Here is a 56,627-nt window from a genome sequence, read left to right as displayed (position 1 = left end):
GATCGAGGGGGTCGGCACCGCCGTCGCCGCGTTCGTCGGGTTCGCCGGGACCGGGCCGTTCCACGAACCGACCCTGGTCACCACCTGGGACCAGTACGTCCAGCTGTTCGGCGGCTTCGTCGAGGGCGCCTACCTCGCGCACGCCGTGTACGGCTACTTCGCCAACGGCGGCGGCGCGGCCTACGTGGTGCGGATCGGCGGACCCGGGGCCGGCTCCGAGGCCGCGGGAGACGGCGGCCGGCGGCCCCGGGAGATCCGCGCGGCGGAGCCCGTCGCGCTCGGCGGCTTCCTGGTGACGGCGCGGCCCGGCGCGACCGGGGTGTCGGTGGAGGTCGCCGACGCGGACGGCGAGAACCCGCCCGAGGACCGGTTCAAGCTGCTGGTCCGTCAGGGCGACCAGGTGGTGGAGTCGTACGACGTCTCCACCCGCAAGAACGTCAAGGGGTACGTGGTCACCCAGCTGCGCGCCTCCCGGCTGGTCGAGGTGACCGAGCAGCAGGACGCCGCCCCGGCCCGGCCCGCGAGCCAGACGGTGGCGGTGCCCGACGCGCCGGCCGCTCCCGCGGGTCCCGCCGCCGGCGAGGTCTCCCGGACCGACCCCGCCGAGTACGTCGGCGACGCCGCCGCCCGCACCGGTTTCGCCGGGCTGGAGGCCATCGACGAGATCACCATGGTCGCGGTCCCGGACCTGATGGGCGCCTACCAGCGCGGTGACATCGACGCCGAGGGCGTGCGCACCGTCCAGCTCGCGGTCATCTCGCACTGCGAGCAGATGGGCGACCGGGTCGCGGTCCTCGACACCCCGCCCGGGCTCACCGCCCAGCAGGTGCGGACCTGGCGCAACGACGAGGCCGGCTACGACTCCCGGTACGCCACCCTCTACTACCCGTGGGTGAAGGTCTTCGACCCGGCGGCCGGCCGCACCGCGACGGTTCCGCCGAGCGGACACATCGCCGGTGTGTGGGCGCGCAGCGACGCCGAGCGCGGGGTGCACAAGGCGCCCGCCAACGAGGTGATCCGGGGCGCGGTGGACCTGGAGATCCGGCTCAGCAAGGGCGAGCAGGACCTGCTCAACCCGATCGGGGTGAACTGCGTGCGCGCCTTCCCCGGCCGCGGCATCCGGATCTGGGGCGCCCGCACCCTGTCCTCCGACCCGGCCTGGCGCTATCTGAACGTACGGCGTCTCTTCAACTACCTCGAGGAATCCATCCTGTTGGGCACCCAGTGGGTGGTCTTCGAGCCGAACGACGACCGGCTGTGGTCGAGCATCCGCCGCAACGTCACCGCGTTCCTCACCGAGGAATGGCGCCGGGGCGCGCTCTTCGGCCGCACCGCCGAGGAGGCGTTCTATGTGAAGTGCGACCGCGACAACAACCCGCAGACCTCCATCGACCAGGGCCGGGTCGTCTGCGAGATCGGCGTCTCCCCCGTCAAGCCCGCCGAGTTCGTGGTGTTCCGGCTGGCCCAGTTCTCCGACAGCACCAGCCTCATCGACGAGTGACCCGCGGGTCGGCCAAGGAAAGGTGACAGACAGTCATGGCAGAGGGCGATGCTCTTTCCACCCACGTCTTCGGCGTGCAGCTCGGCGGATACCTGGTGGAGTCCATCCAGGAGATCAGCGGGCTGACCGTCGAGGAGGAGGTCGTCGAGGTACGGCAGGTCAGCTCGGAGGGCAAGCAGATCATCCGCAAGCAGCCCGGCGCCCGCCAGGCCGGCGAGATCACGATCACCCGGGGACTCGACAAGAGCAGCGAGTTCACCAAGTGGATCAAGGAAACGCTCAACAACGGTGCCGTCGACACCGCCCGGCAGAACCTGACCATCGAGATCAAGGACAGCAAGGGCGAGACGGTCCGCCGTATCCAGCTGATGAACGGCTGGGCCTCCCGCTGGGAGGGGCCGTCCCTCAAGGCCGGTGAGTCGGCCGCGGCCACCGAGTCCGTCACGATCGTGTTCGAGGAGATCGTCGTCGAATGAGGCGCCGTACCGTCACGGCGGGCAGCCTGGAGGAGATCCTGGAGGCGACGGCGCCCGCCCCGGCCGCCGAGCAGCCGCCCACCCCGCCCGCCGCCACCCCCTCCCCGACACCACGGGAGCACGGCCTGCGCACGGAGTTCGAGTTCGAGCTGCCGCGCGGGTACGTGGACGAGGCGGGCACCCTGCACCGGCACGGCGCGATGCGGCTGGCGACCGCCCGCGACGAGCTGCGGCCGCAGATCGATCTGCGGGTCAAGGAGAACCCGGCGTATCTGAGCGTGGTGCTGCTGAGCCAGGTGATCACCCGGCTCGGCGCCATCACCGATGTGCACGCGGGGATCGTGGAACGGATGTACGCCACCGATGTGGCGTTCCTCCAGGACTTCTACCGCCGGGTCAACAGTGAGGGGCACACCCGTGCCGCGGTGACCTGTCCGCACTGCGAGGGCGCCTTCGAGGTGGACCTCTCGGGTGGGCGCCTGGGGGAATCGTGACGTACGCGCTCCCCCGGCTCCGGGAGGAGATCGCGTACGTCGCCTATCACTTCCACTGGCAGCGCGAGGAGATCCTCGACCTCACCCACGCCGAGCGGCAGACCTGGGTGGCCGAGATCGCCCGTATCAACACCCGGATGAACGAGGGCGGTTGAGTTCATGGCATGGTGGCACGCCCTGCGCCGCCGGGCCGCGGCGGCGACCGGCACGGCGGAGCGCACCGTCCCCGCCCCCGAGTCCGATGCGGGTTCCGGTTCCGTCGTCGCGCCCGCGTCCGCGTCCGTGCCGGGGGACTGGGACGGCGGGTGGCGCAGCGCCCCGCCGCCGACGCTGACCGTCGCCCGCGCCCCGATCGGCGTCAGCGACGGCCTCGCCTTCCGCGCGGGCCTCGCCTCCTGGCAGAACCCGGCCTTCGACGCGGGCCTCGGCCACGCGCTGCTGCCCTCCGCCCCGGCGGGGTTGCTGCACGGCGTCACCCAGCGGGCCACCGCCCCCGCCACCCGCCACCACGCCGACGGCGGTCCACTGCTGCTGCGGGCCGCCGTCCGCCCGGACACCGAGGAACCGGCCGAATCCGCCGGCCGACCGGGCGACTCCTCTCGTACGACGGCCCCCGCGCGTCGCCGTACGGCGCCTGCTGCACCGCAGCGCTCGGCCCCGACCGCGAACCGTCACGCGCCCGGCGCGGCGGCCGTCCAGCGGGCCGCAGCGGGGCCCGCCGATCAGGTGGTCCGCCCCGCCGATCCGGGCCGCCCGGCGGCGGGGCCGGAACTTCCACCGGTCCGTCGGATCGCCGTGGTACGGGTCGCCCCGCGCGGCGGAACGGCGGGCCCGGCTCCGGCGGGCGGCCCGGACAGGGCCACGATCACCGCCCAACGCGCCGATGCCGTACGGCCCCGGCCGCTGGGTCCCTCACTCACGGTTGCCCGGCGGTCGGCGGAACCCGTACGCCGGATCCCGGCCCTGAAGCCCGAGGTCCGGCGTGGCGCAGCCCCTGGCAGGGGCACGGACAGCACCACGGACACGGACGCGACGCCCTCGATCACCACCGAGCCGGCCCCCAAGGACACCTCTCGCCCCGACTCCCCGGAGCGACGGATCGACCGAGCCCCGTTGGGCACGCCCCTGCCCGAACTGCCGCCCACCGCACACCCCTCGGCCACCGGCGGACCAACAGACCCGCCCCAGCCCACGGCACCACCCGCGCTCCCCCTCGGACCTGGCCCCGCGCCGGCCGACGCCGGGCACCCGAGCGGACTGCGGGCGCCGCTGCCGGCGATGCCACCGACCGCACGCCCCTCGGCCACGGGCCGACCGGCAGACCCCTCCCACCCCACGGCATCACCCGCGCTCCACCTCACCGGTCAGCAGGCGCACACCCCCGGCCCGGCCTCCGCGCCAGCCGACACCCGACACCGGGCCGGACTGGGCGCGCCCCTGCCCGAACTGCCGCCCACCGCGCGCCCCTCGGCCACCGGCCGACCCACAGACCCGCACCACCCCACGACACCACCCGCACTCCCCCTCACCGGGCGACAGCCGGAGACCCCTGCCCCCGCACCAGCCGGTCCCGCGCTGTCCGACACCCGACACCCGAGCGCACTGGGCGCACCCCTGACCGAGGTGCCGCCCACCGCACACCCCTCGGCCACCGGCCGACCCACAGACCCGCACCACCCCACGGCACCAGCCGCACTCCCGCTCACCGGGCGACAGCCGGAGACCCCTGCCCCCGCGCCGGCCGATGCCCGGCACCGGGGCGGACTGGGGGCGCCGCTGCCCGCGATGCCCCCCACTGCCGCTCCACCCCACTCCCCCAGCTCCAACGGGCGGCCGGTCACCGTGCGCTCCGGCAGCGCGCCCCTGCTGGGCGCGGCGGACACCGGACGCCCCGGCCTGTCCGGCAACTCCGCGGAGAAGAGCGGGATTTCACCCGCGTCCAGCAACCCCTCGGCCGTGCTGCCGGGTCCCTCGACGGCTGACGGCACTCCGCCGGTCGTCACAGCAGGGCCCGGACCGGCGCAGTCCCTGTCCGTCCCGGAGCCCTCGCCGGCCGACCGGGCTGCCCCTGGTGCGCGCGGTGCGTCACCGGCGGACCGTCCGCGCTCCGGTGGTCACGGCGCGCCGGGCCCGGTCGTCGTCGCCCGTGCGGTCTCGGGACCGGCGCGGCCGGCGGGTCCGGGCACCGCGGGAACGCCCGGTGTCATCGGCCGGCCGCCGTACACCGTGCAGCGGCGCAGCTCGGGCGTCGCGCCGGGCGCGCCCCGTGCCCTGGCCCTGCTCGCCGCGCGTCCGCTGACGCTCAACACCCGTGCGCCGCACGGCTTCGCGCCGCCTGCCACGCCCCGCGCCCCCGTGCACCCGGTCGTGGCCGCGTCCTGGCGCCGCGAACCGACCGCGGCACCGGCTCCCCCACCCGCCGTACCGAGCAACGCGGGATCGGGCCCATCCGCGCGACCGGCCCGGAGTGTCCCCGCGCATGCCGCCGCACCGCCGGTACAGCGGGCCGCCCCCGGCCCCGGCCCCGCGCCGGCGCTCCCGCACCGGACGTCATCAGACGGCCCGGCACCGATGCCAGCGGCCTCCTCCGCCTCCCCGCCGAGCCATCCCGCCCCGGTCGCCGATGCCGGGCCGGTGACAGCGCTCCCGCCGTCGGGCAGCCGCACGCCCCCGGCAGCGCTGCCGTATCCCTCCCCGTCGGCGACCCCGGCTACCGACCCCCCGTCACCCGGCGGCCCCAGCCGCCCCGCGGCTCGGCGGGCCCTTCCCGTCGTACGGCCTGAGCCTCCCGTTCAGCGGGCGGTGGGCGGGGCGGATGCGGTGTCGCGGCCGCCGGTGCTGCCCTTGGCCGAGTCGTCGGCCGGGCCGCTGCACCTGCCGGACCGCCCGGTGCCGGTGGCCTCGCCCGGACCGCCCGTGCCCGTGGTACGCGCCGGCCGCGCGGCGACGGCGCCGGTCGTCCAGCGGGACGGGGCCGGCAAGGCGGGTGGGGTTCCGGGGGCGGCGGTGCCCGCGCGCGGGAGACAGCGGTCGGCCTCCGCACCGCCCGCGCCCGGCAGGGCCCCGGCGTCGGCACCGGCACCGGCACCGGCACCGCAGGACGCCGGTATCGACCTGGACGACCTGGCGCGGCGGCTTCTGGAGCCGATGTCCCGGCTGCTCCGCGCCGACCTGCGGCGCGGCCGGGAACGCGCGGGCCGCCCCTACGACGGCCGTCGTTGAAGACACGTTGAAGACACGTTGAGGCAGCAGGACGCTCAGGACGCCAAGGACAGGGAACGGATGAACCACGGATGACGGACAACATCTTCGCGACGAGCGTGTTCTTCCGGCTCGCGATCGGCGGCAACGACCTGGGGGCCTTCCACACCTGCTCCGGCATGGGGGCGGAGGTGGAGATGGAGACGTACGCCGAGGGCGGCAACAACGGCTTCACCTGGCAGTTGCCCGGCCGCGTCAGCTGGTCGAACATCACGCTGACCCGGCCGGTCACCGCCGACACGGCGAAGATCGGCCGCTGGCTCGACGAGACGCTGCGACGCGTGGAGCCGAAGGACGGGGAGATCGTGGCGCTCAGGCCGGATCTGACCCGGATCATCAGCTGGCAGGTGCTCGGCATCGTGCCGGTGCGCTGGCAGGGGCCGTCCTTCGACCCGTCGTCCTCGGAGCCGGCGGTGGAGACGCTGGAGATCGCCCACGAGGGACTGAGGCCTTCCTGATGCCGTCCCTGCGCACCAGCCGGGCCAGGGCCCAGCTGACACTGAAGGAGCCGCCGACCGCGGTCGGTGCCAAGCCCGGCGGGACGATCGCGCGGCTGAACCTCCAGTTCAACCCGACCACGCTGCAACTGCGCAAGACCACCGAGTGGCGGCGTACTCCGTCCCGGATGGCCGGGCAGTCGGCGCTGCCCGAGTTCGTGGGCAGCGGCCCGCGGGAGTTGAGCCTGGAGGTCTTCCTCGACGCGACCTCGACGCACGACAACTCGGTCGAGCAGGCGGTGGAGAAGCTGATGAAGGCGTGTGTGCCGACGCCGGCGAGTCTCGCCCGCAAGAAGCCGGCCAGCCCCTGGGTGCGGTTCGAGTGGGGCACCGCGCGGACGACGTCGTTCGACGGGGTGCTGTCGAGCCTGTCGGTGACGTACACGCTGTTCGACGTGGACGGCAGGCCGCTGCGGGCGACCTGTGCGCTGTCGGTCGAGGAGGCGAGCGTCGACCCGCCGGGGCAGAACCCGACCTCGGGGGCGCGCACGGCCCGCAGTACGCACACGGTGGTGGCCGGGGACAGCCTGGCGCTGCTGGCGTGGCGGGAGTACGGCGACGCGACGGCCTGGCGGGTCATCGCCGAGGCGAACGGGATCGACGACCCGATGGCCCTGGTGCCCGGCACCGAACTGGTGGTGCCGGCGCTGGGGGACGCGGGCGCGGAGGAGGAGCGGTGACCACACCGGAGGCGCGGGGCGGCCGGTCGTTCGCGGCGGACCCCGTCGTGGAGGCGCCCGGCGAGCTGCCGCAGGTCTGGGCGGCGCAGTTGGTGAGCTGTGTGGTGGACGAGAACGTGGGTCTGCCGGACACCGCGGTGCTCACCTACCGCGACCCCGACCACGAGTTCCTGAAGTCGACCGGCATCACGCTCGGTACACCGCTTCGGGTGTCCGTGGTGACGGTCGCCGGGCAGGCGCGCGAGCGGCTGTTCAACGGCGAGGTCACGGCGGTGGAGATCGACCGGGACGGCACCGGGTCGTTCACGGTGGTGCGGGCCTACTCGGCCGCGCACCGGCTCCAGCGGGGCCGGAAGGTGGTGGCGTACCGGAACATGACGGCCGCCGCCATCGTCCGCAAGGTGGCCGCCGGGGCGGGCCTGCCCTGCGGGAAGGTGGAGGCCGCGCCGGTCACCTACCGCCAGCTGTCGCAGGCCAACGTCTCCGACTGGGACTTCTTGCAGTACCTGGCCGGGGAGAGCGGGGCGCTGGTGCGGGTCGACGACAAGGGGGTGCTCCAGTTCACCCGGCCCGAGAAGGCGTCCGGCGCGCCGGCGCCGTCGACGCCCGCCACCCAGAACCCGATGGTGCTGGAGTACGGGCGGAACCTGCTCGCGCTGCGGGCCGCCCTGTCGGGTGCGGACGGCGCGGGCTCGGTCGAGGTGCGGGGCTGGGACGCGACCACCAAGACCCCGCTGGTGGCGCGGCAGCCCGCCGTGCACAGCGAGACCGTGCTGCCGGGGCTGAGCCCGGCGCTGGCCGCCCGGTTCGGTGCGACGGCGAAGCTGACGGTGACGGACACCCCGTACCGCAGCCAGGCCGAGACGACCGCGGCGGCGGACGCGATCGCCGCGCAGGTCAGTTCGGGGTTCGGCGAGCTGGAGGCGGTGGCCGAGGGAAATCCGCGGCTGCGTGCGGGCCGGCCGGTCGCGCTCGGCAACGTGGGGCCGGCGTTCTCCGGGCGGTACACGGCGACGGCGGTGCGGCACAGTCTGGAGCCGCACGGCGGCTACCGGACGACGGTGTGGGTCAGCGCCAGCCCGGACCGGTCCCTCGCGGGCCTGGTGACCGGCGCGAACGCGCCCGGCCGCGGCCCGCGCATGCCGGGTCTGGCGATCGGTGTGGTGACGGACGTACGGGAGCCGGGGGGCGCGCAGAGCGGCGGGGTCCGGCTCCGGTTCCCCTGGCTGGACGACACCTATGTGACCGACTGGGTGCGCACGGTGCAGTGGGGCGGCAAGGGCGGCGGGGGCGTGGTGAGCCCCGAGGTCAACGACGAGGTGCTGGTGGGCTTCGAGCAGGGGCTGCTGGACAGCCCGTATGTCATCGGCGGTCTGTACAACGGCGTGGACCGGCCCTCGCCGCACGACGTGCCGCTGGTGGACGCGACCAGCGGCAGGGTCAACCGCCGTTCGGTGGTGTCGCGTTCGGGTCATCGGGTGGAGCTGCTCGACGCCAGGGCGCCGGGGCCGTCCGGGGTGCGGCTGCGCACCGGGGACGGGCGGCTGGAGGTGCTGCTGCACGACCGGGAGAACACCATCGAGCTGACGGTGTTCGCGCCCGGCGGCCGGCGGCCGCTGTCCTGCGTACGGCTGGACGAGCGGGGCATCGCACTCGACGCGGGAACCGGAAAGGTCAGCGTCAAGGGCGGCACCGTGGAGATCGACGCCACCACGGCGGTCCGTGTCGGCGCTCCGTCCGTGCACATCACCGGCCGGACGGACGTCACGGTCGACGGCGGCCTGCTGGGGGTGCTGAAGGCGGATCTCGTCCGCATCAACTGACGTCAACTCACTTGTCCGACACGCCCGTTGAGGGCCGTACCGTACCGTTCTCGCGAGGAGCCCGGATATGCCCGCCGCAGCCCGTACCGGCGATCCCACCAGCCACGGCGGTGTGATCGCCACCCCGCCGCCCGGCGCCGCCGCGACGGTGGCGCGCGTGCTGATCGGCGGCCGGCCCGCCGCCGTCGTGGGCAGCCTGCACACCTGTGTCATGCCCCCGCACGCGGCCCTCGGACCGGCCAATGTGATCCTGCCCTCCCCGGCCGCGCTGCTGTCGGGCCAGGTCCTCATCGGCGGGCTGCCGGCCGCGCGGGCGGGCGACTCCACCGCGTGCGGTGCGACGGTGCAGATCGGTGCGCTCACCGTGCAGATCGGGGGCCTGTGATGAGTGAACGGTTCATCGGACGCGGCTGGGCGTTCCCGCTGCGGGTCGGGCCGACCGGCGGCATCGCCATGGTGGAACGGGAACGGGAGATCGAGGAGGCGATCCGGCTGGTGCTGGGCACCGCACCCGGTGAGCGCCCGATGCGGCCCGAGTTCGGCTGTGGCATCCACGACTTCGTCTTCGCGCCCGGCGACGGCGCCACCGCGGGGCGGATCGCGCAGGCGGTGCGCGAGGCGCTGGAGCGCTGGGAGCCGCGGATCGCGGTGGACGACGTGGTGGTGGCCTTCGACGAGGTGGACGCCGGGACCCTCTACATCGATGTGCACTACACGGTGCGCTCCACCAACGACCGGCGCAACCTGGTCTTCCCCTTCTACACGATCCCCTCCGAGGAGGGGGCCGAGGAAACGGTCGCGAACTGATGGCCCTGCCCTCCCCCAACCTGGACGACCGGCGGTTCCAGCAACTCGTCGACGAGGCGAAGCGGTACGTGCAGCAGCGCGCCCCGGAGTGGACCGACCACAACGTCTCCGACCCGGGCGTCACCCTGATCGAGACGTTCGCCTACCTGGTGGACCAGTTGCTGTACCGGCTGAACCGGGTGCCGGACAAGAACTACACCGCGTTCCTGGACCTGTTGGGCATCCGGCTGTTCCCGCCGGCTGCGGCCTCGGCCGAGGTCGACTTCTGGCTGTCGGCACCGCAGCCGGACACGGTGACGCTGCCCGCCGGCACCGAGGTGACCACGGCGGACGGCGAGTCGGAGGAGCCCGTGGTGTTCGCCACCACGGAGGAACTGCGCATCGTGCCCAGCGAGTTGGTCCGGCTGGTGACGGCGCCCCGCTCCGGTGAGCAGACCGACCGGACCGGCCGGCTCGCCGAGGGCCTCGATGTGCCCTGCTTCCAGGCGGCGCCCGAGCCGGGGGACGCCCTGCTGTTCGGGCTGCCCTCGGCGGTGCCGCGCTGTGTGCTCGCGGTGCGGCTGGACAGCCGGGTGGAGGGCGTCGGCGTGGACCCGCGTCAGCCGCCGCTGGTCTGGGAAGCGTGGGACGGCGGCCGCTGGCAGCGGTGCGAGACCGGTGCGGACACCACCGGCGGGCTGAACCGGCCCGGCGAGGTGACCGTGTTCGTGCCGGCCGGGCACACGGCGTCGGTGATCGGTGGGCACCGGGCGGGCTGGCTGCGCTGCCGGGTCACCGAGCCGGAGCCGGGCCAGCCGTTCTACTCGGAGTCCCCGACGGTGCGGGAGGCGTCGGTGTTCACGGTGGGCGGCACCACCTCGGTCGAGCACGCCGAGACCGTCACCGATGTCCCGCTCGGCATCTCGGAGGGGGTCCCGGGCCAGACGTTCCGGCTCGGCCGCCCGCCGGTGCTGCTGGACGGCGAGCCGCCGGTGGTGGAGGTCTCCTCCGCGGACGGCTGGCTCCCGTGGCAGGTCGTGGAGCACTTCGGCCGCTCGGAGCCCACCGACCGGCATGTCCAAGTGGACGCCACCACCGGGGAGTTCATCTTCCCGCCGGCGCTGCGCGAACCCGACGGCACGCTGCGCCCGTGCGGCGCGGTGCCGGAGAAGGGCGCGCACATCCGGGTGGCCCGCTACCGCACCGGCGGCGGCCCGGCGGGCAACGTGGCCCGCGGCGCGATCTCGGTGCTGCGCAGCTCCGTGCCGTACATCGCGCGGGTCGGCAACCGGGAGGCGGCCCGCGGCGGGGTGGACGGGGAGACCGTCGCCAACGCCAAGCTGCGGGCTCCGGACGCGCTGCGGATGCAGGAGCGCGCGGTCACGGCCGAGGACTACGAGACCATCAGCCGGCAGGCGGCGCCCTCGGTGCGCCGGGTGCGCTGTCTGCCCGCCGCGGACGCGGCCGGCGCGGTGCGGGTGCTCGTCGTGCCGGACGCCGTGGCCGACGACGGCGACCGGCTCCGCTTCGAGCAGCTGATCCCCTCCGACCAGGTACTCCAGACGATCACCGCGAGCCTGGACGAGCGGCGGCTGATCGGCACCCGGCTGGTGGTGGAACCGCCCGCCTACCAGGGCGTCACCGTGGTCGCCCGGCTCGCGGCGGCGCCCGGCGACACCGACCGGGTGCGCGAAGCCGCCCTTGCCGCGCTGTTCCGGCACCTCAACCCGCTGCGCGGCGGGCCGGACGGCACCGGGTGGCCGTTCGGGCGGCCGGTGCAGTACGGGGAGGTCTTCGGCGTGCTCCAACAGGCCACCGGCAACGCGCTGGTGGAGGAGATCCGGCTGTTCCCCGCCGACCCGATCACCGGGCGGCGGGGCGCGCCGGTGGACCGCATCGACGTGGGGCCCGGCACGCTGGTGTTCTCGTACCAGCACCAGGTCGTCGTACAGCCGGTCGAGCCGGAGGCCGGGGCATGAGCCGCGCCGGAGTTCCGGGCCTGCCGAGCCGGCACCCGATCGGAGCGCTGCTGCCCGCGCTCTACGCCGAGGACGACTTCGCACAGCGGTTCACCGCGGGCCTGGACACCGTCCTCGCCCCGGTGTTCGCGACCCTCGACAACCTGCCCGCCTACCTGGACCCGCGGGTGGCGCCGCTCGACTTCGTGGCCTGGCTGGCGTCATGGGTGGGCGCCGAGGACGACCCGCACCGGCCGGCCGCGCTGCGCCGGGAGGCCGTACTCCGGGCGGTGGAGCTGCACCGCCGGCGCGGCACCCGGCGCGGTCTGGTCGACCGGCTGTGGCTCACCCTCGGCGTGCACGCCGAGGTCACCGGTGACGGCGGGGCGGCCTGGTCCCGTACCGCGGGCGCCGAGCTGCCACCGGAGCCGTCCGGTGAGGTGGTGGTCCGGGTCTGGCCGGGCCGGGACCCCGAGGTGGACGAGGCCCGGGTCCGCGAGGTGGTCCGGGCCCTGTGCCCGGTGCATGTCTCGTGCCGGGTGGAGGTCCTGCCCGGCCCGCCCGTCGACGACGGAGGGAGGTGACGTCGTGCGCAGCTGTCCCTCGTGCGGGGCGTCCAACGATCCCGGGGACGACTTCTGCCGCAACTGCGGCTCCTACCTGGGCTGGTCCGAAGGGCGTACCCCGCCGGCGCAGTCCCCGGCCGCGGATTCCCCGGCTCCGCGGCCGGATCCCCCGGCCCCGCAGCCGGACCGGCCGACGGGCAGCCGATCGGCCGACGCGCGGCCGGCCGACCTGCCGTCGGACGACGTGGCGTCGGATGACGCCTCATCGACAGGTGCGCCCTCGGCTGACGCCCCGTCGCCGGACCGCCGGCCGCCGGACGGCCCGTCGGCCGATGCCCCCTCGTCGGCGTCCGCGGCGGACGGCGGGTCCGCCGTGTCCCCGACCGCCCCCGACCATTCCCCGTCCCTGCGGGACCGGCTGACGAACCGTGCCCGGCGGGAGCCACAGAACGCGCGCCGCACGAGCCCGGAGCGGAACCCCGGGCCTCCGGCGGCGGGGGCAGCCCGGGATTCCGGATCCCCCACGGCTCCTGACACTGCTTCGGCGTCGAGCCCGGCCGTCCCGGCGGGCGGCAGCGCCGGTGACCGCAACCGCCCCGATACGACCCGAACGGACCGCCCGGCCGCATCCGGACCGGCATCTCCGTCGACCCGTGCCCCGGCGACCGGCGCCCCGACCTCCGAACCCCCGGCCCCCGAACCCCCACCCACCGACAACCCGGCACCGAGCCGCTCCACACCCGGCCCCTCACCCACCCGCCCCTCCACCCCCACACCCCCCGCACGCGCCTTCCCCGGCCCCCGGGCTCCCGCGTCCATCGAGCAGAGCGGGCCGCACGACGGGCCGGTGTTGCCCGTGCAGCCCGCGAAGCCGGTCGCGCCGCGTCCTGTCGTACGTCCCGCCGCACCCGCACCCGAGGAGGCCACCGGGCCGCCCTGCCGGGTGTGCGGCACGCCGAACCCGCCCGACCGCCGGTTCTGCCGCCGCTGCGCCGCCCCCCTGCGCCCGACGGAAGCCGCCGCCCCGCTGCCCTGGTGGCGCACCATCTGGCCGTTGCGCCGCCGGGTGCGGGCCGGCTCCGGCCGGGCGGTACGACTGCTGGTGATCCTCGCCGTGGTGGTGGGCCTGTGCGTGGCCGGTTTCCTGCTGCTGCCCGCCGGGCGCGCCCTGGTCGAGGACACCCGCGACAAACTCGGCAACGCCAAGGCCGTCACCCCGGCGCATGTCACGGCGAGCGCCCAGGTGCCCGGGCATCCGGCGGCGGACACGACGGACGGTCTCAACAACCGCTACTGGGGGGCGCCGGGAGCGGGCGCCTCGGTGACGTACACCTTCGACAAACCGTTCCGGCTGGTCGACCTCATCATCACGAACGGCGCGGCCACGGCACCGGAGCAGTACGCCCGCGAGGCCCGGGCGCTCCGGATGGATGCGGAGGTCACCTCGGCGGACGGCACGGTGCACCGCAGCACGCTCTCGCTCAGCGACACACCGGGGCCCCAGACCTTCCCCACCGGGGTGAGCGACGTCGTCAGGGTGCGGCTGGTGCTGCGGTCGGTCACGGGGCTGACGTCCGGCCGTCATGTCGCGGTCGCGGAGGTGGAGTTCCGTCAGCGCAGCTGAAACCCGGAGCCCCGAGATCGCAACTCTGTGCAATTGATCGGTTACTCTAGGCGGCCATGAGGAACGGCCCCGCCTCGCGCACCCGCCGCGCCGTGCTGCGTGCCGGCGCGGCGGTCGTGCTGCTCCTGGCCGTCCTCACGCATCTCGCGGTGTGCGGACACGACCCCGTGTCACTGCCCCGGGCCGGCGGGCCCGTCGCGGCCGCGGCCACTTCCGGCGCGCCCGGTTCGGTCCCCGACCCGCACTGCTGCGGCGGCGACGAGCCGACGCTCCAGGCGCCCCGCGGCACCGCCGGGCCGGTGCCGGCCGGGCACGAGGCGACCACCCTGGCCGGACCGGCGCACGTCCCCGCGGGGACGTCGTCCGGGCCCGGCAGGGCATCGGACAGGAGGGCGGAGGTCCGGTCGACCGGGCCGTCACCGGCCCGGCTCGGGGTGTGGCGGACCTGAGCGGCCCCCGGCCGTGACCCCGGCCGTCCCTCGGGACCCGCCGGGGCGCGGCCGCCGTCTCCGTTCATCTCGCCCCCCACCTCACGGCCCTCAGCCGTCCGCCGAGCGGCCGCAGGAGCAGCACGCCATGAACCACACACCCCTGCCCACCCCCGCCAGGCACCCCCTGCGCACGCCGGCCGGGCTCGTCGGCGACACCCCGGTCCTGTGGATCGGAGAGCCCTTCACCGCCGCCGGCCGCGGCTTCTGGGCCAAGCTGGAGGGACACAATCCCGGCGGTATCAAGGACCGCGCCGCCCTGCACATGGTGCGCGCGGCCCGGGAGCGCGGGCAGTTGCGGCCCGGCGCCCGGATCGTGGAGTCCAGCTCGGGCACGCTCGGCCTCGGTCTGGCGCTGGCCGGAGCCACGTTCGGCCACCCGGTGACCGTGGTCACCGACCCCGGTATGGAGCCCCTGCTGACCGGGCTGCTCACGGCGTACGGCGCGGAGGTCGACGTGGTCACCGAGGCGCACCCGGTCGGCGGCTGGCAGCAGGCCCGGCGCCGGCGCGTCGGGCAGCTCCTGGCCCGGCACCCCGGCGCCTGGCACCCGGACCAGTACGACAACCCCGACAACGTCGCCGCGTACGCCCCGCTCGCCCGTGAACTGGCCGCCCAGCTCGACCGTGTCGACACCCTCGTCGTCTCCGTCGGCACCGGCGGCCACTCCGCCGGCGTCGCCTCGGTGCTGCGCGGCTCCTTCCCGGGGCTGCGCGTGGTCGGCGTCGACGCGACCGGCTCGACGATCTTCGGCCAGCCCGCCGCGCCCCGGCTGATGCGCGGCCTGGGCAGCAGCATCCACCCGCGCAACGTCGCCCACCGGCTCTTCGACGAGGTGCACTGGGTCGCCGCCGCCGACGCGGTCTGGGCCGCCCGGCGGCTGGCCCGCGACCACTACGCCACCGGCGGCTGGAGCGTCGGCGCCGTCGCCCTGGTCGCGCGCTGGCTGGCCCGCACCCTGCCCGCCGGGAACCGTATCGTCGCCGTCTTCCCCGACGGGCCGCAGCGGTATGTGGGCACCGTCTACGACGACGCCTACTGCCGGGTCCACCAGCTGCTGGACCGGCCGCCCGCCGACGACCCGGACGAGATCGCGCACCCCGGCGAGCGCACCGTCACCCGCTGGACCCGCTGCACCCGGGTCACCGACCCGACGCTGCCGCAGGGGGCCGCCCGATGAGGAGCCTGTGGCGGCAGACCCGTTCCTTCCCGGCGCCGGCCCGGCTGTTGATGGTGAACCAGTTCGCCATCAACCTCGCCTTCTACATGCTGATGCCCTACCTGGCCGGGCATCTCTCGCACGGGCTGGGGCTCGCCGCCTGGGCCGTGGGGCTCGTGCTGGGGGTGCGGAACTTCTCCCAGCAGGGGATGTTCCTGATCGGCGGGACCCTCGCCGACCGCTTCGGCTACAAGGCGCCGATCATGGCCGGGTGCCTGCTGCGCACCGTCGGTTTCGGCCTGCTCGGCTGGGTGGACGACCTGCCCGCGCTGCTCGCCGTCTCCGCCGCGACCGGTTTCGCGGGCGCGTTGTTCAACCCGGCCGTCCGCGCGTATCTGGCCGGGGAGGCGGGCGAGCGGCGCGTCGACGCGTTCGCCGTGTTCAACGTGTACTACCAGGCCGGCATGCTGCTCGGGCCGCTGGTCGGACTCGCCCTGCTGGCGGCCGACTTCCGGCTGGTGTGCACGACGGCCGCGGCCGTGTTCGCCGGGCTGACCCTGCTCCAGTGGCGCGCCCTGCCCGCCCGGCACGGCCGCCCGGCCGGTTCCGGGGCGGGCGGGGTGGCCGCGCAGTGGCGCGGTGTCGTCACGAACCGGCCGTTCCTGCTCTTCGCCACCGCGATGACCGGTTCCTATGTGCTGACGTTCCAGGTGTACCTGGCGCTGCCGCTCGCCGCGGCGGTCGCCCTGGGTTCCGACGGTACGACGGTCACCAGCGGGCTCTTCGTGGTCTCGGCCGGTGTGGCGGTGGCCGGTCAACTGCGGCTGACGGTCTGGGCGAAGCGACGGTGGCGGCCCGAGCAGGCGCTGGTGTACGGGCTGGCGGCGCTGGGGCTCGCGTTCCTGCCGCTCGTCGCCGCCCCGCCCGGTTCGTCGCTCGCGGTGCTCGTCGCCCTGGTGGCGGCGGTGGTGCTCCTCGCGGCGGGTTCCGCGGTGGTCTACCCGTTCGAGATGGAGACCGTGGTCGCGTTGTCCGGCGGCCGTCTCGTCGCCACGCACTACGGCCTGTACAACACGGTCTCCGGCCTGGGCATCACGGTGGGCAACCTGGGCGTCGGCGCCCTGTGGGACTTCGCCGTACGGCACGACGCGCTCCGGCTGACCTGGACGGCGCTGACGGCCACCGGACTGGTGTGCGCCGCCTTCGTGGCCGTACTCGAACGGCGGGGACGGCTGACGGCGCGGCACCCGGAGCCGGCCACCCTCTGAGACTCCGCACGGCCGGCCGCGCAGGACGCGGCCGGCCACCCCTGCTGAGCCGCGGAGCGGCCCGGGGTCAGGCGCTCAACCAGCCCTTGCCGCGGGCCAGTTCGAGGACGCAGCCGCGGATCTGCCGGATCTGCGCGGCGGTCAGCGAGTCGACCGACTCGACCAGCGCCTCGGTCAGTTCGGTACGGAACAGGGCGGCGCTCGTGGCCTCCCCGGGCGCCTGGAAACGGGCGGCGACCGGCTCCTCCGCCAGGACGGGACGGCTGGGCAGCCGGTTCGGGGACGGCTGGTAGACCAACCGGATCTGCGAGGCCTTCGGGCCCTTGTCCCCCATCTCCAGATGGAACTCGACCTCGCTGCCCTCACGGTAGAGGTACTTCTCGTCCAGCAGGTCGTTCGCGTGCATGAACACGTCCTCGCCCGGCTCCGACGGGGCGATGAACCCATACCCCCGGACCTCGTCGAAACGCAGCACCTTGCCGGTCATCAGCACAGCCCACACACCTCCAGCAACAACACCAGTACAGCCGAGACGGCCCGCGCGCGGACGTCTCGCGAGCGAACCTACACACCTTCGGCCGCGGATACGAGCCCGGACCTGTGCGGCCCCGGGCCGGTCAGGGCGGCGGTGCCTGGATCCCGGGGCGGAACTTCGGGACCCGGACCGTGATCTTGGTGCCGGCGCCGACGCCGGTCTCGATGACCAGGCCGTGGTCGTCGCCGTACACCTGGCGCAGCCTGCGGTCCACGTTCCGCAGGCCGATGCCGGTCGCCGGACCGGCGGTGCCCGCCAGGACGGCGCGCAGGTGTTCCGGTTCCATGCCGACGCCGTTGTCCTCGATGACGACGCGGGCCTCGGTGCCCTCGTCCTCGGCGGCGATCGTGATGCTGCTGCGCTCGACGGACTCCTCCAGACCGTGTTTGAGGGCGTTCTCCACCAGGGGCTGGAGACACAGGAAGGGCAGGGTCACGGGCAGCACCTCGGGCGCGATGCGCAGGGTGACCCGCAGGCGGCGGCCGAAGCGGGCGCGGGCGAGTTCCAGGTACTGCTCGATGGAGCGCAACTCCTCGGCGAGGGTGGTGAAGTCGCCGTTGCGGCGGAAGGAGTAGCGGGTGAAGTCGGCGAACTCCTGGAGGAGTTCACGGGCGCGCTCGGGGTCGGTGCGGACGAAGGAGGCGATGCTCGCGAGGGAGTTGTAGATGAAGTGCGGGGAGATCTGCGCGCGCAGGGCCCGTACCTCCGCCTCGTGGGCGCTGGACCGGGCCCGGTCCAGACCGGCGAGGTCCAGCTCCACGGCGAGCCTTCGGGCGACCTCCTCGGCGGCCCTAAGGGCGGCGGCGGACTCGGTGCCGGTGAACACGGCGAGCGCGCCCGCGGTTTCGCCGTCGGCCGTGAGCGGCACCAGGGCGCCCCAGCGGACGGCGCACTCCTCGGTGGCGCAGGACAGCGTGAAGCCCCGGGGGCGGAGGCCGTGGGCGAGCTGCGCCGTGAGCTGATCGCGGTGGTGTTCGGCGGCGCCGTCCCAGGCGAGCACCGCCGATCCGTCGGTCAGTGCGAGGGCGGGCACCCCCAGCAGCGGGCGGAGCCGGCGGGCCGCTCTGCGCGCGGTCTCCTCGGTCAGACCGGCCCGCAGCGGAGCGGCGGCGAGCGCGGCGCCGTGCAGGGCGTGCGCGACGGCACGCAGCCCGTCGGCACCGGCCGTGTGCTCCGACTGCCGCCGGGCGGCGGCGTGCCCGAGCCCGGCCCCCAGCACGAACAGGGCCAGCCCCGTCAGCACCAGCCCCGCGGTGACGAGCACGGTCATGGGCGACACGCTCACCCGGACCCCCCGCGCCCGCGCCGTGGGGCCGGCACGGGTGTGCCCCGCTGCGCTGCGTCGGCCGGCACCGGCGGATGCCGTGGCGGAGGGGCGGCGGTGGGCATGCGGGCACTCCTTCTCAGGGGAGGGGCTCGGGCTGGTGCAGGCGGGTCATGGTGGCGGCGGTGCCGGGCGGAACGCGGTGCCGGGTGGCCAGGGACGTCACGATCATGGCCGTGAAGCCGACCGGGACCGACCACACCGCGGGCCAGGCCAGCAGCGTGTGCAGCCAGCCCGAACGGGCGATACCGGCGATGGTGGCCGTCACCGCGGTGAGCGCCGAGCCGCCGCCCAGCAGGAGCCCGGCGATGGCGCCCGCCGGAGTGAGGCCGCGCCACCAGATGCCGAGGACGAGCAACGGACAGAACGAGGACGCCGAGACGGCGAAGGCCAGCCCGACCGCGTCGGCCACGGGCAGATCGCCGACCAGCGCGCCCGCGACGGTGGGCACCGCGATCGCGGGCACGGTGGCGAGCCGGAAGTGCCGCACGTGCCGGATGCCCAGGCTGGGCAGCACGTCCTGGGCGAGCACCCCGGCCACGGACATGGTGAGCCCGGCGGCGGTGGACAGGAACGCCGCGCACGCCCCGCCGGCCACCAACGCGCCCAGCAGATCGCCCGCGGCCCCGCCCACCAGACGCCCGGGCAGGACCAGGACGGCCGCGTCGGTGTCGCCCGTGAGGAGCAGGTCGGGGGCGTACAGGCGGCCCAGCAGGCCGTACAACGGGACCAGCACATAGAACGCGCCCAGCAGGGCCAGCACGATCACGGTGGTGCGGCGGGCGGCGCGGCCGTCGGGGTTGGTGTAGAAGCGGACGACGACATGCGGCAGGCCCATGGTGCCGAGGAAGGTGGCGAGAATCAGCCCGTAGGTGGCGTAGAGGCTGTGCTGCGCGCGGTCCGCCGAAAGCGGGTTGCCCCAGCTGGTGGGCGCGGTGTCGTGGGGCGGGCGGTCCGGCAGGGGGACCTCGGCTCCGGCCGGGAAGCGCAGGGCCGTGCCGGTGCCGATGCGGTGGCGGCCCGCGGGCAGGGTGAGGGAACTGCCGTGCAGGGCCCGGCCGTCGACGGTTCCGGAGGCGGTCACCCGGACCGGCCGGCGCACGGTCAGGGTGAGCGGCCGGTCGACGCGCACCTCGGTGGAACGGTGGAACAGGGGCCGCTCGTCCCAGGAGGGGGCCGGGGTCCGGTCGGCGCGCCAGGCGAGCAGCAGGAACGCTATGGGCACCAGCAGGGCGGTGAGTTTCAGCCAGTACTGGAAGGCCTGGACGAAGGTGATGCTGCGCATGCCTCCGGCGGCCACGGCCACGGTGACCACGCCCGCGACGACCAGCCCGCCGAGCCAGCCGGGCAGACCGGTGAGCAGCCGCAGGGTCAGTCCGGCGCCGCTCAGCTGGGGCAGCAGATAGAGCCAGCCGACGCCGACGACGAGCACACCGGCGACCCGGCGGACGGCCCGGGACTCCAGCCGGGCCTCGGCGAAGTCGGGCAGGGTGTAGGCGCCGGAGCGGCGCAGCGGGGCGGCGACGAAGGCGAGCAGGACCAGGAATCCGGCCGTGTAGCCGATGGGGAACCACAGCATGTCGACGCCCTGTGCGAGGACGAGCCCGGCGACGCCGAGGAAGGAGGCGGCGGACAGGTACTCGCCGCTGACGGCACAGGCGTTGAGCCGGGGCGCGACGGTGCGCGAGGCGACGTAGAAGTCGGAGGTGGTGCGGGAGATCCGCAGGCCGAGCGCGCCGACGAGGACCGTGGCGAGGACCACGGCCGTGACGCCCGCGATGCCGTACGTCTGGTTCAAGGGCGGGTCCCGGCGGGTGCGCGGCGCATGGTCAGGGGCGCTCCGCCGGGGCGGCGGAACGGGTCTCGTTGCGTTCGGCCCGGCGCACGTACCAGGCGCCGATGGCCAGCAGGGCCGGGTACGGCGCGACGCCCAGCAGCAGCCAGACGGCGAGCGGGACCCGGGGGGAGGCGTCGGCGGCGGCCGGCAGCAGCCGCAGCAGAACCGGGAGCAGGCCGAGCAGGACGGCCAGTGCGGCCGACACGGCGATCGCCGCCCGCAGTTGACGTCTCATCAGGTCGTCCACGCCGGGCCGGGACGCGGGGGCCGTGGGGTGCGGCGCGCCGGGCACACCGTCCGGTGTGTGCAGTGTGTGCGGCCGTCCGGTGACCACCTCTCTGCGAGGGACGGACTCCGCACCCATCACGCTCTCCCCGACGCCGCGGTGATCACCTTGTGTGCGGCGAGTGTACGCAGAGCGCCACCGCCGGCACAGCCGCCGTACGAGAATCGCTACACGTCCGTCACCTCGACGCGGTGCCGTCCGCGCGGCGGGCCCGGCCCGCCGCGTGGCTGGCCAGCAGATCCCGCAGTTCGCGGGCGTTGCGGCGGCTGACGGCGAGCACCCGGTCGCCGATCCGGACGGTCACGTTGCCGCCGTCCAGGCGGAGTTCCTCGATCCGGCCGAGGGCGACGAGGCGGCTGCGGTGGATCCGTACGAACCCGTGCGGGCGCCACTGCTCCTCCAGCGCGGTCAGCGGGACGCGCACCAGATGGCTGCCGTCGCCGGTGTGCAGCCGCGCGTAGTCGCCCTGCGCCTCGACGTAGGTGATGTCCGCGATGGGCACGAACCGGGTGACGCCGCCGAGTTCGACGGGGACGTGGTCGCCGCGGCCGGGTCCGGGCGCGGGAGCGGGGCCGGTCCGGGTCAGCTCGGCGACCCGCCGTACGGCCTCGGCGAAGCGCTCCTTGCGCAGGGGCTTGAGCAGGTAGTCGACGGCCTTGAGGTCGAAGGCGCGGACGGCGAAGTCCTCGTGGGCGGTGACGAAGACGATCAGCGGCGGGTCCGCGAACCCGCCGAGCAGCGCGGCCAGTTCGAGTCCGTTGAGGCCGGGCATGTCGATGTCGAGGAAGACGACGTCCACGCGTTCGGCGCCGTCCGGGCCCGCCGCCACGGCCCGGCTCAGCCGGCGCAGCGCCTCAGTCGCCGAGGAGGCGGGCACGACACCGCCGACCCGGGGGTCCTCGCCCAGCAGGTACAGCAGTTCCTCGAGCGCGGGTTCCTCGTCGTCCACCGCGAGCACCCGCAGCCGGTCGCCCTGCGGCTGCGCCTGCCCCCACCGGCCGGTCGCGCTCATACCGGCAACTCCCTTCCCCGTCGACCGTGTGCATGGTGCCGCCCCCGGCCGCCGCCGTCGAGGCCACCTGCGCGGTCCGCGTGCGGGCGCGTGACCGGGGCCGCCGTGACGCGGGGTCAGACGGTGGCGGCGGGCTGTGCCGGGCCGAGGTAGTGCACGGTACTCGTCTCGCAGTGCGGCTGGAGCAGGGTCAGCAGGTCGTCGGCCGCGGTCTTGAGCAGGTGCCCGTCGCGGGCGGCGGCGACGGTCTCCAGGACGAAGGCGACCCGGGTGGAGTCTTCGGTGACGCGGGTGCGGTGCGCGTCGCGGTGGTTCCAGTGCCGGGTGAGCACGTCGGTGGTGTCGGTGTAGATGATCTCGCCCGGCCTGGGGTTCTCGACCGTGTCGGGTTCGCCGAGCGGGGTGAAGGTCTCGGTGCCGTCGGCAGGGCGGATCTCTACGGCACCGGTGACCTGGTCCAGGTCGAAGGCGCCGGCGGGCAGACCGTGGCGGACGGAGACGGCATTGTAGGAGTCGACGGCCGGGTTGATGCGGGGCAGGGTGCCCCTCTTGGCGAGGCGGCGGCCGAGGGCGTCGACGCTGGGGCGGATGCGGCGGGGGTTGGTGCCGAAGGAGCGGTAGGCGGTGTGCCAGGCCTCGATGCGCGGGTCGCTCTCGTCGGCGGGCTGCCAGGCGCCGGCGGCGAGCTGCTCTTCCAGCTCCTGGAGGGCGGCGGTGGTGGCGGGCCAGGGTTCGTGGCCGCGCAGTCCGACGGCGGTGACGACGGCGATCAGGGTGTCGGGGAAGGCGTCCACGACGGCGGGGCTGATGCGGAAGGTGGTCACAGGGGGTCCGTTCCGGGAAGGGGCGGGCGGGGAAGGGAGGGCGCGTCAGGGCTTCCAGGTCTCTATACGGTCGAGACGGCGTCGTTGCCGCGCAGCAGCTCGGCCTCGGCCTCGCGCTCGGGATCGTCGCCGATCGTGGCCTGGCAGGTGAACGTAGGAGCCGGGCGGGACGTCGGCGCCCGGCCGGGCAGGCCGTTGACGCTGAGGATGAACATGCGCGGGTTCCTCCGGGCGGGGGCGGGGGCGGGGTCAGGCGAGGGCGAGCAGGCTGACGGCGACGGCGGCCGCGCCCAGGCCGATCAGCTGTCCGCGGTGGATGCGCTCGGCGAGCACGCTGCGGGCGAGCAGGACGGTGCCGGCCGGGTACAGGGCGGTGATCACGGCGACGACGGCCAGGTCGCCGCCGCGGGCGGCGAGCAGGAACAGCAGGTTGGCCACCGAGTCCAGCACGCCGGCCGTCGCCGAGATGGCGTACGCCGGCTTCTCCGGGCCCAGCCGCCGGTACAGCAGCCCGGCCGCGGCCAGGGTGACAGCCGAGGACACGGCGCGGCCGACGATGAGCGGGCCGACGCCGCTGTCGGAGGGAGCCTGGTGCAGGAAGACGAGCTGAAGGGCGATGGCGGCGCCGGCGCCGAGGGCGAGCAGCAGCGCGGTGCGCGACGGGCGGCCCGACTTCGCCCCGTGTCCGGCGCTGACCAGCACCACCGCCGCCAGCGCCAGCGGCAGGCCGGTCAGGCCGGCCGGCCCCAGCTGCTCGCCCTGCACCAGCCCGACCGCGACCGGCAGCGTCGCCGAGACCAGCGCGGTGACCGGGGACAGCACGTTCATCGGGCCGATCGCGAGCGTGCGGTACAGCAGGGCGAACGCGGCCGCCGACGCCACCCCGGACGCGGCGCCCCACGCGAGGGTGGCGGGGGCGAAGGAGGCGCCGAGGAAGGGCCACAGCAGCAGTTCGACGGTGAGCGAGGCCGGGGCGGCGATCAGCACGGTGCGCAGCACGTGGGCCTTGCGGGCGCCGAGACCGCCCAGGAAGTCGGCGCATCCGTAGGCCAGCGAGCTGCCCAGGGCCAGCAGCAGAGCGATCACGGCACATCCCTTACCATCAATGGAACGACCACACCGTACAACGCACCGACCGCCATTCGTCAACTGAACGACCGCTTGGTGCATTCCACTGAACCGCCCTGGAGGGGTGAGAGCGATGACCGGGACCGAGGCGGCCCTGCGGACGCTGGCGCACAACGTTCGCGCGGCCCGCACCCGCGCCGGGCTGTCCCTGGACGAACTCGGCCGCCGCGCCAAGGTGAGCAAGGGTGCCCTGGTCGCCCTCGAGAAGGCCCAGGGCAACCCGAACTTCGCCACCCTGGTCCGCCTCGCCGACACCCTCGGCGTCTCCGTCTCGGCCCTGATGGAGGGCCGGGCCGAGGAACGGGTCCGGGTGGTGAGCGCCGACGCCGTCCCGCCCCTGTGGAAGGGGGAGCACGGCAGCGAGGCCCGGCTCATGCTGACCACCGGCGGCCCGGCGGCCACCGAGGTCTGGCGCTGGACCCTGGAGCCCGGCGAGGAGTACCCCAGCCACCCCCACCAGGCGGGCGTGACCGAAACGGTCAGCGTCACCGCCGGGCGGATGGCGCTCGTGGTCGACGGCGCCGAGTACCCGGTCACGGCGGGACAGACGGCGACGTTCGACGGCGACACCGCCCACACCTACCGTGGCGCGGGCACCGGGACCTGCCATCTGATCATGACGGTGCACCTGCCGCCCGGCCCGGCGTGACGCCCCAACAGATCGAAGGCGGGTTAGCCCCCCGACACCCAGGCCCGCCCTCCCGTACCACGCTCCTCCGGCCGGCCCTCACCCCTCGGACAGCAGCGCCGTGAGGATCCGGTCCGGGGTCAGGGGCAGGTCGCGGAACCGGATGCCGGTGGCGTGGTGCACGGCGTTGCCGAGGGCGGCGGCCGTGCCGACGATGCCGATCTCGCCGATGCCCTTGCTGCCCATGGGGTTGAGATGGGGGTCGTCCTCGTCCACCCAGTAGGCCTCGACGTCGGGCACGTCCGCGTGGGCGGGCACATGGTAGGAGGCGAGGTCGGCCTCCGGGAAGTCGCCGAACGCCCGGTCCAGGGTGCTGTGTTCGGTGAGGGCCATGCCCAGACCCATGATCATGCCGCCGACGAACTGGGAGCGGCCGGTACGGGCGTTGAGGATCCGCCCGGCGGCGAAGACGCCGAGCAGCCGCCGCACCCGGATCTCGCCGGTCACCGTGTCGACGGCGACCTCGGCGAAGTGCGCGCCGAAGGCGTGCCGGGCATAGGGGCTGTCCGCGTCGGCGATGCCGTTGGTGTCGGCGCGCGCGGTGACTCCCTCGGGCGGTGGCGGGCCGGTGAGCCGGGCCGCGAGGTCGGTGCACGCCTGGTGCACCGCCCAGCCCCAGGACGCGGTGCCCATGGAGCCGCCGGCCAGCCATGCCGAGGGCAGGTCGCTGTTCCCGATCTCGATGCTCACCCGGCCGAGGGGCACGCCGAGGGCGTCGGCGGCGATCTGCGCGAGCACGGTCCGGGCGCCGGTTCCGATGTCGGTGGCGTTGGTCCGTACGACGAAGCTGCCGTCGGCGCGGGCCTCGGCCGTGGCGGTGGCCGGGACGGCCGAGGCCGGGTAGGTGGCCGCGGCCACCCCGGTGCCGATCAGCAGCGGGCCCTCGCGGCGGGTGCCGGGGTGCGGGTCGCGGTCGGCCCAGCCGAAGCGGCGGGCTCCCTCGCGCAGGCACTCCACCAGGTGCCGGCTGCTGAACGGCCTGTCGCTGCCGGGCTCCCGGTCCGGTTCGTTGGCGACCCGCAGCTCCACCGGGTCCATGCCGAGCGCGTCGGCGAGTTCGTCCATCGCCGACTCCAGGGCGTACATGCCGGGAGCCTCGCCGGGGGCGCGCATCCAGGACGGGGTGGGCACGTCCAGGGGGACGACCCGGTGGGCGCTGAGCAGGTTCTCGGTGGCGTACATGACGCGGGCCGGCACCGCGGCCTGCTCCACGAACTCCTTGACCCGGGAGGTGTAAGTGGTCGCCTCGTGCAACAGGGCGGTGAGCCGGCCGGTGCGGTCCGCGCCGAGCCGCAGCCGCTGGAGGGTGGGCGCGCGGTGGCCGACGGTGACGGGCAGATACCGGCGGGGCCAGGCGACGGTGACCGGGCGGCCGGTGCGGCGCGCCGCCAGCACGGCGAGCACGACGTCGGGGCGGGGCGTGCCCTTGGAGCCGAAGCCGCCGCCGACGTGCTCGGTGACGACGGTGATCCGCTCTTCGGGCAGCTCGAACATCTCGGCGAGCACGGAGCGTACGGTCGTACCGCCCTGGCTGGAGGTGTGGACGGTGAGCCGGTCCCCGTCCCAGTGGGCGGTGCTGGTGTGCGGCTCCATGGGGTGGTTGTGCAGCGGGGGCACCCGGTAGACGGCGTCGACCCGGACCTCGGCGGCGGCGAAGGCGGCCTCCGGGTCGCCCTGCTCCACCCGGCCGGGATAGCCGGCGTTGGCCTCCTCCGGCTCGAAGGCGTCCGGGTGATCGGGGTCCAGGACGGCGTCGTGGGGTTCGGTGGCGTAGGTGACGCGGACCGCCCGGGCCGCGGCGCGGGCCGTCTCCAGGGTGTCGGCGACGGCCAGCGCCACGCACCAGCCCCGGTGCGGCACGTCCGGCCCCCGCAGTACGGCGAGGGTGGCGTCCTCCGGCTCGGCGAGGCGCGCCGCGTCGCCGGGGGTGAGGACGGCGAGGACGCCGGGCAGCGCGAGGGCGGCGGAGGTGTCCACGGCCGCGACCCGGCCACGGGCGACCGCGGCGGGCACCGGCCAGCCATAGGCGCGGCCGGGCTGCGGGTACTCGGCGGCGTAGCGGGCGGCGCCGGTGACCTTCTGCCGTCCTTCCCGCCGCTCGGCGGGGGCGCCCAGGGCAGTTCCGGTCATGGGTTCCTCCCGGGGTGGGCCGGCCGGCTCAGACGCCGGCGGGCGTGGGGGCGAGGCGGTTGAGGACGTCCAGGGCGAGGTTGTGGGCCAGGGGCACCTTGTAGGCGTTGTCGCGCAGGGGCTCGGCGTGGTCGAGTTCCAGGTCGACGGCTCCCTCGAAGGCGGCCGGCGTGGCGGGAGCGCCGTGCAGGGCCCGTTCGGCGTGGCGCGCCTTCCAGGGCCGGTGGGCGAGGCCGCCGAAGGCGAGTCCGACGTGCTCGACGGTCCCGTCCGTCACCCGCAGCACGACGGCGACGGAGGCGAGCGCGAAGGCGTACGACGCCCGGTCCCGGGCCTTGCGGTAGGCGGAGGGGGCACCGGCGGGGGCGGCCGGGAGCAGCACGCCGGTGATCAGCTCGCCGGGGCGGATCTCGGTGTCCCGCTCCGGGTGGTCGCCGGGCAGCCGGTGGAAGTCGGCCACCGGGACGGTGCGGGGGCCCTCGGTGCCGTACAGCTCGACCTGGGCGTCCAGGGCGGCGAGGGCGACAGCCAGGTCGGAGGGGTGGGTGGCGATGCAGTGCGCGGAGTGGCCGAGGACGGCGTGGTCGCGGTGGACGCCGTCCCGGGCGCCGCAGCCGCTGCCCGGCTCGCGCTTGTTGCAGGGCTTGTCCAGGTCCTGGAAGTAGGGGCAGCGGGTGCGCTGGAGCAGGTTGCCGCCGGTGGTGGCGGCGTTGCGCAGCTGACCGGAGGCGCCGGCCAGGAGGGCCTGGGACAGCACCGGGTAGCGGTCGCGGACCCGGGGGTCGGCGGCGAGGTCGCTGTTGCGGACGGTGGCGCCGACCCGCAGCGCCCCGTCGGGCAGTTCCTCGACGGTGTCCAGCGGCAGCCGGTTCACGTCGATGAGGACGGCGGGGCGTTCCACGCCGAGTTTCATCAGGTCGACCAGGTTGGTGCCGCCGGCCAGGAAGCGGGCGCCGGGGTGGGCGGCGCAGGCCTCGACGGCCTCCTGGACGGTGGCGGGCCTGAGGTATCCGAAGCCGTTCACGGGATCACGTCCTCCACCGCCTCCACGATGCGCGGATAGGCGCCGCAGCGGCACAGGTTGCCGCTCATGCGCTCCCGGATCTCGGACCGGTCCAGCGGGACGGGCCGGCCGGAGGGGGCCGTGGGGTCGGTGACCTGGGAGGGGTGGCCGGCCCGGGCCTCGGCGATCATGCCCACGGCGGAGCAGAGCTGTCCCGGGGTGCAGTAGCCGCACTGGAAGGCGTCGCGGTCCAGGAAGGCCCGTTGCAGCGGGTGCGGCCCCTCGCCGTCGCCGCCGAGGCCCTCGACGGTGGTGATCTCGCTGCCGTCGAGGGCGACGGCGAGCAGCAGACAGCTGTTGAGCCGGCGGCCGTCGACCAGCACGGTGCAGGCGCCGCACTGGCCGTGGTCGCAGCCCTTCTTGGACCCGGTGAGACCGAGGTCCTCGCGCAGCAGGTCCAGCAGGACGCGCCGGTGGTCGACGAGCAGTGTGTGCGGTTTCCCGTTCACCCTGAGGGTGACCTCGGAGTGGTGGGAGCGGTGGCCGGACTGGTGTTCGCTGGTCATGGCATGGATTCCCCGTCCCGTCAGGCGTGCTGCCGTACGACCGCGTATCCAGACCCGCGGTGCTCACACGTCGGGAGGGGTGATCCGGACGTCCGGGGCTCAGATCGCCGCCGCCTCCCCCGCCGGCTCGGCCGGCTCGCGCTGGGCGAACTGCGTCCGGTACAGCTCGGCGTAGCGTCCGTCCGCCGCCAGCAGCTCCTCGTGCGTGCCGCGTTCCGCGATCCGGCCCGCCTCCACCACCAGGATCTGGTCGGCGGCCCGCACGGTGGACAGGCGGTGGGCGATCACCACGGCGGTGCGCCCCTCCAGGGCCTCGGTGAGGGCCTCCTGCACGGCCGCCTCGGAGGTGTTGTCCAGGTGTGCGGTGGCCTCGTCCAGGATGACCACGCGCTGCCGGGCCAGCAGCAGCCGGGCGATGGTCATGCGCTGGCGCTCCCCGCCGGAGAGCCGGTAGCCGCGCTCGCCGACGACCGTGTCCAGGCCGTCGGGCAGGGACCGTACGACCTCGGCGAGGCGGGCGCGTTCCAGGGCGTCCCACAGCTCGGCGTCCGACGCGTCGGGCCGGGCCAGCAGCAGGTTGGCGCGGACGCTGTCGTGGAACAGGTGACCGTCCTGGGTCACCATGCCGAGGGTGCCGCGCAGCGAGGCGGCGGTCAGGTCCCGGACGTCGACGCCGCCGATCCGGACGGCGCCGGAATCGACGTCGTACAGACGCGGCAGCAGCTGGGCGATGGTGGACTTGCCGGCGCCGGAGGAGCCCACGAGGGCGACGGTCTGGCCGGGTCCGGCGCGGAAGGAGATGCCGTGCAGGACCTCGGTGCCGCCCCGGGTGTCGAGCGCGGCGACCTCCTCCAGGGAGGCCAGCGAGACCTGGTCGGCCGCGGGGTAGCCGAAGCGGACGTCGTCGAACTCGACGGCGACCGGGCCCTCGGGCGCCGGGACCGCGTCCGGCTTCTCCTCGATCAGCGGCTTCAGGTCCAGCACCTCGAAGACCCGCTCGAAGCTGACCAGGGCGCTCATCACCTCGACCCGGGCCCCGGCGAGCGCGGTCAGCGGGGCGTACAGGCGGGTCAGCAGCAGGGCGAGGGAGACGACGGCGCCCGGCTGGAGGGTGCCGTGCAGCGCGAACCAGCCGCCGAGGCCGTAGACGAGGGCCAGGGCGAGGGCGGAGACGAGGGTGAGGGAGGTGATGAAGACGGACTGGGCGGTGGCCGTGCGGACGCCGATGTCCCGGACCCGGGCGGCGCGGGCCGCGAACTCGTCCGACTCCTCCTCGGGGCGGCCGAACAGCTTGACCAGGGTGGCGCCGGGGGCCGAGAAGCGCTCGGTCATCCGGGTGCCCATGGCCGCGTTCAGCGCCGCCGCCTCCCGCTGCATCCGGGCCATCCTGCTGCCCATGCGGCGCGCGGGCAGCACGAACACCGGCAGCAGGACGAGCGCGAGCAGGGTGATCTGCCAGGAGAGGGTGAGCATCACGGCGAGCGTGAGCAGCAGCGTGACCAGGTTGCTCACCACGCCGGACAGGGTGTTGGCGAAGGCGCGCTGGGCGCCGATCACGTCGTTGTTGAGACGGCTGACCAGCGCTCCCGTACGAGTCCGTGTGAAGAACGCGACGGGCATGCGCTGCACATGATCGAACACAGCCGTTCTGAGATCGAGGATGAGTCCCTCCCCGAGCGTCGCCGACAGCCGCCGGCCGAGGATGCCGAGCCCTGCCTCGGCGAACGCGACGAGGGCGATGAGCAGGGAGAGCCGGATCACCCTGCCGGAGTCGTGCCCCGCCACGATCGCGTCGACGACGCGGCCGGCGAGCACGGGGGTGGCCACGGCGAGGAGTGCCGTCACCACCCCGAGCAGGACGAACCGGACGATGCCCGCGCGGTGCGGGCGGGCGAAGGCGGCGATGCGGCGCAGTGTGGCGCGGGCGAGGGGACGGCGGTCTGCCTGCGCGTTCATCACGCTGTGCAGCTGCGTCCAGGCGGTGGTCTCCATGCTCATGGGAGAGAACGTAGAACCTCAAGCTTCGTTGAGGTCAATGTTCCTGCCTTTTCACCCCGCCCGGCGACCGCGCCCGTGCAGGCCCCGACTCTCGCGAAGGCCCCGATGACCCCCGTCTGTAAGCCGCCGTCCCCGCTGCTGCCACCCGCCGTTGGCGCGGCCGGGAGAACCTCTGCGGATATGACCGCCGTCCCGCTCCCTCCGCTGCCGCCGCTGTCCCGGGGACGACTCCCCCGTCGCGTCCCGCTGCGCCAGGTGCTGTGCCTGCTGCCGGTCCTGCTGGTCGCCGTGGCCGCCGTACGGAACCGCTCGGTGCTCGCCGAGGGCTTCGGCCAGCTGCGTACCGCGTCCTGGCCGTGGTTGCTGGCCGCGGCCGGCGCGACCTGTCTGACCTGGGTGGCGGCCGCGTGCACCCGGCAGGGCGCGGTGGTGCAGCCGCTGCCGAAGGGGCGGCTGCTGGCCACCCAGTTCGCGGCGGCCGCCGCCAACCATCTGCTGCCGACCGGGCTCGGCGCGAGCGCGGTGAACCTGCGGTTCATGACCGTGTGCGGGGTGCCGCTCGCCCGTTCCTCGGCCGCGCTCGCCCTGTATCTGCTCGCCGAGTGCGTGGGCCGGCTGGGTCTGCTGGCCACGCTGCTGATCGCCTTCCCGGACGCGCTGCGGCTCGGCCCGCTGCTCCCGGGCGGGTCGGCGCTCCCGCTGCTGCTCGGCGCGGCCGGTCTGCTGGCGGGCGGGGCGGCCGCCCTGGCCTGGGTACGACCGCTGCGCCGGCGCGTCTCGGGGTTCGTGCGGGACGCCCTCGGCGAGGCGCGCTCGGTGCACACCCGGCCGGTCCGGGCGCTGGCCCTGTGGGGCGGCTCGCTGGCCTTCCCGGCGCTCCAGGCGGCCGGTCTGGCGGCGGTCGGCCAGGCGCTGCGGCTGCCGGTGCCGCCCGCGCACATGGTGCTCGCCTATCTCGCCGCCACGGCCGCGGTGGCGCTGGTACCCACGCCGGGCGGCCTGGGCTCGGTCGAGGCGTCACTGATCGTGGCGCTGGTCGCGGTGGGCGGTCCGGTGGCGGTGGCCACGGCGGTGGTCCTGGCCTACCGGATCATCACGGTGTGGCTCCCCCTGGTGCCGGGCGCGCTGACGCTGGGGGCACTGGTCCGGCTGAAGGTGATCTGAGGCGCAGCACGGCTCCGCCGGGCGGACGCGACCAGCCCCGCCGGCCGGCATTCCGGACGCCTCCGTCGCTCCCCTGTTCCCCGCCCAGCAGGTGAGAGACCGCCGCCGAGACCCCGACCGGCCGCCGGAGCAGATCCGCCTGCGCCTGCATGAGCAGCGCGGAACGGGTCAGCCCGCCGTCCACACGGAGCACCCCCAGCAGGCCGCCCAGGTCGGCATACGGCTCCGCCGGATGGACGCGACCAGCCCCGCCGGACCGGCGATCCGGACACCGGCCGTCCCCCTCCCCCCGGCTCAGCATCGTCCGCGCGAAGCTCCTCCGGCGGGCCGCCCAGGTCGGCATGCGGCTCCCACGGACCGGCGCTCCGGTCCGCGACCGTGTCCCTCTCCCCCGCTCCGGACACCGGCCGTTGCCCCGGCCCCCGCTCCGGACACCAGCCGTCGCCCCCGGCCCCCGCTCCCCACGCCGCCGTCGCCCCCTATCCCCCGCTCAGCCCCCGCCCAGCATGGAAGCGACCGCCGCCCGGAAAGCCGCCCGGCGTTCCTCCGCCGTCTCCGGCGGGATGCGCGGCTCGTACACCGCGGCCGGCTTCCACTCGGGCAGCGCCTCCTCGATGCTCAGCCCGTCGGCGGCCCCCACCCGGGCCAGGGCCGCCGCGCCCAGGGCCGTGGCGTCGGCGAGTGCCGAGACCTCCACCGGGCGCTGGAGCAGATCCGCCTGCGCCTGCATGAGCAGCGCGGAACGGGTCAGCCCGCCGTCCACGCGGAGCACCTCCAGCGGGCCGCCCAGGTCGGCTGCGGCGGCGTCCGCGAGTTCGGCGACCTGGGCGGCGAGCCCCTCGCACAGGGCGCGCACCAGGTGCCCGGCAGTGGTGTCGAGGCCGAGGCCGGTGAGCGAGCCGCGCAGGTCGCCGCGCCACCAGGGGGCGGCGAGCCCGGCGAGGGCGGGGACGAAGGTGACGCCGCCGCTGTCGGCGACCGAGCCGCCGACCCGGTCGAGGTCGGCCGCGGAGGCGAGGACACCGAGGTCGGTGAGCCAGCGGACGGCGGACGCGGCCGTGTACACCTGGCCGTCCAGGCAGTAGCCGGTGGCTCCGGCCAGCCGCCAGGCCACGCAGCCGACCAGGCCGGAGGCGCTGCGCAGCGGGCGCTCGCCGGTGTGGGCGAGCAGGAACGCCCCGGTGCCGTAGGTGCACTTGGCCGCCCCCGGCGCGGTGACGCGCTGGGCGAGCAGGGCGGCCTGCTGGTCGACGATCAGTCCGGTGAGCGGGATCTCCCGGCCGAACGCCGTGGTCGTACCGACCGGCTGGGCGACGTCGGTCACCTCGGGGAGGCGTTCACCGGTCAGGCCGTACAGGTCGAGGGCGCGCGGGGACCACTCGGTGTCGTCGAGGCCGAGCAGCTGGGTGCGGCCGGCGGTGGCGGCGTCGGTGGCGAAGGCGCCGGTGAGGCGGTGGACCAGCCAGGCGTCGGAGGTGGTGACGACGCCGTCGCGGGTGAGGTGACGGCGAATCCAGGCCATCTTGGGCGCGGCGAAGTACGGGTCCAGCGGGAGCCCGGTGAGGTGGTGCAACTCCTCGGCGTGCTCGGCGAGTTCCTCGCACACGGTGGCGGCGCGCCGGTCCTGCCACACCAGAGCGTCGGCGAGCGGGCGGCCGGTGCCGGGGTCCCAGGCGAGGACGGTCTCGCCCTGGTTGGCCAGGCCCAGCGCGACGACGTCCTCCCCCGCCGCGGCGAGCGCCTGCCGGCCGGCGTCGAGGACCGAGGCGTACAGCTCGGCCGGGTCCACCTCGACCAGGCCGCCGGGCAGGTGGCGCGGCCGTACCTCGGCGAAGCCGGTGCCGAGCACACCGCGGTCCGGGCAGACGACGAGCGCCTTGGTGCCGGACGTGCCCTGGTCGACGGCGAGCACCGGCCCGGTCATCGCGTCCTCCCGCACTTCGCTGTGAAGATCACCGCGTCAGCCTGCCGCCGTGCCGCGCCCAGCGTCAAGCGCTACTGACGGGTTATCAACTCACATGGCTGGTTAGTTGAGTTGATAACAATGGCGGGGTTCCGGCGACCCCTCTATAGTGACCGCCGACCAGGACCAGGAACATCACGAACACCGCCCAGGGGAGGGCTGTTGCCACGTCACCCCGCCGCCTCGCCCGCGCCCCCGGGCCACGGGGCCGACGGCTGATGGCCAGGGAAGGAGCACGGCTCTCCTACGACCCCGCGGGCCCCGACCACGCCCTGCGCGCCGCGCTCCAGGAGCTGCGCACCGGCCGCTGGATGGCCATGCGCGCGCTGCTCGCGGAGACCACGCGGGGCTGGGAGTGGACCCGGCGCACCCAGGTCCTCGCGACCGTCGCGGCCGGCAGCGACGTGGTGCGGGCCTGGCTCACGGAGGAACCGGACAGCGTCCACGCGGCGGTGATGCAGGCCCGGGTGGGGGTCGAGCGGGCGCTGCGGGCGCAGCGCGAACGGCACCGCCGTACCCACGAGTTGTGGATCGAGGCCTGGGACGCCGCGCAGACGGCCACCCGCATCGCACCGCGGGACCCGGTGCCCTGGATATGCCTGCTGGCGCTGGCCCAGCTCGATCCGGAGCAGCGCTGGGAGGAGCACCGGGCCGCGCCGCCCGGGCCGCTGCTGCCGCCGGGTCCGTGGGGGCTGCTGGCCGAGGCGCACGCCCGCGACCCGTACAACCGTGAGGCCCACCACCGGATGCTCCAGTTCCTGTACGCGCGCGGCGGCTCGGACCGGCTCACGGAGGCCGCCGGCTACGCCCAGTGGGCCGCCGCCGAGGCCCCGCCGGGTTCCGCGGTGCATCTGCTGCCGCTGTACGTCCGGGTCGAGCGCTACCGCCGGAGCAGCGGGTACGACGCGGCGCTCGATCTGCACTGGGTGGCCGACGACGCGACCCGCGAGGCACGGCACGGGCTGCGTTCCTGGTTCGACCGGGCGCCGCACGCCGAGGCCTCGCCGCTGGACCTCAACCACCTCGCGCACGCCCTGTGGGGTGCGCTGCTCTTCCCGGACGCGGCCCGGGTGTTCGAGGCGATCGGCCCCTATGTCACCCCCGCGCCCTGGATGTACCGCACCCCGGACCGGGGCCGTGCCGTGGAGGTCTTCACCCAGGCCCGGGACCGCTGCCGGGCGGCCGCCGACGACCCCCGTCCGTGAACTCCCCCTGATCGCAGGCCCCTTGACTCCGGAGGTTTCCGCATGTCCCCCCGCACTTCCGACCCCGTGCCCGCCTCGGGGCCGCCGCCCCAGGACGAGGAGCAGCGGCTGCGCGAACTCGGCTACCAGCCGGTGCTGGCCCGCCGGATGGGCGGCTTCGGCAACTTCGCGATCAGCTTCTCGGTGATCTCGATCCTGTCCGGCTGCATGACCCTGTACGGCTTCGGCCTGAACACCGGCGGCCCCGCCGTGATGCTGTGGGGCTGGGCGGGGGTCGGCCTGTTCGTCCTGTGCGTCGGGCTCGCGCTCGCCGAGGTCACCAGCGCCTATCCGACCTCCGGCGCCCTGTACTACATGGCCGACCGGCTCGGCGGGCGCCGCTGGGGCTGGTACACGGGCTGGCTGAACCTGCTCGGCCTGCTCGGCGCGATCGCCGGCATCGACTACGGCGCCGCGCTGTTCACCGGCGCCTTCGCCAACCTGCGGTGGGGCTTCACGCCGACACCGGGCCGGACCATGCTGATCTTCTGCGCCATCCTGCTGCTGCACGCCGTGCTGAACCTGTTCGGGGTCCGCCTGGTCAGCCTGCTCAACTCGGTCAGCGTGTGGTGGCATCTGGCGGGTGTCGCCCTGATCGTCGGCGCGCTCGCCATCGTCCCCGACCACCACCAGTCGCCGTCCTTCGTCTTCGGGAAGTTCGCCAACGAGACCGGCTGGCACAACCCCCTCTACGTGGCGGCGATCGGGCTGCTGCTCGCGCAGTACACCTTCTCCGGCTACGACGCCTCCGCCCATCTGTCCGAGGAGACCTCGCGTGCCTCGGTGGCCGCCGCGCGCGGCATCGTCCGGTCCATCTGGGTCTCCTGGCTCGCGGGCTTCGTCCTGCTCGCCGGGCTGACCTTCGCCATCCAGGACTACGACGCCACCCGCACCACCGCCACCGGGGTGCCGCCCGCGCAGATCCTGCTCGACGGCCTCGGCACGAACGGCGCGAGCGCGCTGCTGCTCGTCGTGATCATCGCCCAGCTGTTCTGCGGGAACGCCGAAGTCGCCGCGGCCAGCCGGATGGTGTTCGCGTTCAGCCGGGACCGCGCGCTGCCCGGCTCCCACCTGTGGCGCACGGTCAGCGGCCGCACCCAGACCCCGGTGGCCGCCGTATGGCTGTCGGTGGTCGTGGCCGGCGTCCTCGCGCTGCCGTCGCTGTACTCGTCGACCGCGTACAACGCGGTGACCGCCATCAACGTCATCGGCATCACCCCCGCCTACGCCATCCCGGTACTGCTGCGGCTGCGCGCCGGGGACCGGTTCCGGCCGGGTCCGTGGCACCTGGGCCGCTGGAGCCGGCCGGTCGGCTGGATCGCCGTGGTCTGGGTGACGTGTGTGACGGTGCTGTTCTGTCTGCCGCAGTCCTCGCCGGTCACGGTCGACACGATGAACTACGCGTCGCTGGCGCTCGCCGTGGTCCTGGTCCTCGCCAGCGTCTGGTGGTACGTGGCCCGCCGGTCGTACGGCACGCCCACCGCCGCCTATGGCAGCGGCCGCGACCAGGAGGAACTCGCGGAGGGCATCATCTGAGCGGCTGTCCGGCAAGCGCCGGTCCGGGTGCGAACTGGTGTGCCGGATACGGCAGGATGAGCCATCGCGCCGGTCACCGGAGTTCCGGGCCGGCGCGATCGCACATCCCGGACATCGAGCAGGTGACACCGTGACGAGACTTCACACCAGGCTCCCCGCAGCCGCTCCGCGCCTCGGAGGTGACCGGTGAACCGCGCCCTGACCCTGGACGACCTGGTCCTCGCCGGCATCGCCCTGGCCGCGGGCCTGCTGCTCGCCTTCCTCTCCCGGGCGGTGCTGCGGTGGCTCGCCAAGCACGCCAAGCGGACCCGCTGGAGCGGCGACGACGTCATCGTGGACGCGCTGCGCTCGGTCGTGCCGTGGGCGGCGATCGCGGGCGGCGCGGCGGCGGCCGCGGCCGTGCTGCCGCTCACCCGGCCCGTCCAGCACCATGTGAACCAGATCCTCGAGGTCGGGGTCATCTTCGTGGTGACCCTGTCCGCCGCCCGGGTCATCGCCGGTCTGGTGCAGACGGTCACCCAGTCCCGCTCCGGCGTGGCCGGTTCGGCGACCATCTTCGTCAACATCACCCGGGTGCTGGTCCTCGCCATCGGCTTCCTGGTGGTGCTGCAAACCCTCGGCATCTCCATAGCGCCGCTGCTGACCGCCCTCGGCGTGGGCGGTCTGGCCGTCGCGCTGGCCCTCCAGGACACGCTCGCCAACCTCTTCGCGGGCGTCCACATCCTCGCCTCCCGGACCGTCCAGCCGGGCGACTACATCCGGCTGAGCAGCGGGGAGGAGGGCTATGTGGTGGACATCAACTGGCGCCAGACGACGGTCCGCCAGCTCTCCAACAACCTCGTGGTCATCCCCAACGGCCAGCTGGCGAAGGCCAACATGACCAACTACACCCGCCCCGAACAGCGGTTGACGGTGCTGGTCCAGGCGGGCGTGGGCTACGACGCCGATCTGGAGCACGTGGAGCGGGTCACGGCGGAGGTCGTCGCGGAGACCATGCGCGAGGTCGAGGGCGCCGTCGCGGAGCACGAGCCCGCGATCCGCTTCCACACCTTCGGCGACTCCCGCATCGGCTTCACGGTGGTCCTGGGCGTCGGCGAGTTCAGCGACCAGTACCGGATCAAGCACGAGTTCATCAAGCGTCTGCACCGGCGCTTCCAGCAGGAGGGCATCTCCGTCCCGGCCCCGACCCGTTCGGTCTCCCTCCAGCAGGGAGCGGTGGTGATCCCCCAGCAGCGGTCGGGCCAGGGCGTCGGCGGCGGAGCGGCCTGAAAACGTCGGCGGCCGGCAGGCCCCTTTCGGGGCCCGCCGGCGCGGGGCGACGGTGCCGGAGCTGCTCGTGCCGCTACGGGCTCTCGGCGAACTCGTCCCGCTGGACCACGCACAGGGCCCAGATGATGAAGCCGGACAGGGCGATCATCACCACGGACCACACCGGGTAGTACGGCAGCGAGAGGAAGTTGGCGATGATGACCAGCCCGGCGATGGTGATGCCGCCGACGCGTGCCCACAGCGACGGCTGGAACAGCCCGAAGCTGACCACCAGGGCGATCACGCCCAGCACCAGATGGATCCAGCCCCAGCTGGTGAGGTCGAACTTGAAGACGTAGTTGGGTGTCGTGACGAAGACGTCGTCCTGCGCGATCGCCATGATGCCGCGGAACACACCGAGCATCCCGGCGACCATCAGCATGACGCCCGCGAACATCGTGAGCCCGCCCGCCCACGCCTGCTTGGCGGAGGAGGTGTGGCCGCGGGTGTGGTGCGTCGTAGCCATGTGCATGCCTCGATTCACACGGGGCGCGGGTCAGCGCCCGTGAGGGGTGGGAAACGGACTACCGCTGCTGCGGTCCGGCGCCGCTGAGGACGAGTTCCTTCGCCCTGCGGAACTCCTCGTCGGTGATGTCACCGCGGGAGCGCATGTCGGAGAGCTTGCTGAGTTCGTCGGCGCTGCTGGGGCCGCCCCGGGCGGTCTCCCGGACGTAGGAGTCGAAGGCCTCCTGCCGGGTCCGCGCCTCGTTGATCTCCCGGGCGCCCATGCCCTTGCCGCGGGCGATCAGGTAGACGAAGACGCCCAGGAAGGGCAGCACGATCACGAAGAGCGTCCAGCCGGCCTTGGCCCAGCCGCTCAGGTCGTCGTCGCGGAAGATGTCGACGATGATCCGGAACAGCAGGATGAACCACATGATCCACAGGAAGAACACCAGCATGGTCCAGAAGGCGCTCAGCAGCGGATAGTCGTACGCGAGGTAGGTCTGTGCGCTCATGTCTCTTTCTCCGTCCGTGGCGCCGGCCCGCCGGGTTCACCAAGCCGGTCCGTGACGCTCTCAGCGTGCACACGCCGAGGGCCGCGCCCGGCAGCGCGTCGCCCCTGCGCAGCGCCGCCCGCCATGCGAAGGCGAACACGAGTTCGCCGATGCCCAGCAGCACCAGCCACAGACCGAGCAGCCGGGTCAGCGCCCGCGCCGAGGCCGTGGGCATGGCCAGCACCACGATCCCGGCGACGATGCCGAGCAGCGCGACACCGACCACGACCCCGCGGTGCGGCAGATCCGGGGCGGCGAGCGCGGCATACAGCGTGAGGATGCCGGACACCAGCCAGGTGAGCCCGACGATCAGCGACAGCGCCGCGACCGTCTGCATGGGATGGCGCAGGCAGAGCACGCCGGCCAGTACGAAGAGCACGGCCACCAGCAGTCCCGGAACCCGCTCGCCGTGCTCCCGCCCGAACGCCGTCACGAACCGGAAGGCGCCCGTGAGCAGCAGATAGAGGCCGATGAGCACGGCGAGGACGTGCAGGGTCTCGTCCGGCCAGACGAGGACCAGCACGCCCGGTACGAGCGTCGCGATCGCCGACCCGAGGATCCAGGTCCACGAGCGCCCGATCGCCGTGAGCGTCCCGTCGGGGTCGGTGGCCGCCTCGCCGGGCAGATACGACAGGCCGCTGCGCGGCGCCTGTCCACGCGACTCGGTCATGGCTCCTCCTCGCGTGATCCGGCCCGCCCGCGGAACACCCGGCGGGGCGGCTTGTGATCCCTCACCCGGCCAGCGTGCGTGCGCGGCCCGCGCCGCGCATCACCCGCGGCGAGTGATCCCCCCGGCCACCGCGGTCACTCGGGCAGCTGCCGCAGTTCCACGACCCGCAGCCCCAGCGACTGACAGCGGTTCAGCAGGCCGTACAGGTGCGCCTCGTCGATGACGGGACCGAACAGCACCGTCTGGCCGGACATCCGCACATGCTCCAGCTCCGGGAAGGCCTGGACGAGGGTCTCCGACATATGTCCGTCGACGCGGATCTCGTAGTGCATGGGCCGTTCTCCCCCTCACTCCCGGGCACCGGCCGCGCCCGCCGAGGCGCCGCTTCTGGACTGTTTCGGCCCCCGGGCCGGCGCGCCCGGCAGATGGCCGGTGACCAGGAAGGCCGCCATGGTGATCCCGCCGGTGGCGAGGATCGCCGCCTTCAGGCCGTCCAGCTGGGCGGAGGCGTACGAGGAGGTGACGGCGTCCACCTCGGACGGCGGCAGTCCGGCGTCCTGGGCGGCCGTGCGCACCTGGCTGGTGGGCACGAAACTGACCCCGGCCTCCAGGGCGACGCTGGTCTGGTGCTTGGCCTCGGACGACAGCTGGGGGTTGCTTTCCACCTCGGCCGTGAAGGCGTGCACGAGCGCGCCGATGAGCAGCGACCCGATGAGTGCGGTGCCCAGGGCCGAGCCCAGGTTCTGCGCCGTGAACTGGAGGCCGCCGACCTCGCTGCGCTGCTCCTCGCCCACGCTCGACTGGACGACGTTGCCCAGTTGGGAGGCGAGCAGCCCCATGCCGATGCCGAGCACCGCCATCGCCCCGGCGAACTGGGCGTTGTCGATCACCGGATCGATCGTGGCGAGCAGCCACAGCACGGCCGCGGCCAGGGTCAGCAGCCCCAGCCGGACGACCCTGCGCGGGCCCAGGATCCGGCCGAGCCGGGCGGCGCCGAGGGAGGTGACGAGCATCGTGACGGACACCGGCACCAGCCGCAGCCCGGTCTGGAAGGCGTCGTAGCCCTGCACGACCTGGAGGTACAGGGGGATGGTGAAGAACAGGCCCAGCAGGATGAGGTTCTGGCAGAGCAGGGTGAGCAGGCCCGAGCGCAGCGGCGCCACCCGGAACAGGGACAGGTGCACCAGGGGGTCGACCGCCGCTGCCTCCCGCCGCCGCTCCGCGTGCACGAAGAGGGCCAGTACGGCCACCCCGGCGCCGACCACGAACAGGGTGGGGGCGAACCCGAAGACGGTGAAGGGCGGGTTGCGCGGGTGCACCCAGCCCCAGGTGCTGCTCTGGAGCACCCCGAGGACGCCCAGCGCGAGTCCGGCCGCCGAGAGGGCCGCGCCGGGCAGGTCCAGCCGGGGCGGCGGTCCGGTCCGCGCGACCTCCTTGACCACCCGGTGGAACAGCAGCACGACGGCGACGACCACGACCTCGCCCGCGAACACGAGCCGCCAGGTCAGATACGTCGTCACCCAGCCGCCCAGCAGCGGGCCGACCGCGATTCCGGCCCCCGCCAGTCCGCCGATCACACCGTAGGCGACCGCCCGGTCCCTGCCCTGGTAGGACTCGGCGACCAGGGCAGCCATGGCGGGCAGCACCATCGCGGCGCCGAGCCCCTCGATCACCGACCAGCCCAGCGCGAGCACCCAGAGGGTCGGGGCCAGCGCGGTGAGGGCCGAGCCGATGCCGTAGACGACCAGGCCGACGACGAAGAGGCGGCGACGGCCGTGGATGTCGCCGAGCCTGCCTCCTATGATCATGAATGCCGCCATGACCAGGGCGTACAGCGTGATGACGCCCTGGATGGCGGTGACCTCGGTGTGGAAGTCCTCGACCAGTTGGCTGATCGAGACGTTCATCACGGAGGTGTCCAGGACCATCAGGAACTGGGCCGTCCCGAGCACCATCAGAGCGCGCCAGTGTCCCATGGTGTCCACCTCGCCGAGTCCTGCCGGCCGGCGGCCGGGAACTCGGCCGCCCCCCTCATCGCAGCGTCAGGCGTGTGGGCCGCGCCTCACCCGTCGCGGGGGAATCATCCGGCGGGAGGCCGGATCAGCCCGCGGTCGCGGGCCCGGCGCACCGCGGCGCCGCGCCCGTTCACGTCGAGCTTCCGGTAGACGCTCTTCAGGTGGGTCTTCACCGTGTTGACGGAGACGTACAGGTCGGCGGCGATCTCCTCGGTGGACATCAGCTGGGCCAGCCGGTCCACGACGTCGCGCTCGCGCCCGCTCAGCTCCTCGACGACCAGGGGCGGGGCATCCCCGGCCGCCTCCCGCCCGGCATCGGCCACGGGGCGGTCCGGGACGAGCCACCCGGCGGCCAGGCCTTGCAGGGGCGGGGTGTCCAGCAGGCGCCGGATCCGCGGTCCGGCTTCGAGGAAGGGCCGGCGCAGCCGCTCCCGGCGGGCCTCCCGCAGGGCACGGGCGAGCAGTCTGCGGGTGGTGTCGACGTCCGTCTCCTGCGCGGCTCCGGCGCGCACCAGGGCCGCCTGTACGGTCGCCCGCGGGCCGGTGCTGCCCGCCGTCATGTGGTCGAGCAGGTCGATCGCCGCCCGCTGGTTTCCGGCGGCGAACTGGGCCCAGGCCAGCTCCGCCGTGCACACGGGTTCACCGTCGCAGGAGACGTCGTCCAGGACCTTCACGGCGCTGTCCGGGCGGCCCTCGGCCAGCTGGGCCGCGGAGGCGACCAGCGCCGTCTGGGCCTCGGCCCAGGGGGAGGCCACCATGGCCGGGACCGTGAGGCCGGCGGCCGCCGCGGCCGCCTGCGGTTCGCCGCGCGCCAGCAGCAGCCGGGCCGTGACCAGCGAGCGGCCGGCGGCGGTGACGGGGTCGGCCGGGCAGGCGCAGCCGTCCGCCTCGCCCAGAAGCGTCTCGGCGTGCCGGAGTTCGCCGCGGTCGACGGCGACCGCCGCGAGGACCAGCTGCCCCAGGTCGGCGCCGGAGCAGCGGGGGCGGCACAGGCCGAACTTCTCCGTCTCGCGCAGCGCCGCCTGCGCCGTGCGCTCCGCCCGGCACAGCCGGCCGTTCAGGTAGTCGATCAGCGCCAGCTGCCCCAAGGAGTCCTGCCGCGGCAGTGCGGTGGAGACACCGCTCGGGAAGCCGGCGGCCTCGGACAGGGCGGCCCGCGCGTCGTCGAAGCGCCCGGCCCACAGCCGGGCCGAGCCCAGATGGGTCAGCAGCAGGGCCTGGAACTCGGGGTGGTTCTCCAGGAGTCGGGCGGAGACCTCGCCGCGCAGTTCCTCGGCCGTCGCCACGGCCCGCTCCGCCATGCCCGGCGAACCGGTCAGCCGGGCCGCCAGGGATTCCAGCAGCACACAGCTCAGCCGGCCCGCGGCATCGGCCGGCCCCGCGGCCAGCCGGCCCTCCACTCGGCGCAGCCGGACCAGGCCGCGGTCGGCGTCGCCCACGGACAGGTCGTGCGCGGCGCGCACCAGCTCCGCCGCCGCGCTCGTCGGCTCGGGGCCCATCCGCGAGAACAGATCGGCGAGGTCGTCCGCGCGCAGCCCGGTGAAGAGCTGGCCGATCGCCAGGTCGTCGACGAGGGCCTGGGCGGCGAAGTTCCAGTCGCCCGCCGCGGCGCCGTGCGTCAGCGCCTCGGGCAGGGCGCCGGCGGCGCGCAGCCAGCGCGCGGCGCGCCGGTGGAGTTCTGTTTCGAGCCCCGGCGAACGGGCCCTCAGATGGGCCCGGAGGATCTCGCCGAACAGCGGGTGCAGCCGGTACCACGAGTGCCCGAGGTCCTCCACGAACGCGTTCTGGCCGTGCAGTTCGGCCAGGGTCCGCTCGGCGCCGCCGCGCCCGGTCAGCTCCGCCACCAGCACCGGGGAGAACCGCTCCACGACACTGACGCGCAGCAGCAGCTCCTGGGTGCGGGCCGGCTGCCGTTTCAGCACCTCGGCCAGCAGGAAGTCGGCGATCGTGCTGCGGTCCGCCTCGAAATCCGTCAGATACGTGTCGGGGTCCGGGCTCTGCCGGGCCGCCAGGGCGCACAGCCGCAGCCCGGCGGCCCAGCCCCGGGTGCGCGCCAGCAGGGCCTGGACGGCCTGTGCGGGCAGCCGCAGCCCGTGCAGCTCCAGCAGCGCGGCGGCCTCCTCCGCGGTGAAGGCCAGCTCGGCGTCGCGGATCTCGGTCACGGTCCCGGCCGCCCGGTAGCGGTGCAGCGGAAGCAGCGGCTCGGTGCGGGTGACGAGGACCAGGCGCAGCCCCTGCCCGGCGTGGTGCAGGACGAACTCCAGCTCCTCCGCGATCCGCGCGGAGACCACCCGGTCGAACTCGTCGAGCACGAGGACGACGGGCCGCTCGCGCGCGCTCAGTTCACCGGCGAGCCGGGCCAGCAGGTTGCGGTCCACCCGGCCCGCGTCCGCCGGGCAGCCGACGGCGGCCGTCAGCGGTACGCCGGCGGCGCGCAGGGACTGGAGCACATAGGCCCAGAACATTCCGCTGCCCTGGTCGCCCGCTTCGACGGTGAACCAGGCGACGGGCTGTCCGAGCCGGGCGGCCCAGTCCGCGACCAGGAGGGTCTTGCCCGCGCCCGCCGAGCCGTTGACCATCGTCAGCGGTGTCCCGAAGGCCTGGTCGAGGTGGTCGGTGAGCCGTCGGCGGAGCAGAAAGGTGGCGGGCCTGGCCGGCAGCGCGAACCGGGTCCGCAAGAACGGCTCTCCCAGCGGATCGACGTGCTCTCCGGCCGATCCCCTCGTGTGCTCGTGCCTGGTAGCCACAGGGTCACCACCCTGTCCCTCGGGCCCGTGGAGAGGCTTTCGTCTGTCATACCCAGTTTGCCGGTCCGGCCGCGGCGCGCACATGGACCGGTCGGGCCCTTTCGTCCGCCCATCCGTCCCCGGACCGGGCGCAGCGGCCCCCGGTGTACCCCGGTCCGTCCCGCGCGGCCGCCGTCAGTGCTCGTCCGCGGGCGGTTCCGGCTTGGTCCGTGCCGCCTCCAGCTGCACCCGGCCCCCGGCCGCCAGCAGCGCGAGCAGCGCCAGGATGCCGAGCAGCACCAGGACCAGCAGCAGCACCGTGAGCGCCGTCGGATGGTTCCACAGCGCGAAGACGAGCGCGATGATCAGCAGGCCGGCGAGGGCGATGGCCCGGCGGTAGGCCAGTGCCCAGGCGCCGACGCGCCCGGCGTGGATGTGGTGGCCGGCCGCCCAGCGCGCCGCGGAGTCCGCCGTGTGGTCGGAGTAGCCGCGCACGGCCACGGGCAGCCGGCCCGGTCCGACGAGATAGGCGCCGAGAGCGATGACCACGCCCAGGACGACGGCCGTACGCAGGCTGACCCGGAGGAACCTGAGGAGGGTGTCGAAGACGGCGGCGGCCGCCGCCTTGGACTGCACCTGCGGCGGCAGATGGTCGAGGTAGTAGCGGCGGGCCACGACCAGCGCGAGGGCCACCACCAGGCAGGCGAAGGCGGCGCCCAGCGCGGTGCGCGCGAGGGCCCGGCGCCGGTGGCGGGCCAGGAACACTCCGGCGACGCCCAGCAGGACGACCAGCACCGGCAGCCAGTTCCCCACGACATCCAGGAGGTGGGCGCCCTTGCGGAACTTGGCGAGCTGGTCGGAGTGGAACAGCACCAGCTGCTTGTTCACCTGCGGGATCTTGGCGGCGGGCTTCAGACCGGCGTCCACCAGCTCCGTCTTGACCCGGTCGACGGCCGTGCCGACGTCCAGGGTGACGGTGCCGTCGCTGACCCCGACCGCACCGCGTCCCTCACCGGTCAACGCGTGGACGACGGCGTTGTGAGCGGCGCGGTTGGCGTTGCGCCACACCGTGACGAAGACGTCGCTGTGGACGACACGGGTGGCGATCTTGGTCACCGACGCGTCCACGGCGGAGTCGATCTGCGGCCCGAGCCGGCTGACCGCGTCGGCGGCCAGCGGCGGCAGTCCCTGGGACTGGAGCCAGGAGGCGATGTCCCCGGCGACCTGCTTGCCGTCCACGCGGGTGCCCACGGCCTCGGTGATCCGGTGGACCGCCGCGTCCTGGACGGCGGGCTCGGTGGCCAGCGGTGCCACCGTGGCCACGTAGCGGTCGGTGTCGAGCGCGATGTCGTGCACCCAGGTGGCGAGGAGCGCGACCGGGACGAGGATGCAGGTGAGCACGATGAGCACGGCGGAGGCGGTGCTCCGCACGGCACGTCCGGCGCCGCCGCCCCCCGACCGCCCCCCGGGCGTCCCCGGCCGTCCGCCTCCGCCTCCGGCCCCGGAACTCGCACCAGCTCCCCCGGCTGCGGGGCCCGCCGCCTCCGCACGGTTCCGGTCCCGGTCGGCGTCCTGCGGGTTCGGGGCGGGCCGGTCCCGGTCGGGCTCCTGCGGGTTCGGGGCGGGTGGCTCGGTCACGGGACCCTCCGGCGGGGCGATGGCTGGACACCCTCCATTCCGTCAGTCCCGCGGCCGCTCCGCGCGCCGGAGTGGCCCGCACGGGCGAGTCCGTTCACCGTCCGCGCATCCCTGGTCACCGCTCCGCCCGCAGAAGTGCGGGCCCCTCCCGCGCGTGCTGGACTGGGGGAAACGGCGTTCTGACGAGTGTCGGCCGTACCGACTCCGATCCTTCTCGTGAGGAGAGGCCATGGACAGCGTCGAAGAGATGGGACCCGTCGACTACCTGGTCATCGAATTCGTCGGCAACCGCATGACGGGGGAGGCGTTCCCGCTCCTGGTCGATCTCGCCGAACGCGGCATCATCCGGATCATCGACCTCGCCTTCGTCCGCAAGGAGACCGACGGCACGACGACCGGTCTGGAGCTGCGGGACCTCGGCGACACGATCGATGTGTCCCTCTTCGAGGGAGCCTCGGCCGGCGTGCTGGACCAGGGCGACCTCGAGGAGGCCGCCAACGCCCTGGAACCCGGCAACTCGGCCGCCGTACTGGTGTACGAGAACCTGTGGGCCGCACCGCTGGCCGCCGCGCTGAGGCGCAGCGGGGCACAGCTCGTGGCCAGCGGCCGCATCCCCGTCCAGGCCCTGCTGGCGGCCCTGGACGCCACGGAGGAGCCGGTGCCGCCCGGTGGCTCCGCGGCCGCCTGAGCATCCACGCATCGACACAGGGAGATGACCGCACATGCCCGGACTGCTTCGGGGAGTAGCGCGCACCGCCGTCGTCGCCGGAACGGCGACCGCCGTGTCCAACCGCGTCTCGCGGCGGCAGGCGGGCCGCTGGGCGCAGCAGGACGACGAGCAGCAGCAGAGCCAGGCTGCACCGCAGTACGCACAGCAGCAACCGCCCCCGCCCCCACCGCCGCCGGCTGCGCCCGCCGCCGACGACGACATGAGCCAGAAGATCGACCAGCTCAAGCAGCTGGGCGACATGCGAAGCCAGGGAATTCTGACCCAGGAGGAGTTCGAGCAGCAGAAGCGCCTGCTGCTGGGCTGATGCCCGAGCCGAACTCCCCGCACCCGCCCGTCCCGGAGCCGGGCTTTCTGGACCGGCGTCTGGACGCCCTCGCCCGCCAGCCGTTCCGGGCCCGGTTCCGGCTGCGCGGCCGGGACCGGGCGACCGCGGAGCTGAAGGGACCGGCGACGGTGCGCCGGCACGCGTACGACCTGATCGCCAGGCGTCTGGCACCGGCCGAGCCGCACAAGGACGGCCGGCAGACCCCGTACCGCGGCCACCCGGTCTTCGTCGCGCAGCATGCGACCGCCACCTGCTGCCGGAGCTGCCTGGAGCGCTGGCACGGCATCCCGAAGGGGCGGGAGCTGAGCCACGCGGAGCGGGACTACGTGGTGGCCGTGATCTGCCGGTGGATCGAGCGGGAGATGACAGCCGGGCCCGGCTGATCGAAAACAGACGCCCGTGAGCGGACCCCTGTCGAGTCGGACCCGATCACGAGATATCTTGATGTCGAGCAATGTTGCAGACGTGGAGCGGAGCACCCGGTGACTGACTCGACCATCATCTACACCTACACTGACGAGGCCCCGGCCCTGGCGACGCATTCGTTCCTGCCGGTGATCCAGGCCTATGCCGCGCAGGCCGGTGTGCCCGTGGAGACCCGGGACATCTCGCTGGCCGGACGCATCATCGCCCACTTCCCGGAGTACCTGAACGAGGACCAGCGCATCCCGGACGCCCTGGCCGAGCTGGGTGACCTGGCCAAGACGCCCGCCGCGAACATCGTCAAGCTGCCGAACATCTCGGCGTCCATCCCGCAGCTGCGCGCCGCCGTCGCCGAGCTCCAGGGCAAGGGCTACGCGCTGCCGGACTACCCGGACGACCCGAAGACCGACGAGGAGCGCGAGATCCGCGCCCGCTACGACAAGGTCAAGGGCTCCGCCGTCAACCCGGTCCTGCGCGAGGGCAACTCCGACCGCCGTGCCCCGGCGTCGGTGAAGAACTACGCCAAGACCCACCCGCACCGCATGGGCGCCTGGACCGCCGAGTCCAAGACGAACGTGGCGACCATGGGCGAGAACGACTTCCGCTCCACCGAGAAGTCGACCGTCATCGCCGAGGACGGCACGCTGCGGATCGAGCTGGTCGGCGAGGACGGCACGACCACCGTGCTGCGCGAGTCCGTGCCGGTCCTGAAGGACGAGGTCGTCGACGCCTCCGTGATGCGCGTCGCCGCCCTGAACCGCTTCCTCGCCGCGCAGGTCGCGCGCGCCAAAGAGGAGGGCGTCCTGTTCTCCGTGCACCTGAAGGCCACGATGATGAAGGTCTCCGACCCGATCGTCTTCGGCCATGTGGTGCGCGTCTTCTTCCCGAAGACGTTCGCGAAGTACGGCGAGACCCTCAAGGCCGCCGGCCTCACCCCGAACGACGGCCTCGGCGGCATCCTGAAGGGCCTGGAGAACCTGCCCGAGGGCGCCGAGATCAAGGCCTCCTTCGACGCCGAGCTGGCCGAGGGCCCGGCCCTGGCGATGGTCGACTCCGACAAGGGCATCACCAACCTGCACGTCCCCTCGGACGTCATCGTCGACGCCTCCATGCCGGCGATGATCCGCACCTCCGGCCACATGTGGGGCCCGGACGGCCAGGAGCACGACACCCTCGCGGTGCTGCCGGACTCCTCCTACGCCGGTGTCTACCAGGCCGTGATCGAGGACTGCCGCGCCCACGGCGCCTACGACCCGTCCACCATGGGCTCGGTGCCGAACGTCGGCCTGATGGCGCAGAAGGCCGAGGAGTACGGCTCCCACGACAAGACCTTCGAGGTCCCGGCCGCGGGCACGGTCCGCCTGGTCGACCAGAACGGCGACGTCGTCCTGGAGCAGCCGGTCTCCGCCGGCGACATCTTCCGCGCCTGCCAGACCAAGGACGCCCCGATCCGCGACTGGGTGAAGCTGGCCGTCACCCGCGCCCGCGCCACCGGCGACCCGGCCGTGTTCTGGCTGGACGAGGACCGCGCCCACGACGCGCAGCTGATCGCCAAGGTCCGCCAGTACCTGACGGAGCACGACACCGAGGGCCTGGACATCCGCATCCTGCCCCCCGTCGAGGCCACCAAGCTGTCGGTGGAGCGCATCCGCCGCGGCGAGAACACCATCTCGGTGACCGGCAACGTGCTGCGTGACTACCTGACCGACCTGTTCCCGATCCTGGAGCTGGGCACCAGCGCCAAGATGCTGTCGGTCGTCCCGCTGATGGCGGGCGGCGGCCTGTTCGAGACGGGTGCCGGCGGTTCCGCGCCGAAGCACGTCCAGCAGCTGGTCAAGGAGAACTACCTGCGCTGGGACTCGCTCGGTGAGTTCTTCGCGCTCGTCCCGGCCTTCGAGCAGTACGCGGCGGCCACCGGCAACACCCGCGCCAAGGTGCTCGCCGACACCCTCGACCGCGCCACGGCGACCTTCCTCAACGAGGACAAGTCCCCGACCCGTCGCGTCGGCGGCATCGACAACCGCGGCAGCCACTTCTACCTGTCCCTGTACTGGGCGCAGGAGCTGGCCCGGCAGACCGACGACGCCGACCTGGCCAAGGCGTTCGCGCCGCTCGCCGAGTCCCTCGCCGCCGACGAGCAGAAGATCGTGGACGAGCTGATCGCCGTCCAGGGCTCGCCGGCCGACATCGGCGGCTACTACCAGGTGGACAAGGCCAAGGCGGACGCGGTCATGCGCCCGTCGGCCACCTGGAACGCCGCGCTGGCGTCCCTGAGCAGCTGACGCCCGCGGCGCTCCGGCTGCCCGCCTGAGCCCGTACTCCGCCCCCGGCCGGTGTCTTAGGCCGGGGGCGGAGGCATGCCGGCCCCTCGGTCCCGCACCGCCGTCCAGCAGTACGCCCCCGCCGCCCCCGGAGCCGCCCGTGTCCTCGTACGACCTCCTTCCCGGCGCCCCCGACTCGCCGGTCCTGCTGCACATACCGCACTCGGCACGGACGGTGCCCGCAGAGGTGCGGGCCGGGATCGTACTGAGCGACGCGGAACTGGAGCGGGAGCTGGACCACATCACCGACGCGCACACCGCACAGCTCGCCGAGCGGGCGGCCGGGCTGGCCGGGGTGACGCCCTGGCGGTTCGTGAACCGGCTGTCGCGGCTGGTCGTGGACCCCGAGCGGTTCCCGGACGAGCGTGAGGAGATGCTCGCGGCCGGGATGGGGGCGGTCTACACGCGCACCACGCACCGGGCGGAGCTGCGGCCCGCCGACACCGATCCGGAGCCGCTGCTCGCCCGGTACTTCCGGCCGTACGCCCGGGCCATGACCGAGGCGGTCGCGGACCGGCTGGCCGCCACCGGGCGGGCCGTCATCGTCGACGTGCACTCATACCCCAGCCGGCCGCTCCCCTACGAGCTGCACGGCACCGGTCCGCGCCCGCCCGTCTGCCTGGGCACGGACGCCTTCCACACCCCGCCGGAACTGGTCGAGGCCGCCCGCACGGCGTTCGCCGGCTGCGGCGGCACCGGGCTGGACAGCCCGTTCGCCGGGACCTACGTACCGCTGGAGTTCTACGGCACGGACGCCCGGGTCGGCGCCCTGATGGTGGAGATCCGCCGGGACCTCTACATGACCGAGCCGGGCGGCGCGGCCGGGCCGGGGCTGGAGCGGCTCGCCGGCGCACTGGCCGCGCTGGTGGACGCACTGTAGCCCGGGTGGAGCACGTCCGCAGGACAGCGAGCGGGGCCCGTACCAGGGTGGTGGGCATGACCGAGGAGATCACGCTGGCCGGCCAGGCCCCGCCGCCCGAACGGGTCTGGCCCGCCCTCGACCTGGACGGCCCGGACTTCGACCCGGTCCTCGCCGACCTCATGCGCGAAGGTCCGCTGACCCGGATCAGGCTGCCGTTCGGCGAGGGCTGGGCATGGCTGGCGACCCGCTATCACGACGTACGGCTGATCACCAACGACCCGCGGTTCAGCCGCGCGGAGGTCACCCGCCGTCAGGTGACCCGGATGGCGCCCAACTTCGCGCCCCGGCCGGGCTCTCTGGCCTGGGTCGACCAGCCCGACCACAACCGGCTGCGCAAGCCGGTCGCGGCGGCCTTCACCGTGTCCGGGATGAAACGGCTGCGGCCGCGCGCCCAGGCGATCCTGGACGAGCTGATGGACGGCGTCGTACGGGACGGTCCCCCGGCCGACCTGGTCGAGCGGGTGCTGGAGCCCTTCCCGATCATCGTGGTCAGCGAGGTGATGGGGGTGCCGGCCGCCGACCGGGACCGGGTGCACGCGTGGACCCGGGAGATCATCTGCACCACCGGGGCGGAGGCGGCCGGCGAGGCCAAGAACGGGCTGTACGGCTGGATCACCGCGACCGTGCGGGCCCGCGCGAACAGCACGGACGAGGACGTCTACTCGCTGCTGGGCCGGGCCGTGGCGGCCGGTGAGATCCGTGAGGAGGAGGCCGTCGGGCTGGCCGGTCCGCTCCAGATCGGCGGTGAGGCGGTCACGCACAACTGCGGGCAGATGCTGTATCTGCTGCTGACCCGCCCGGAGCTGATGGAGCGGATGCGGGCGCGGCCCGGGGAACGCGGGCCGGTGCTGGACGAGCTGCTGCGCTGGATCTCGCACCGCAGCTCGGTGGGGCTCGCCCGGATCGCGCTGGAGGACGTGGAGATCGCGGGCCACCGGATCGCGGCGGGCGATCCGGTCTACGTCTCCTATCTCGCCGCCAACCGCGACCCGGACGTCTTTCCCGACCCGGACCGCATCCACCCCGACCGCGAGCCCAACCCGCACCTGGCGTTCGGCAACGGCCCGCACCACTGCACCGGCGCGGTGCTGGCCCGGCTCCAGCTGGAGCTGCTGGTGGACACGGTGCTGGACCGGCTGCCCGGACTGCGGCTCGCGGTGCCGCCGCAGGAGGTGCGGTGGCGGCACCGGACGATGATCCGCGGTCCGCTGACGCTGCCGGTCACCTGGTGAGGGCGGTCAGGCCCGCAGCCACTCCGTGACGATCACCTCGCCGCCGGTCCGCAGCCTGAGGGCGAACGGGCCGGCCGGCGGGGTGTCGCTGGTGAAGCGGCCGAGGGTGTCGACGGCGACCGGGCGGGCGCTCCCCGGACCGCCGAGCACCTCGACGTCGGCCGCCCGGGGCGGCAGCAGCTGCCCGATCAGGCCGTCCTCGGTGACCTCGACGTCGACGGTCACCCCGCCCGCGCGGAAGGTCAGCATCCGCGGCGCGTCCACGGCCCCCCTGACCGGCAGGGCGTCCACGAGCGAGTCGAAGGTCAGCTCGGCGACGCGGGCGTCCAGGTCGTGCAGGGCGTAGGCGTCCAGGGCGAGTTGGCACAACTGCTCCGGGACGGGGTCGAGGACGGCGATCGCCCGGCGCAGCTCCTCCTCCAGCAGTCCGTCCTCGAACCCGCCGTCCGCTGCGTCGTGTTCGGGCATCCGGTTCTGGTCCTCGCCGCTCATGCCGCTCCCCGTGCGTCCATCCGGGCCCGCAGCCGGCGCAGACAGCGCTGGCGGAGGGGGCCGATACTGCCGACCGCGATACCGAGCGCGGCCGAGATCTCCAGATAACTGGGCGGCGGTGAGGCCACCAGGACCCGCAGCAGCTGACGGCAGCGCTCGCCCAGTCCGTCCAGTTCCTGCCGCAGCCGGCGGATCCGCTCGGCGCGGTCCGCCGCCTCCTCCGAGTCGATCAGGGTCTGTTCCGGGGTGCGCTCCTCGCTGGCCCGGTCCAGGACCCGTGGATCGTCCGTGAGGGTCAGCCGGTTCAGGCCCTTGAGCACCTTCACGCACTCGTGCCGGGCCGTGGCGGCCAGCCAGGAGCCGGCCTTGTCGGGTTCGCGGATCCGGCCCAGGTGCTGGGCGAAGCGGAACCACACGGTCTGGAAGACCTCGTGACCGTCGGCGTCGGACAGCCGGTGCGCGCGCACCACCGACCACACCAGCGGGCTCAAACCTTCCACGAGCGCTTTCCAGGCCGCGGCGTCTCCGTCGACGGCGGACCGGACCAACGCGCCGACCTCTGTTCGGTCCACGTCTCCACCCCTTGTGTACGGCACGTCATCGTACGCCGTGGAGCGGAGGGTTCCGGCGCTCATGCGGGCAGCGCGGGGGTCGCCAGCGGGACCGGGCGCCAGGTGGCCGGCCGGAGCACCGGGACGTGCGCCCCGCGCACCTCGGCCCGGTCGGCGGCCGCCAGCAGCCGGTCGCGGGCCACGCGCGGATCGCGCTCCCCCAGCGCCGTCATCTGCGCGGCGACGAGGCCCGCGGCGACCGGAGTGGCGAAGGAGGTGCCGCTCCACTGCGCCAGGCCGTCGAACATCACCTGGTCCGGCTTGCCCCCGGTGCTCTCCCGTCCCTCGCTCAACACACCGGTGTGGCGCGGGAACTGGCAGGTGCAGGCGTAGTCGAAGCCGTACCGGCAGGCGTCGTAGGTGGAGTGCTGGTAGCGGTACGGCACCGGTGTGCCGAAGCCGGTGAGGGCGCTGGTGAGCCGCTCGCCGGGGGCGTAGACGCCGACCCAGGGGCCGTGGTTGCTGAAGCAGGCCGGGCCGTCGCCGTCGGAGCGCAGGGCGCCGACCGAGAGCACGCTGTCGGCGTACTCGGGCAGCGCGGCGTAGGCGGCCGGCCAGAACGGCACGTCGCTGCCGTTGTTGCCGGCGGCGGCCACCAGCAGGGTGCGCTGCTCGCGCAGTGCGCGCATGAAGGCGTCCAGGCCGAGCAGGCCGTCCGTGGTGTCCGCGGGGGTGCCCGCGGAGAGGCTGAGGATGTCGGGCCAGCCGCTTCCCTCCACCGCGTCGAAGAGCCTGCCGCCGAACTCGGACTCCAGCACGGCACCGGCGTCGTCGAGGGTGCCGCGGACAGTAAGGTCGGTGTCGGGGGCGACGGCCGCGAGCAGCCCGGCGATGAACGTGCCGTGTCCGACGTACTGGTGGAGCACCCCGTCGGCGTCGGTCTCGTGCCGCTGGGGGTCGCCCGTGGTGTGGGCCAGCAGCGGGTAGGCGCGGTGGTCGTGCACCAGCCCGGTGTCGATCACCAGGACGCGTACGGCGCGGTCGGGGTCGTAACCGGTGGGATCGGCCGCGGGGTTGGCCCGCCCGCTGCGGGCGACGGGCACCGGTTCGTCGCCGGGGCAGGCGTTGACCGCGATGTGCACCACATGGTTGCGGCCGGCCAGCCGGCGCCCCTGGCGCTCCTCGGCCTCCCGCAGGGCGCGCAGGGCGTGCGGCACCTGGTCGTCGGCGAGGGCCGGGTCGCCGACCCGGATGCGGGTGACACCGGTGCGGTCGGACTCCGGGCCGGCGCGGCGCACATGCTCGGGGGACAGCCCCGGGGCCTCGGTGAAGTGGGCACGCACGGTGTCCTCGACGACCTGTGCCTCCTGGCCGGTGCGGGCGAGGACGACACCCTTCTCGTACAGGAAGTGGGCGTCGTCGTCCGGTCCCATGGCGAGCGGGACGTCGGGCATGGAGCGCTGGATGTGTGCGAACTGCTCGTGGAATCGCTGTGGTGCCATGGTGTGTCTCCCCCTCGACGACGGTGTTCGACAGTGAGAGCCGTGGGACCACCGTCTGATACAGCAGGCCACTACCATGCGAGACGTGACAGCGGGAAGCGCGGCGGTGGCGGAGCTGCTGCCCATGGTGTTCGCCGACCCGGGCGAGGCCCGGGCACGCGCCGAACAGGTGCTGCGGGAGAATCCGCCGCCGCTGCACGCCAGCGTCGCCCACCAGGTGCTGGGCATCTGGCAGCGGGACTTCGGGGATCTCCGGGTCGCGCTCACCCATCTGCGGCGGGCCCGCGATCTGGCCGCGCGCGCCGACTCCGCCGACCGGGAGGCGGATGTCCTCGCCACACTGGGGGTCGCACTGGTGCACGCGGGGCGCACGCGACAGGGGCTCGCCTCCTTCGAGCGGGGGGTCGCCCGGGGCACCGGACACACCCGGGCCCGGGTGCTGTACCGGCGGGCCTATGTGTGGTGGGTGCTGGGACATCACCGGGAGGCGCTGGAGGACGTCCGGCGGGCGCTGCCGGTGCTGCGCCAGGTCGCCGACGACATCTGGACGGCGCGGGCGCTGACCCTGCGGGCGACGGTGCATCTGGCACTGGGCGCGGTGGACCGGGCGGCCGCCGACTTCACGGCGGCGGAGCGGCTGTGGGACACCACCGGCCAGGAGCACGACAAGGCGGACGCGGTGGAGAGCCGGGGCCTGGCGGCGTTCCGGTCCGGGGACATCCCGGTGGCGCTGCGCCTGCTGGACGAGGCCGAGGAGCGGTACGCCAAGCTGGGCACGCCGACGTACAACCTGTCCATCCGGCGCTGCGAGGTGCTGATGGCGGCGGGTCTGGCGCCGGAGGCGCAGGCCGAGGCGGACGCGGCGATCGCGGTGCTGGAGCGGATCGGCGGTCAGTCCACGCGCCGGGCCGAGCTGCTGCTGGCCGCCGCGCGGGCCGCCCGGTCGGCCGGGGACGCGCAGACGGCCGTCGCCCGGGCCGCCGTCGCCGTACGGCTGTTCACGGCGCAGCGGCGGCTGTGGTGGGAGACGCACGCCCGGCTGGTGCTGATCGAGGCCCGGGTGGCGGCCGGGCGGCGCTCCGGTCGGCTGGTCGGCGACGCGGCGGCGGTCGCGGAGCGGCTGGCCGCCTTCGACTCGCCGGCCGCGCCGGAGGCGTCGTTGCTCGCGGGCCGGATCGCGCTGGCGCTGGGCTGGACGGCGGACGCCGAACGGCACCTGGCGGTGGCGGCCCGCGGCCGGCGCTCGGGTCCGCCGCTCGCCCGGATGACGGGCTGGGTGGCCGAGGCGCTGCGGGCCCGGGCGGCCGGGTCCCGGCGCGGGGTGCTGGAGGCCTGCCGGCGCGGCCTCGACGTCCTCGACGACCACCGGATGACGCTCGGCGCCTCCGAGCTGCGCGCCCATGTGACCGCCAAGGGCGCCGAACTGGCCGCGCTGGCCCAGGAGGTGACCCTGGACCAGGGCGACCCGCGGCGGCTGCTGGGGTGGAGCGAACGGTGGCGGGCGACCGTGCTGTCCGCGCCGCCGACCCGGCCGCCCGCGGATCCGGCGCTGCTGAGCAGCCTGACCGCCTACCGGGAGATCGCGGCCCGGGCGGAGGGCGCCCGGATGGACGGGCGGCCGGTCCCCGCGCTCGACCGGGAACAGCGGCGCCTGGAGCGGGAGATCCGCTCCCGCACCCATCACATCCGCGGCGCCGCCCCGCACGCGGGCAACCGCCTGGACGTGGCCCGGCTGCTGGACCGGCTGGGCGAGGCCACGCTGGTCGAACTCGCCGTGGTGCGGGGCCGGGTGCACATCCTGCTGTGCGGGCGGGGGCGGGTACGGCGGTTCGCCGGCGGGGCGCTCGCCGAGGCGGTGGCCGAGGCCGAGCACGTCCAGGCGGGGCTGCGACGGCTCGCCCATCCCGGCGCGGAGGCGCGGCTGCCGCTGGTGGAGGCGGGGGGCCGGCGGCTGGAGGAACTGCTGCTCGCGGGCGCCGTACCGCATCTGGGCCCCGGCCCGGTGGTGATCGTGCCGCCCGGGGCGCTGCACCGGGTGCCGTGGGCGCTGCTGCCCGCGCTGCGCGAGCGGGTGCTGAGCGTGTCGCCGTCGGCGGGCAGCTGGCTGCGCGCCCGCGAGACGTCACCCCCGCCGGCCGGCCGCCCGGTGCTGGTGCGCGGCCCGGGCCTGGCCACGGGCGGCGCCGAGGTGCCCGCGCTGGCGGACCGGTACGGCACCGCGACGGTCCTGGAGGGCGAGGACGCCCAGGTCCCCCGGGTGCTGGCGGAGCTGGACGGCGCGGGTCTCGCCCATCTCGCCGCCCATGGCACGTTCCGCGCCGACAGCCCGCTGTTCTCCGCTCTGCGGATGGCCGACGGCCCGCTGATCGTGCACGACTTCGAGCGTCTGGCCCGCAGCCCGTACCGGATCATCCTCTCCAGCTGCGACACCGCCCGGCTGGCCTCGGTCGGCGCCGACGAACTCCTCGGCCTGGTCACCGCGCTGCTGCCGCTGGGCACGGCCGGGGTGGTGGCGGCCAGCGCACCGGTCAACGACGCGGCGGTGGTCCCGCTGATGCTCGCCCTGCACAAGGGCCTCGACACCGGCCTCAGCCTGGCCGAGGCCCTCCGCGACGCCCGCACGACCCTGCCGGACGACCCCCTCCACCAGGCCACGGGCTGGGCCTTCGCAGCATTCGGAGCGGCATAGGGCCCCTTCCTGTCAGGGCTGACGACAGTGGCCTTCGCGCCCTTCGGCACCACATGCCGCACCGTCTCAGCCAGGGCTGCGCCCCCCGGGGGCGCGGGGAACTGCGCGAGCAACCACAACCCACCCGCGCCCGGCCCCTACGCCGACTCCTCCACCGGCCACGCCGGACAGTGGCTAGTACTCCAGTCAGATTTCGTGTCCTGAGCTGGTGGTTGTCGTTGTCCGGGTATGGAGGCGATAGCCGAAGTCGACCAGTGGCAGGGTGAGTT

At 74.4% G+C, this 56,627-nt stretch carries 50 protein-coding genes and 2 pseudogenes (1 of these 52 running past the window's edge); 29 read left to right on the top strand and 23 right to left on the bottom strand.

Features of this window, described 5'->3' with window-relative positions:
• The 17 genes and pseudogenes from ACFVIU_RS29810 to ACFVIU_RS29730 all read left to right on the top strand — a co-directional run.
• Positions 1-1,501 carry the 3' portion of a phage tail sheath family protein gene (locus ACFVIU_RS29810; protein ID WP_385846289.1) on the top strand. Its footprint begins 59 nt before the window's first position, so only the last 1,501 of its 1,560 coding nucleotides appear in the window; its start codon lies off the left edge, out of view; the stop codon is at positions 1,499-1,501.
• 35 nt (positions 1,502-1,536) lie between these two features.
• On the top strand, positions 1,537-1,977 hold the full coding sequence (locus ACFVIU_RS29805) for a phage tail protein (protein ID WP_385846288.1): 441 nt from the start codon (positions 1,537-1,539) through the stop codon (positions 1,975-1,977).
• Entirely contained in the window at positions 1,974-2,471 is a 498-nt protein-coding gene (locus ACFVIU_RS29800) for a hypothetical protein (RefSeq protein WP_385846287.1), read from the top strand. Before ACFVIU_RS29805 ends, ACFVIU_RS29800 begins: the two co-directional genes overlap by 4 nt.
• Positions 2,468-2,626: a DUF6760 family protein gene (locus ACFVIU_RS29795; protein WP_385846286.1), complete on the top strand. Its 159-nt coding sequence runs from the start codon at positions 2,468-2,470 to the stop codon at positions 2,624-2,626. The genes ACFVIU_RS29800 and ACFVIU_RS29795 overlap by 4 nt, the downstream gene beginning before the upstream one ends.
• Before the next feature lie 4 nt (positions 2,627-2,630).
• Positions 2,631-5,693 (top strand): hypothetical protein, encoded by a 3,063-nt coding sequence (locus ACFVIU_RS29790; protein ID WP_385846285.1) that lies wholly within the window; start codon positions 2,631-2,633, stop codon positions 5,691-5,693.
• Positions 5,694-5,764: 71 nt separating this feature from the next.
• Positions 5,765-6,190 carry a phage tail protein gene (locus tag ACFVIU_RS29785; RefSeq protein WP_385846284.1) on the top strand — a complete coding sequence of 142 codons (426 nt, stop codon included), beginning with the start codon at positions 5,765-5,767 and terminating at the stop codon, positions 6,188-6,190.
• The gene (locus ACFVIU_RS29780; RefSeq protein WP_385846346.1) at positions 6,187-6,909 is read left to right on the top strand and encodes a LysM peptidoglycan-binding domain-containing protein; all 723 of its coding nucleotides are present in this window, start codon (positions 6,187-6,189) and stop codon (positions 6,907-6,909) included. Before ACFVIU_RS29785 ends, ACFVIU_RS29780 begins: the two co-directional genes overlap by 4 nt.
• Complete coding sequence (locus ACFVIU_RS29775; RefSeq protein ID WP_385846283.1) at positions 6,906-8,732, top strand: VgrG-related protein; 1,827 nt, start codon at positions 6,906-6,908, stop codon at positions 8,730-8,732. The genes ACFVIU_RS29780 and ACFVIU_RS29775 overlap by 4 nt, the downstream gene beginning before the upstream one ends.
• A 67-nt stretch (positions 8,733-8,799) precedes the next feature.
• Positions 8,800-9,117 carry a PAAR domain-containing protein gene (locus ACFVIU_RS29770; RefSeq protein WP_385846282.1) on the top strand — a complete coding sequence of 106 codons (318 nt, stop codon included), beginning with the start codon at positions 8,800-8,802 and terminating at the stop codon, positions 9,115-9,117.
• Positions 9,117-9,539 (top strand): GPW/gp25 family protein, encoded by a 423-nt coding sequence (locus tag ACFVIU_RS29765; protein ID WP_385846281.1) that lies wholly within the window; start codon positions 9,117-9,119, stop codon positions 9,537-9,539. Before ACFVIU_RS29770 ends, ACFVIU_RS29765 begins: the two co-directional genes overlap by 1 nt.
• On the top strand, positions 9,539-11,497 hold the full coding sequence (locus ACFVIU_RS29760; protein WP_385846280.1) for a putative baseplate assembly protein: 1,959 nt from the start codon (positions 9,539-9,541) through the stop codon (positions 11,495-11,497). The genes ACFVIU_RS29765 and ACFVIU_RS29760 overlap by 1 nt, the downstream gene beginning before the upstream one ends.
• Positions 11,494-12,060, top strand: a complete 567-nt coding sequence (locus tag ACFVIU_RS29755) for a phage tail protein (RefSeq protein ID WP_385846279.1) — start codon at positions 11,494-11,496, stop codon at positions 12,058-12,060. The genes ACFVIU_RS29760 and ACFVIU_RS29755 overlap by 4 nt, the downstream gene beginning before the upstream one ends.
• Positions 12,002-12,130 (top strand): annotated as a pseudogene (locus ACFVIU_RS29750) (zinc ribbon domain-containing protein); the annotation flags it as partial. The gene ACFVIU_RS29755 and the pseudogene ACFVIU_RS29750, both read left to right, overlap by 59 nt.
• A 768-nt stretch (positions 12,131-12,898) precedes the next feature.
• Positions 12,899-13,666: an NADase-type glycan-binding domain-containing protein gene (locus ACFVIU_RS29745; RefSeq protein WP_385846344.1), complete on the top strand. Its 768-nt coding sequence runs from the start codon at positions 12,899-12,901 to the stop codon at positions 13,664-13,666.
• Positions 13,667-13,722: 56 nt separating this feature from the next.
• Entirely contained in the window at positions 13,723-14,115 is a 393-nt protein-coding gene (locus ACFVIU_RS29740; protein ID WP_385846278.1) for a hypothetical protein, read from the top strand.
• A gap of 127 nt (positions 14,116-14,242) precedes the next feature.
• The gene (locus tag ACFVIU_RS29735) at positions 14,243-15,334 is read left to right on the top strand and encodes a PLP-dependent cysteine synthase family protein (RefSeq protein ID WP_385846277.1); all 1,092 of its coding nucleotides are present in this window, start codon (positions 14,243-14,245) and stop codon (positions 15,332-15,334) included.
• Entirely contained in the window at positions 15,331-16,581 is a 1,251-nt protein-coding gene (locus tag ACFVIU_RS29730) for an MFS transporter (RefSeq protein ID WP_385846276.1), read from the top strand. The genes ACFVIU_RS29735 and ACFVIU_RS29730 overlap by 4 nt, the downstream gene beginning before the upstream one ends.
• A gap of 67 nt (positions 16,582-16,648) precedes the next feature.
• Here the strand turns inward: ACFVIU_RS29730 and ACFVIU_RS29725 are convergent, their stop codons facing one another.
• The 8 genes from ACFVIU_RS29725 to ACFVIU_RS29690 all read right to left on the bottom strand — a co-directional run bounded on the left by ACFVIU_RS29725 (position 16,649) and on the right by ACFVIU_RS29690 (position 23,485).
• Entirely contained in the window at positions 16,649-17,074 is a 426-nt protein-coding gene (locus tag ACFVIU_RS29725; RefSeq protein ID WP_385846275.1) for a cold shock domain-containing protein, read from the bottom strand.
• A gap of 124 nt (positions 17,075-17,198) precedes the next feature.
• The gene (locus ACFVIU_RS29720) at positions 17,199-18,386 is read right to left on the bottom strand and encodes a sensor histidine kinase (RefSeq protein ID WP_385846274.1); all 1,188 of its coding nucleotides are present in this window, start codon (positions 18,384-18,386) and stop codon (positions 17,199-17,201) included.
• Between the two features lie 133 nt (positions 18,387-18,519).
• Complete coding sequence (locus ACFVIU_RS29715; RefSeq protein ID WP_385846273.1) at positions 18,520-20,238, bottom strand: cation acetate symporter; 1,719 nt, start codon at positions 20,236-20,238, stop codon at positions 18,520-18,522.
• Between the two features lie 31 nt (positions 20,239-20,269).
• On the bottom strand, positions 20,270-20,641 hold the full coding sequence (locus ACFVIU_RS29710) for a hypothetical protein (RefSeq protein ID WP_385846272.1): 372 nt from the start codon (positions 20,639-20,641) through the stop codon (positions 20,270-20,272).
• A gap of 100 nt (positions 20,642-20,741) precedes the next feature.
• Positions 20,742-21,575, bottom strand: coding sequence for a LytR/AlgR family response regulator transcription factor (locus ACFVIU_RS29705; protein ID WP_385846271.1), 834 nt, complete (start codon positions 21,573-21,575; stop codon positions 20,742-20,744).
• Positions 21,576-21,691: 116 nt separating this feature from the next.
• The gene (locus ACFVIU_RS29700) at positions 21,692-22,399 is read right to left on the bottom strand and encodes a B3/4 domain-containing protein (RefSeq protein ID WP_385846270.1); all 708 of its coding nucleotides are present in this window, start codon (positions 22,397-22,399) and stop codon (positions 21,692-21,694) included.
• A gap of 62 nt (positions 22,400-22,461) precedes the next feature.
• Positions 22,462-22,614, bottom strand: coding sequence for a hypothetical protein (locus tag ACFVIU_RS29695; protein ID WP_385846269.1), 153 nt, complete (start codon positions 22,612-22,614; stop codon positions 22,462-22,464).
• A gap of 34 nt (positions 22,615-22,648) precedes the next feature.
• A complete protein-coding gene (locus ACFVIU_RS29690) occupies positions 22,649-23,485 on the bottom strand; it encodes an EamA family transporter (RefSeq protein WP_385846268.1) in 837 nt (278 codons plus the stop codon).
• A gap of 115 nt (positions 23,486-23,600) precedes the next feature.
• Here ACFVIU_RS29690 and ACFVIU_RS29685 point away from each other — a divergent pair, with 115 nt between their 5' ends.
• Entirely contained in the window at positions 23,601-24,176 is a 576-nt protein-coding gene (locus tag ACFVIU_RS29685; protein ID WP_385846267.1) for a helix-turn-helix domain-containing protein, read from the top strand.
• Between the two features lie 78 nt (positions 24,177-24,254).
• Here ACFVIU_RS29685 and ACFVIU_RS29680 read toward each other — a convergent pair whose 3' ends face one another.
• The 4 genes from ACFVIU_RS29680 to ACFVIU_RS29665 form a co-directional block, all read right to left on the bottom strand.
• Positions 24,255-26,345, bottom strand: coding sequence for a xanthine dehydrogenase family protein molybdopterin-binding subunit (locus ACFVIU_RS29680; RefSeq protein ID WP_385846266.1), 2,091 nt, complete (start codon positions 26,343-26,345; stop codon positions 24,255-24,257).
• 28 nt (positions 26,346-26,373) lie between these two features.
• Positions 26,374-27,369 (bottom strand): FAD binding domain-containing protein, encoded by a 996-nt coding sequence (locus tag ACFVIU_RS29675; protein ID WP_385846265.1) that lies wholly within the window; start codon positions 27,367-27,369, stop codon positions 26,374-26,376.
• Positions 27,366-27,914, bottom strand: coding sequence for a (2Fe-2S)-binding protein (locus tag ACFVIU_RS29670; protein ID WP_385846264.1), 549 nt, complete (start codon positions 27,912-27,914; stop codon positions 27,366-27,368). The genes ACFVIU_RS29675 and ACFVIU_RS29670 overlap by 4 nt, the downstream gene beginning before the upstream one ends.
• 99 nt (positions 27,915-28,013) lie before the next feature.
• Complete coding sequence (locus ACFVIU_RS29665; protein WP_385846343.1) at positions 28,014-29,906, bottom strand: ABC transporter ATP-binding protein; 1,893 nt, start codon at positions 29,904-29,906, stop codon at positions 28,014-28,016.
• Between the two features lie 186 nt (positions 29,907-30,092).
• Here ACFVIU_RS29665 and ACFVIU_RS29660 point away from each other — a divergent pair, with 186 nt between their 5' ends.
• Positions 30,093-31,076, top strand: a complete 984-nt coding sequence (locus tag ACFVIU_RS29660) for a YbhN family protein (protein WP_385846263.1) — start codon at positions 30,093-30,095, stop codon at positions 31,074-31,076.
• A 490-nt stretch (positions 31,077-31,566) separates the two neighbouring features.
• Here ACFVIU_RS29660 and ACFVIU_RS29655 read toward each other — a convergent pair whose 3' ends face one another.
• Positions 31,567-33,000, bottom strand: coding sequence for an FGGY family carbohydrate kinase (locus tag ACFVIU_RS29655; RefSeq protein WP_385846262.1), 1,434 nt, complete (start codon positions 32,998-33,000; stop codon positions 31,567-31,569).
• A 257-nt stretch (positions 33,001-33,257) separates the two neighbouring features.
• Between ACFVIU_RS29655 and ACFVIU_RS29650 the strand changes: the two genes are divergently transcribed.
• From ACFVIU_RS29650 to ACFVIU_RS29640, 3 genes are all read left to right on the top strand, one after another.
• Positions 33,258-34,244 carry a hypothetical protein gene (locus ACFVIU_RS29650; RefSeq protein ID WP_385846261.1) on the top strand — a complete coding sequence of 329 codons (987 nt, stop codon included), beginning with the start codon at positions 33,258-33,260 and terminating at the stop codon, positions 34,242-34,244.
• A 42-nt stretch (positions 34,245-34,286) separates the two neighbouring features.
• A complete protein-coding gene (locus ACFVIU_RS29645; RefSeq protein ID WP_385846260.1) occupies positions 34,287-35,819 on the top strand; it encodes an amino acid permease in 1,533 nt (510 codons plus the stop codon).
• Between the two features lie 186 nt (positions 35,820-36,005).
• Positions 36,006-37,088, top strand: coding sequence for a mechanosensitive ion channel family protein (locus ACFVIU_RS29640; RefSeq protein ID WP_385846259.1), 1,083 nt, complete (start codon positions 36,006-36,008; stop codon positions 37,086-37,088).
• 73 nt (positions 37,089-37,161) lie between these two features.
• Here the strand turns inward: ACFVIU_RS29640 and ACFVIU_RS29635 are convergent, their stop codons facing one another.
• The 7 genes and pseudogenes from ACFVIU_RS29635 to ACFVIU_RS29605 form a co-directional block, all read right to left on the bottom strand.
• The gene (locus ACFVIU_RS29635) at positions 37,162-37,593 is read right to left on the bottom strand and encodes a hypothetical protein (RefSeq protein ID WP_385846258.1); all 432 of its coding nucleotides are present in this window, start codon (positions 37,591-37,593) and stop codon (positions 37,162-37,164) included.
• Between the two features lie 58 nt (positions 37,594-37,651).
• On the bottom strand, positions 37,652-38,083 hold the full coding sequence (locus tag ACFVIU_RS29630; RefSeq protein ID WP_385846257.1) for an SHOCT domain-containing protein: 432 nt from the start codon (positions 38,081-38,083) through the stop codon (positions 37,652-37,654).
• Between the two features lie 103 nt (positions 38,084-38,186).
• A pseudogene (locus tag ACFVIU_RS29625) lies at positions 38,187-38,792 on the bottom strand (HdeD family acid-resistance protein); the annotation flags it as partial.
• Between the two features lie 134 nt (positions 38,793-38,926).
• Positions 38,927-39,124, bottom strand: coding sequence for a hypothetical protein (locus ACFVIU_RS29620; protein WP_385846256.1), 198 nt, complete (start codon positions 39,122-39,124; stop codon positions 38,927-38,929).
• Between the two features lie 15 nt (positions 39,125-39,139).
• Positions 39,140-40,768 carry an MFS transporter gene (locus ACFVIU_RS29615; RefSeq protein ID WP_385846255.1) on the bottom strand — a complete coding sequence of 543 codons (1,629 nt, stop codon included), beginning with the start codon at positions 40,766-40,768 and terminating at the stop codon, positions 39,140-39,142.
• Positions 40,769-40,872: 104 nt separating this feature from the next.
• The gene (locus ACFVIU_RS29610) at positions 40,873-43,485 is read right to left on the bottom strand and encodes a LuxR C-terminal-related transcriptional regulator (protein WP_385846254.1); all 2,613 of its coding nucleotides are present in this window, start codon (positions 43,483-43,485) and stop codon (positions 40,873-40,875) included.
• 243 nt (positions 43,486-43,728) lie between these two features.
• Complete coding sequence (locus ACFVIU_RS29605) at positions 43,729-44,964, bottom strand: hypothetical protein (RefSeq protein ID WP_385846253.1); 1,236 nt, start codon at positions 44,962-44,964, stop codon at positions 43,729-43,731.
• Positions 44,965-45,400: 436 nt separating this feature from the next.
• On the opposite strand from ACFVIU_RS29605, the gene ACFVIU_RS29600 reads away from it, so the two are divergent.
• From ACFVIU_RS29600 to ACFVIU_RS29575, 6 genes are all read left to right on the top strand, one after another.
• The gene (locus ACFVIU_RS29600) at positions 45,401-45,859 is read left to right on the top strand and encodes a DUF6325 family protein (RefSeq protein ID WP_385846252.1); all 459 of its coding nucleotides are present in this window, start codon (positions 45,401-45,403) and stop codon (positions 45,857-45,859) included.
• A 34-nt stretch (positions 45,860-45,893) separates the two neighbouring features.
• The gene (locus tag ACFVIU_RS29595) at positions 45,894-46,205 is read left to right on the top strand and encodes an SHOCT domain-containing protein (RefSeq protein ID WP_385846251.1); all 312 of its coding nucleotides are present in this window, start codon (positions 45,894-45,896) and stop codon (positions 46,203-46,205) included.
• The gene (locus tag ACFVIU_RS29590; RefSeq protein ID WP_385846250.1) at positions 46,205-46,609 is read left to right on the top strand and encodes a DUF4186 domain-containing protein; all 405 of its coding nucleotides are present in this window, start codon (positions 46,205-46,207) and stop codon (positions 46,607-46,609) included. The genes ACFVIU_RS29595 and ACFVIU_RS29590 overlap by 1 nt, the downstream gene beginning before the upstream one ends.
• Before the next feature lie 99 nt (positions 46,610-46,708).
• Entirely contained in the window at positions 46,709-48,931 is a 2,223-nt protein-coding gene (locus ACFVIU_RS29585) for an NADP-dependent isocitrate dehydrogenase (RefSeq protein ID WP_385846249.1), read from the top strand.
• Positions 48,932-49,070: 139 nt separating this feature from the next.
• Positions 49,071-49,850 carry an N-formylglutamate amidohydrolase gene (locus tag ACFVIU_RS29580; RefSeq protein WP_385846248.1) on the top strand — a complete coding sequence of 260 codons (780 nt, stop codon included), beginning with the start codon at positions 49,071-49,073 and terminating at the stop codon, positions 49,848-49,850.
• Between the two features lie 56 nt (positions 49,851-49,906).
• Positions 49,907-51,124, top strand: a complete 1,218-nt coding sequence (locus ACFVIU_RS29575; RefSeq protein WP_385846247.1) for a cytochrome P450 — start codon at positions 49,907-49,909, stop codon at positions 51,122-51,124.
• Positions 51,125-51,130: 6 nt separating this feature from the next.
• Here the strand turns inward: ACFVIU_RS29575 and ACFVIU_RS29570 are convergent, their stop codons facing one another.
• Genes ACFVIU_RS29570 through ACFVIU_RS29560 form a run of 3 tightly spaced genes read right to left on the bottom strand, consistent with a single transcriptional unit; the run spans position 51,131 to position 53,669 of the window.
• Entirely contained in the window at positions 51,131-51,616 is a 486-nt protein-coding gene (locus tag ACFVIU_RS29570) for a hypothetical protein (RefSeq protein WP_385846246.1), read from the bottom strand.
• Positions 51,613-52,251 carry an RNA polymerase sigma factor gene (locus ACFVIU_RS29565; RefSeq protein WP_385846245.1) on the bottom strand — a complete coding sequence of 213 codons (639 nt, stop codon included), beginning with the start codon at positions 52,249-52,251 and terminating at the stop codon, positions 51,613-51,615. The genes ACFVIU_RS29570 and ACFVIU_RS29565 overlap by 4 nt, the downstream gene beginning before the upstream one ends.
• A complete protein-coding gene (locus ACFVIU_RS29560) occupies positions 52,248-53,669 on the bottom strand; it encodes a S8/S53 family peptidase (RefSeq protein WP_385846244.1) in 1,422 nt (473 codons plus the stop codon). Before ACFVIU_RS29560 ends, ACFVIU_RS29565 begins: the two co-directional genes overlap by 4 nt.
• A gap of 85 nt (positions 53,670-53,754) precedes the next feature.
• On the opposite strand from ACFVIU_RS29560, the gene ACFVIU_RS29555 reads away from it, so the two are divergent.
• Positions 53,755-56,358, top strand: a complete 2,604-nt coding sequence (locus ACFVIU_RS29555) for a CHAT domain-containing protein (RefSeq protein ID WP_385846242.1) — start codon at positions 53,755-53,757, stop codon at positions 56,356-56,358.
• Positions 56,359-56,627: the final 269 nt, after the last annotated feature.

Origin of the sequence: Streptomyces sp. NPDC127190 (genome assembly GCF_042672505.1) — a bacterium.
Lineage (GTDB): Bacteria > Actinomycetota > Actinomycetes > Streptomycetales > Streptomycetaceae > Streptomyces.
The sequence above is the reverse complement of the archived record's forward strand: the minus strand, read 5'-3'. Positions and strand labels throughout refer to the sequence as shown.

Bases quoted from the DNA above. Each gene is read 5' to 3' on its own strand.
- ACFVIU_RS29805 (WP_385846288.1), top strand. From the start codon at position 1,537: ATGGCAGAGGGCGATGCTCTTTCCACCCACGTCTTCGGCGTGCAGCTC.
- ACFVIU_RS29800 (WP_385846287.1), top strand. From the start codon at position 1,974: ATGAGGCGCCGTACCGTCACGGCGGGCAGCCTGGAGGAGATCCTGGAG.
- ACFVIU_RS29790 (WP_385846285.1), top strand. From the start codon at position 2,631: ATGGCATGGTGGCACGCCCTGCGCCGCCGGGCCGCGGCGGCGACCGGC.
- ACFVIU_RS29785 (WP_385846284.1), top strand. From the start codon at position 5,765: ATGACGGACAACATCTTCGCGACGAGCGTGTTCTTCCGGCTCGCGATC.
- ACFVIU_RS29770 (WP_385846282.1), top strand. From the start codon at position 8,800: ATGCCCGCCGCAGCCCGTACCGGCGATCCCACCAGCCACGGCGGTGTG.
- ACFVIU_RS29765 (WP_385846281.1), top strand. From the start codon at position 9,117: ATGAGTGAACGGTTCATCGGACGCGGCTGGGCGTTCCCGCTGCGGGTC.
- ACFVIU_RS29760 (WP_385846280.1), top strand. From the start codon at position 9,539: ATGGCCCTGCCCTCCCCCAACCTGGACGACCGGCGGTTCCAGCAACTC.
- ACFVIU_RS29755 (WP_385846279.1), top strand. From the start codon at position 11,494: ATGAGCCGCGCCGGAGTTCCGGGCCTGCCGAGCCGGCACCCGATCGGA.
- ACFVIU_RS29740 (WP_385846278.1), top strand. From the start codon at position 13,723: ATGAGGAACGGCCCCGCCTCGCGCACCCGCCGCGCCGTGCTGCGTGCC.
- ACFVIU_RS29735 (WP_385846277.1), top strand. From the start codon at position 14,243: ATGAACCACACACCCCTGCCCACCCCCGCCAGGCACCCCCTGCGCACG.
- ACFVIU_RS29730 (WP_385846276.1), top strand. From the start codon at position 15,331: ATGAGGAGCCTGTGGCGGCAGACCCGTTCCTTCCCGGCGCCGGCCCGG.
- ACFVIU_RS29720 (WP_385846274.1), bottom strand. From the start codon at position 18,386: ATGACCGTGCTCGTCACCGCGGGGCTGGTGCTGACGGGGCTGGCCCTG.
- ACFVIU_RS29710 (WP_385846272.1), bottom strand. From the start codon at position 20,641: ATGGGTGCGGAGTCCGTCCCTCGCAGAGAGGTGGTCACCGGACGGCCG.
- ACFVIU_RS29705 (WP_385846271.1), bottom strand. From the start codon at position 21,575: ATGAGCGCGACCGGCCGGTGGGGGCAGGCGCAGCCGCAGGGCGACCGG.
- ACFVIU_RS29695 (WP_385846269.1), bottom strand. From the start codon at position 22,614: ATGTTCATCCTCAGCGTCAACGGCCTGCCCGGCCGGGCGCCGACGTCC.
- ACFVIU_RS29685 (WP_385846267.1), top strand. From the start codon at position 23,601: ATGACCGGGACCGAGGCGGCCCTGCGGACGCTGGCGCACAACGTTCGC.
- ACFVIU_RS29680 (WP_385846266.1), bottom strand. From the start codon at position 26,345: ATGACCGGAACTGCCCTGGGCGCCCCCGCCGAGCGGCGGGAAGGACGG.
- ACFVIU_RS29670 (WP_385846264.1), bottom strand. From the start codon at position 27,914: ATGACCAGCGAACACCAGTCCGGCCACCGCTCCCACCACTCCGAGGTC.
- ACFVIU_RS29665 (WP_385846343.1), bottom strand. From the start codon at position 29,906: ATGGAGACCACCGCCTGGACGCAGCTGCACAGCGTGATGAACGCGCAG.
- ACFVIU_RS29660 (WP_385846263.1), top strand. From the start codon at position 30,093: ATGACCGCCGTCCCGCTCCCTCCGCTGCCGCCGCTGTCCCGGGGACGA.
- ACFVIU_RS29655 (WP_385846262.1), bottom strand. From the start codon at position 33,000: ATGACCGGGCCGGTGCTCGCCGTCGACCAGGGCACGTCCGGCACCAAG.
- ACFVIU_RS29650 (WP_385846261.1), top strand. From the start codon at position 33,258: ATGGCCAGGGAAGGAGCACGGCTCTCCTACGACCCCGCGGGCCCCGAC.
- ACFVIU_RS29645 (WP_385846260.1), top strand. From the start codon at position 34,287: ATGTCCCCCCGCACTTCCGACCCCGTGCCCGCCTCGGGGCCGCCGCCC.
- ACFVIU_RS29635 (WP_385846258.1), bottom strand. From the start codon at position 37,593: ATGGCTACGACGCACCACACCCGCGGCCACACCTCCTCCGCCAAGCAG.
- ACFVIU_RS29630 (WP_385846257.1), bottom strand. From the start codon at position 38,083: ATGAGCGCACAGACCTACCTCGCGTACGACTATCCGCTGCTGAGCGCC.
- ACFVIU_RS29620 (WP_385846256.1), bottom strand. From the start codon at position 39,124: ATGCACTACGAGATCCGCGTCGACGGACATATGTCGGAGACCCTCGTC.
- ACFVIU_RS29615 (WP_385846255.1), bottom strand. From the start codon at position 40,768: ATGGGACACTGGCGCGCTCTGATGGTGCTCGGGACGGCCCAGTTCCTG.
- ACFVIU_RS29600 (WP_385846252.1), top strand. From the start codon at position 45,401: ATGGACAGCGTCGAAGAGATGGGACCCGTCGACTACCTGGTCATCGAA.
- ACFVIU_RS29595 (WP_385846251.1), top strand. From the start codon at position 45,894: ATGCCCGGACTGCTTCGGGGAGTAGCGCGCACCGCCGTCGTCGCCGGA.
- ACFVIU_RS29590 (WP_385846250.1), top strand. From the start codon at position 46,205: ATGCCCGAGCCGAACTCCCCGCACCCGCCCGTCCCGGAGCCGGGCTTT.
- ACFVIU_RS29575 (WP_385846247.1), top strand. From the start codon at position 49,907: ATGACCGAGGAGATCACGCTGGCCGGCCAGGCCCCGCCGCCCGAACGG.
- ACFVIU_RS29570 (WP_385846246.1), bottom strand. From the start codon at position 51,616: ATGAGCGGCGAGGACCAGAACCGGATGCCCGAACACGACGCAGCGGAC.
- ACFVIU_RS29565 (WP_385846245.1), bottom strand. From the start codon at position 52,251: ATGAGCGCCGGAACCCTCCGCTCCACGGCGTACGATGACGTGCCGTAC.
- ACFVIU_RS29560 (WP_385846244.1), bottom strand. From the start codon at position 53,669: ATGGCACCACAGCGATTCCACGAGCAGTTCGCACACATCCAGCGCTCC.